41 protein-coding genes and 1 pseudogene are annotated in these 57,671 nt (G+C 40.3%); 22 read left to right on the forward strand and 20 right to left on the reverse strand.

Annotated features, from left to right (window positions below; all coding sequences use genetic code 11):
• The 6 genes from Q0192_RS03100 to Q0192_RS03125 all read right to left on the reverse strand — a co-directional run.
• Positions 1-626: transposase (locus Q0192_RS03100; RefSeq protein ID WP_299285930.1), on the reverse strand; the 626-nt coding region annotated here is incomplete at its 3' end.
• 136 nt (positions 627-762) lie between these two features.
• On the reverse strand, positions 763-1,236 hold the full coding sequence (locus Q0192_RS03105) for a transposase (protein WP_299286054.1): 474 nt from the start codon (positions 1,234-1,236) through the stop codon (positions 763-765).
• A 303-nt stretch (positions 1,237-1,539) separates the two neighbouring features.
• The gene (locus Q0192_RS03110) at positions 1,540-2,862 is read right to left on the reverse strand and encodes a DUF418 domain-containing protein (RefSeq protein ID WP_299285932.1); all 1,323 of its coding nucleotides are present in this window, start codon (positions 2,860-2,862) and stop codon (positions 1,540-1,542) included.
• A 261-nt stretch (positions 2,863-3,123) separates the two neighbouring features.
• Positions 3,124-4,260, reverse strand: coding sequence for a lipase family protein (locus Q0192_RS03115; protein WP_299285934.1), 1,137 nt, complete (start codon positions 4,258-4,260; stop codon positions 3,124-3,126).
• Positions 4,261-4,381: 121 nt separating this feature from the next.
• On the reverse strand, positions 4,382-4,768 hold the full coding sequence (locus Q0192_RS03120; RefSeq protein WP_299285936.1) for a hypothetical protein: 387 nt from the start codon (positions 4,766-4,768) through the stop codon (positions 4,382-4,384).
• 22 nt (positions 4,769-4,790) lie between these two features.
• Positions 4,791-5,546 (reverse strand): PorP/SprF family type IX secretion system membrane protein, encoded by a 756-nt coding sequence (locus Q0192_RS03125; RefSeq protein ID WP_299285939.1) that lies wholly within the window; start codon positions 5,544-5,546, stop codon positions 4,791-4,793.
• Between the two features lie 257 nt (positions 5,547-5,803).
• Between Q0192_RS03125 and Q0192_RS03130 the strand changes: the two genes are divergently transcribed.
• Positions 5,804-8,863, forward strand: a complete 3,060-nt coding sequence (locus Q0192_RS03130; protein WP_299285941.1) for a sensor histidine kinase — start codon at positions 5,804-5,806, stop codon at positions 8,861-8,863.
• Between the two features lie 346 nt (positions 8,864-9,209).
• Here Q0192_RS03130 and Q0192_RS03135 read toward each other — a convergent pair whose 3' ends face one another.
• The gene (locus tag Q0192_RS03135) at positions 9,210-11,042 is read right to left on the reverse strand and encodes a CocE/NonD family hydrolase (RefSeq protein ID WP_299285943.1); all 1,833 of its coding nucleotides are present in this window, start codon (positions 11,040-11,042) and stop codon (positions 9,210-9,212) included.
• Positions 11,043-11,623: 581 nt separating this feature from the next.
• Here Q0192_RS03135 and Q0192_RS03140 point away from each other — a divergent pair.
• Positions 11,624-11,914: a DUF1778 domain-containing protein gene (locus Q0192_RS03140; RefSeq protein ID WP_299285945.1), complete on the forward strand. Its 291-nt coding sequence runs from the start codon at positions 11,624-11,626 to the stop codon at positions 11,912-11,914.
• Positions 11,914-12,420: a GNAT family N-acetyltransferase gene (locus Q0192_RS03145; protein WP_299285947.1), complete on the forward strand. Its 507-nt coding sequence runs from the start codon at positions 11,914-11,916 to the stop codon at positions 12,418-12,420. Before Q0192_RS03140 ends, Q0192_RS03145 begins: the two co-directional genes overlap by 1 nt.
• A 318-nt stretch (positions 12,421-12,738) precedes the next feature.
• Here Q0192_RS03145 and Q0192_RS03150 read toward each other — a convergent pair.
• Positions 12,739-13,631, reverse strand: a pseudogene (locus Q0192_RS03150) (IS982 family transposase).
• 137 nt (positions 13,632-13,768) lie between these two features.
• Between Q0192_RS03150 and Q0192_RS03155 the strand changes: the two are divergent.
• The 3 genes from Q0192_RS03155 to Q0192_RS03165 all read left to right on the forward strand — a co-directional run bounded on the left by Q0192_RS03155 (position 13,769) and on the right by Q0192_RS03165 (position 16,309).
• Positions 13,769-14,044, forward strand: a complete 276-nt coding sequence (locus Q0192_RS03155; protein ID WP_299285949.1) for a Fic/DOC family N-terminal domain-containing protein — start codon at positions 13,769-13,771, stop codon at positions 14,042-14,044.
• Between the two features lie 78 nt (positions 14,045-14,122).
• Positions 14,123-14,254 carry a hypothetical protein gene (locus Q0192_RS03160; protein WP_299285951.1) on the forward strand — a complete coding sequence of 44 codons (132 nt, stop codon included), beginning with the start codon at positions 14,123-14,125 and terminating at the stop codon, positions 14,252-14,254.
• A gap of 426 nt (positions 14,255-14,680) precedes the next feature.
• Entirely contained in the window at positions 14,681-16,309 is a 1,629-nt protein-coding gene (locus Q0192_RS03165; RefSeq protein ID WP_299285953.1) for an ATP-binding protein, read from the forward strand.
• Between the two features lie 979 nt (positions 16,310-17,288).
• Here Q0192_RS03165 and Q0192_RS03170 read toward each other — a convergent pair.
• The 7 genes from Q0192_RS03170 to Q0192_RS03200 form a co-directional block, all read right to left on the reverse strand.
• Positions 17,289-18,656, reverse strand: a complete 1,368-nt coding sequence (locus Q0192_RS03170) for an alpha-amylase family glycosyl hydrolase (RefSeq protein ID WP_299285955.1) — start codon at positions 18,654-18,656, stop codon at positions 17,289-17,291.
• Positions 18,657-18,862: 206 nt separating this feature from the next.
• A complete protein-coding gene (locus Q0192_RS03175; protein WP_299285958.1) occupies positions 18,863-20,275 on the reverse strand; it encodes a glycosyl hydrolase family 28 protein in 1,413 nt (470 codons plus the stop codon).
• A 204-nt stretch (positions 20,276-20,479) separates the two neighbouring features.
• Positions 20,480-21,379, reverse strand: coding sequence for a hypothetical protein (locus Q0192_RS03180; RefSeq protein WP_299285961.1), 900 nt, complete (start codon positions 21,377-21,379; stop codon positions 20,480-20,482).
• A 91-nt stretch (positions 21,380-21,470) separates the two neighbouring features.
• Complete coding sequence (locus Q0192_RS03185; RefSeq protein ID WP_299285964.1) at positions 21,471-22,850, reverse strand: alpha-amylase family glycosyl hydrolase; 1,380 nt, start codon at positions 22,848-22,850, stop codon at positions 21,471-21,473.
• A gap of 45 nt (positions 22,851-22,895) precedes the next feature.
• Entirely contained in the window at positions 22,896-23,978 is a 1,083-nt protein-coding gene (locus Q0192_RS03190) for a SusE domain-containing protein (protein WP_299285967.1), read from the reverse strand.
• 162 nt (positions 23,979-24,140) lie between these two features.
• Positions 24,141-25,622, reverse strand: coding sequence for a RagB/SusD family nutrient uptake outer membrane protein (locus Q0192_RS03195; protein WP_299285970.1), 1,482 nt, complete (start codon positions 25,620-25,622; stop codon positions 24,141-24,143).
• Positions 25,623-25,629: 7 nt separating this feature from the next.
• A complete protein-coding gene (locus Q0192_RS03200; protein WP_299285973.1) occupies positions 25,630-28,629 on the reverse strand; it encodes a SusC/RagA family TonB-linked outer membrane protein in 3,000 nt (999 codons plus the stop codon).
• Positions 28,630-29,202: 573 nt separating this feature from the next.
• On the opposite strand from Q0192_RS03200, the gene Q0192_RS03205 reads away from it, so the two are divergent.
• From Q0192_RS03205 to Q0192_RS03235, 7 genes are all read left to right on the forward strand, one after another.
• Positions 29,203-30,597 carry a TolC family protein gene (locus Q0192_RS03205; protein WP_299285976.1) on the forward strand — a complete coding sequence of 465 codons (1,395 nt, stop codon included), beginning with the start codon at positions 29,203-29,205 and terminating at the stop codon, positions 30,595-30,597.
• Positions 30,598-30,712: 115 nt separating this feature from the next.
• A complete protein-coding gene (locus Q0192_RS03210; RefSeq protein WP_299285979.1) occupies positions 30,713-32,332 on the forward strand; it encodes a cysteine peptidase family C39 domain-containing protein in 1,620 nt (539 codons plus the stop codon).
• A 99-nt stretch (positions 32,333-32,431) separates the two neighbouring features.
• Positions 32,432-32,623: a hypothetical protein gene (locus Q0192_RS03215; protein WP_299285982.1), complete on the forward strand. Its 192-nt coding sequence runs from the start codon at positions 32,432-32,434 to the stop codon at positions 32,621-32,623.
• A 297-nt stretch (positions 32,624-32,920) separates the two neighbouring features.
• On the forward strand, positions 32,921-34,465 hold the full coding sequence (locus Q0192_RS03220) for a TlpA disulfide reductase family protein (RefSeq protein WP_299285985.1): 1,545 nt from the start codon (positions 32,921-32,923) through the stop codon (positions 34,463-34,465).
• Between the two features lie 331 nt (positions 34,466-34,796).
• On the forward strand, positions 34,797-36,422 hold the full coding sequence (locus Q0192_RS03225; RefSeq protein ID WP_299285988.1) for a DUF6734 family protein: 1,626 nt from the start codon (positions 34,797-34,799) through the stop codon (positions 36,420-36,422).
• A 1-nt stretch (position 36,423) separates the two neighbouring features.
• Entirely contained in the window at positions 36,424-38,601 is a 2,178-nt protein-coding gene (locus Q0192_RS03230) for a peptidase domain-containing ABC transporter (RefSeq protein ID WP_299285991.1), read from the forward strand.
• Between the two features lie 3 nt (positions 38,602-38,604).
• Positions 38,605-39,906 (forward strand): HlyD family efflux transporter periplasmic adaptor subunit, encoded by a 1,302-nt coding sequence (locus Q0192_RS03235; RefSeq protein WP_299285994.1) that lies wholly within the window; start codon positions 38,605-38,607, stop codon positions 39,904-39,906.
• 771 nt (positions 39,907-40,677) lie between these two features.
• On the opposite strand, the gene Q0192_RS03240 is transcribed toward Q0192_RS03235, so the two are convergent.
• Together Q0192_RS03240 and Q0192_RS03245 are read right to left on the reverse strand one after the other, a co-directional pair.
• Positions 40,678-40,824: a hypothetical protein gene (locus Q0192_RS03240; protein WP_299285997.1), complete on the reverse strand. Its 147-nt coding sequence runs from the start codon at positions 40,822-40,824 to the stop codon at positions 40,678-40,680.
• A 111-nt stretch (positions 40,825-40,935) separates the two neighbouring features.
• Positions 40,936-42,642 carry a DUF6377 domain-containing protein gene (locus Q0192_RS03245; protein ID WP_299286000.1) on the reverse strand — a complete coding sequence of 569 codons (1,707 nt, stop codon included), beginning with the start codon at positions 42,640-42,642 and terminating at the stop codon, positions 40,936-40,938.
• Positions 42,643-42,960: 318 nt separating this feature from the next.
• Here Q0192_RS03245 and Q0192_RS03250 point away from each other — a divergent pair, with 318 nt between their 5' ends.
• Positions 42,961-43,269, forward strand: coding sequence for a hypothetical protein (locus Q0192_RS03250; RefSeq protein ID WP_299286003.1), 309 nt, complete (start codon positions 42,961-42,963; stop codon positions 43,267-43,269).
• Here the strand turns inward: Q0192_RS03250 and Q0192_RS03255 are convergent.
• Positions 43,256-43,507, reverse strand: a complete 252-nt coding sequence (locus Q0192_RS03255; protein WP_299286006.1) for a hypothetical protein — start codon at positions 43,505-43,507, stop codon at positions 43,256-43,258. The two genes, Q0192_RS03250 and Q0192_RS03255, sit on opposite strands and share 14 nt — an antisense overlap.
• A 106-nt stretch (positions 43,508-43,613) precedes the next feature.
• On the opposite strand from Q0192_RS03255, the gene mnmH reads away from it, so the two are divergent.
• The 3 genes from mnmH to Q0192_RS03270 are packed head-to-tail and all read left to right on the forward strand — an operon-like array spanning position 43,614 to position 46,223.
• Positions 43,614-44,663, forward strand: a complete 1,050-nt coding sequence (gene mnmH / locus Q0192_RS03260; protein WP_299286009.1) for a tRNA 2-selenouridine(34) synthase MnmH — start codon at positions 43,614-43,616, stop codon at positions 44,661-44,663.
• A gap of 4 nt (positions 44,664-44,667) precedes the next feature.
• Positions 44,668-45,717: a selenide, water dikinase SelD gene (gene selD, locus Q0192_RS03265; RefSeq protein ID WP_299286012.1), complete on the forward strand. Its 1,050-nt coding sequence runs from the start codon at positions 44,668-44,670 to the stop codon at positions 45,715-45,717.
• A 26-nt stretch (positions 45,718-45,743) separates the two neighbouring features.
• Positions 45,744-46,223, forward strand: coding sequence for a rhodanese-like domain-containing protein (locus Q0192_RS03270; protein WP_299286015.1), 480 nt, complete (start codon positions 45,744-45,746; stop codon positions 46,221-46,223).
• A gap of 37 nt (positions 46,224-46,260) precedes the next feature.
• Here the strand turns inward: Q0192_RS03270 and Q0192_RS03275 are convergent, their stop codons facing one another.
• Positions 46,261-46,872 (reverse strand): class I SAM-dependent methyltransferase, encoded by a 612-nt coding sequence (locus tag Q0192_RS03275; protein ID WP_299286018.1) that lies wholly within the window; start codon positions 46,870-46,872, stop codon positions 46,261-46,263.
• Between the two features lie 145 nt (positions 46,873-47,017).
• Positions 47,018-48,697, reverse strand: coding sequence for an FAD-dependent oxidoreductase (locus Q0192_RS03280; protein ID WP_299286021.1), 1,680 nt, complete (start codon positions 48,695-48,697; stop codon positions 47,018-47,020).
• A 344-nt stretch (positions 48,698-49,041) separates the two neighbouring features.
• Between Q0192_RS03280 and Q0192_RS03285 the strand changes: the two genes are divergently transcribed.
• The 5 genes from Q0192_RS03285 (at position 49,042) to Q0192_RS03305 (ending at position 57,626) form a co-directional block, all read left to right on the forward strand.
• Complete coding sequence (locus tag Q0192_RS03285) at positions 49,042-49,623, forward strand: RNA polymerase sigma-70 factor (RefSeq protein ID WP_299286024.1); 582 nt, start codon at positions 49,042-49,044, stop codon at positions 49,621-49,623.
• Between the two features lie 243 nt (positions 49,624-49,866).
• Positions 49,867-51,084 (forward strand): FecR family protein, encoded by a 1,218-nt coding sequence (locus Q0192_RS03290; RefSeq protein ID WP_299286027.1) that lies wholly within the window; start codon positions 49,867-49,869, stop codon positions 51,082-51,084.
• A gap of 209 nt (positions 51,085-51,293) precedes the next feature.
• Positions 51,294-54,614, forward strand: a complete 3,321-nt coding sequence (locus tag Q0192_RS03295; RefSeq protein WP_299286030.1) for a TonB-dependent receptor — start codon at positions 51,294-51,296, stop codon at positions 54,612-54,614.
• 206 nt (positions 54,615-54,820) lie between these two features.
• Complete coding sequence (locus tag Q0192_RS03300; protein ID WP_299286033.1) at positions 54,821-56,464, forward strand: RagB/SusD family nutrient uptake outer membrane protein; 1,644 nt, start codon at positions 54,821-54,823, stop codon at positions 56,462-56,464.
• Between the two features lie 28 nt (positions 56,465-56,492).
• Entirely contained in the window at positions 56,493-57,626 is a 1,134-nt protein-coding gene (locus tag Q0192_RS03305) for a SusE domain-containing protein (protein ID WP_299286036.1), read from the forward strand.
• Positions 57,627-57,671: the final 45 nt, after the last annotated feature.

Genomic DNA, 57,671 nt, shown 5'->3' on the forward strand with positions numbered 1-57,671 from the left:
GCAATTGCTGCTATGAGCATGACTTTGTAGGCACCGGCTTTGCCGAGTACGCCTATTTTACTTAGTCCGTAATAATAGATCAGGCTGCCAAAGACCGGTTCCACCGTACTTTGCCTTAGCTTTTTCATTTGCCAGCCTCTTTTGCTTTGCTGCCTGTCATGAGCTTTTTGATACTGCTCGTCGTAAGGCGTTCGAATGATTCTTTTATAATGTATATCCGGTATACAGCTGGATTTTAACGGGCAGTGTTTGCAGTCTTTCGATGCTGTCCAGTATTGCTTTAATAGTCTGCCGTCGTCCGTATGATCAAATTTTTTGAATGGAACTGGTTTGCCTGCCGGGCAGATATATTCGTCTTTTTCCGGATTATAAGTAAATTCAGATGAAACAGGTTTGTACATTTCAAATGCGGGAATCCGTCCGGTAATGCCTTTTTGTTCCAGAAAGCTATAGTTGGAGCCGTTTGAGTAGCCAGTATCGGCTAACAAATCATTCATCCGGAGTTCGTTTTCTTTTAAGCGGCTTTGTAGCTGACGGGTAATTTCAGGTAAATACTGGCTGTCCCTGCCGTCTGCAAAATCTGCCTGCACATGACTGATCACACCTTCAGCAGTATCTACTGCCATGCTGCACCGGTAGTTCATTTTCCTTGCTTTGCCTGGTTTTACCGATATGCGGGCATCCGGATCGTGTGGGCTGTAATGCGTTTTATTACTCAGCAGCTGCGCTTTTTCGTGAACAGGCCCTGGAGGGCCTTTCGGACTATCTGGGCAATTTCTGCTGGTGTTTCTTTAGCTTTCTTAACTGGTAGTTAGGTGCACTGATATAGGATTCCCTAGGCGGAGGACCATTCTTCTTTTTCGGTTCCTGGTTCTCTTCCTCTACTTTTTGCAAATGGTTTTCTACCGAATTCACGGGTACTTTTAGAACAAGGCTTTCCATGGAAGCGTTTGCTTTAACAGGTGCAAAATCTACTGCCTGCATATGGCCTAATACCATACTGGAATTCACACACTGCGCAAACACTTTATTAAATAAAACCTCGAATAAAGCAATCGGATAGAGTTGCCTTGTCCTGCTGATGGTCGAATGCCAGGGCAGCTCTTCATTGATATCAAAACCTAAAAAGTACAGCACATCCATATGCATCGAGCAGTGCTCCACCAGCTTGCGGTCAGAAGTAATGTTCTCCAAATACCCAGTTAGCAGCAGTTTAAAGAAAACTACGGGATCAATCGACGATTGCCCGTCTTGCCATAAAGTTCTTTAGTGTCTTTGTATAAAAACTTAGATCGAGCGTTTCGCGAAGTCTGCGATAAAAGTTTACCTTCGGAACGCGGTCCAATAACTGAAAGCTCATAAACAGCTTTTCGGTATAGTCCTTTCTGCCTTGCATGCCCTTAATTTACGCATTCTGCTATTTAAATGAAAGAAAAACTTGCCCTTTATTCAAGTTGTGCAACAGCCACGTTCCTTTTTTGATTATTTTCGCTTTATTTAACAGTCTGGTTTCAAGGAGGGGTTACAGACGACACATAGTTAATCACGCTGCATAGGTTGCCGTCGCCAGTAAGTTAAACTACGCCAAAACCATTCCAACGGGCCGAAAAGAAAATATTTAAGCCAGAGCGGACTAATAATTAATTGGATCATCCAGATGGCTGCTACAACAAAATACAACTGATAGTATTGCAGTTCTGCAAAATAATTTAATCCGTAGCCGAAGAAAAACAAAGTGCAAAATACAGTTTGCATAATGTAGTTGGTAAAAGCCATCTGCCCAACGGCAGCTAAACGAGCCGTAAAACCTTTCCAGATTCCTGCTTTTAAAATCAGCATAATCATACTGGCATGTGCCATTACCAAAAGAATGCGCTGGAAAGGATAAATAAGTTCAGACCATCTAATTGGATGAGTTTCGAGGTAAGTCATGAAAGCTGCGCTACCGGATGGAACTTGATAGGATTGGCTGTAACTGTATATTACTAATGGCAAACCAAATCCGTAACCAATCAAAGCAGTACGTATATATTCTTTTTGAGACCACTCTCCGGTAAAAAATTTCCATTTATATAGAGCCATGCCTAATAGCATCAGGGCAAGCACATCTCCTGCTGAAAGATATAAGTACTTAATTTCATAATCCCAGGTTATAGGGTTAATACGTTTGGCAACTCCACCATAACCAGATTTCATCATTTTTATATGCTCAGCTACTTGTGCTTTATTGGGCATAAATTCTCTTTCGGTTTCAAGCCAGCTTTTAATGTCTTTGGATTGTTTAATGTTTAAAGGCTTGTGTTGTTTCTGTACATTTTCTGCCGCCATGTAATTGAGACGTTGATTTCGCAAATTCTGATAAAACATCGTGTAAGACACATCATCAGCCACAGCCATCAACAGCACACCAATTACCAGATATTTAGCTTTCATTTTGCGAAAAAAGAAAGCCAGCATACCAATCAGCCCGTAGAAATATAAAATATCTCCTACCCACAGTAAAATATGCGCGTGTATAAGCCCAAATAATACCATCCAGCCCATTCTGCTAAAAAACAGAAATTTAAACGGGTAGCCTGCTTGCTCTTTCCTCATAATAAAAAGTAAAATTCCTGCACCAAAAATCATGGAAAACAGTGCACGCATTTTTCCTTCAAAAAAAACGGTAATCACAGCATGGGTCCAAAAGTTCGGACTATGCAAGTCTTGATGAAAACTTTCTGTAAAATGCTCCGGCATCGCAAAGCCCGGGATATTCATCATCAGAATTCCAAGCAAGGCAACGCCCCGCAATACATCAATAGTCTTGATACGATCTGCCTGGGCTACAGGCCCGGGCGATAATGAGTAATTTTTTTCCATAAATAAATCGGTTTTATTGTTTTTAAATTAGCACCTGTTTAAGTTTTATCATTGAAATTGATAATGCTTCTTTTATGACTGTAATTTTTGTTTTTACAATCAATACCTATATGAAATTATATAATTTTCAATATTTTAGGTGATAAAAGAAGCATCGTAAACCGATGATTTTTGTCCGGTAAAAGAAGCATGGAAAATAAACTGATTAAATTTTAAACAGGCTCTTAACTATGAAACGTTATTAAATAACATGTTCCAATTTTATTGCGCCATAGATTTGAGCCAGGGCAGGGCATCAAGCATCATCGGCCCAACGCTGGTTTCATGCGTACCACCAGGAATGGGCGTTAATGTTAATTGCTTAGAACCTGCCGCAATAAACTTGTTGTAAGTCGTTTGCGAAGTCTCAAAGAACACCGCTTCGTCTGCTGTTCCGTGATACATGCGGGTAGGGCTAACCGGGTACCAGTCCGGGAAACTGTTCAAAGCAATTTTTGCTTTAAAAGCGGTTTCTCCCGTAGGGCTACTTAAATTGTTATAGAAAGCCGTGTTTAATAATGCAGCAGGCGAAGTGTTCAGTTGCGGGTTGATCTGTGCATTGGTTTTGGTACCATCAAGCAGTCCGGGTATTTTGGCCGCATAAACCGGCATGAAATAATCCGTATACGGGCGGTTAAAGCCGTAAGTGATATTATAAGACCGGATGAACAAGGCAAAGAAAGAAGGGTCCGGGTAAGTAGTTACCGTTGCAACTTTAGCTACCATGCCCGCCAAATCATAGCCGCCTGCTCCCTCGGCTGCTGCTGTAAGCGTTAATTTATGTGCTTTATTGGTTTCTATCTCTTTTTGCGCTGCCATGGTAACGTACCCGCCTTCAGAATATCCCAGTAAAAACAGCTTGTCATTAACGGCCTTGTTTTGTGACTGCAAGTAGTATTTACCCGCTTTAATCATATCCACAACTGCTAAGCCGGAAGACTGCATATCATAATAAGGATGCGCAATATCCTTGGAAATGCCGTAACCAATAAAGTCAGGAACCAGGGTCACGAAGCCCGTTGAGGCAAACAGCTCAAAGCCGGTAAACCCGATCGGGAAATTAGAAGGCGCATCTGAATTCCGGAACATCGTTCCGTGTTGGGCGCTCAGTAAAGCAGGCGTAGTAGTCATTTTTTTAGGAATGCCTAATAAACCTGATGCCTGCACCGTGTTCCCGTTGTAGGTCGTATTATAGATGATTTTATAATAATCTACATCGTACTGTAGAAGAGGAGCATAATTTCCAAACCCGTTTAGTGCGGCAGCAGCCTGCAACTCAAGCTTGGTAAAGCTTCCGGCAGGTGTAGCGGAAACAAAAAAATTCTTCCCATCCGATAGGTCAGGAATCTTATTAGTCACATCTTTTTTACATCCTGCAAACGAAAATAGGCACAACAGTAAATAGCTTATAGCTTTAAAAGAGTTTTTCATGCTTTTGAATTCTAAAAATTTAATATAATCATTAGTTGATAATTTAGACTTAATATAAGGAGTTGTGGTAAACTGTTTTTTGCTCATAAAACGTTGGTGTAACAGCTTTGTTGATTAGAATTTTTTTGTGTTTATCCAGTAACTTTTTCCACCAAAAGCGATGCCGTCTTGGATAAATGATCTGTTCTGAATGATCTGATTTCTTAAGATTTTCTAAACTGAGTAGCTTGTGCATTACTTTCCTGGAATGATCTACTACCTGATGGGAAATTAATGAATAACCATATTTCAGATTCAAAACCCTGTTGGTTTGGTGGGTCAGGAGAATCTGCTCAAAAATTTCCAGGTGCAGCGTTGAGAACCCTTTCGTTTTCAGCAACGGTTTTGTACTTTTTTTCTCTAAAATATCAGGTGGTCTATTTATTTGTTGCTTCATGTTGCAAGGCATAAAATGATTTCTACTGGATACTGCTTTTACCAGGGATATTATAAAGGATCGAAAAGTCATTACTGCCCCGGTTCAAATTATTGGTTGTACCGGCATTAAAGCTGTAGCAATACCCTAAACGAAGGTTGTTTTTTTTGGATATATTGTACTGAACCATTGGTCGAAGGATTGACTGGTACAGGTAGTCCCGGCTAGCCGTATTAGAGGTGAAATAGGAAATGTTTTGCCGGAAAGAAGCTCCCAGGGAAAGGGAATGCATCATCTCGAACATGGCACTAAACTCAATTGCAGTTAGTCCTCCGAAAGACTTCATCAGCAGCAGGGACGATTTGAGGTTAACGTTGCTCGGAAAATCTACATTGGCTCCGGCGATCGCGTACATGATGATTTTGCGAAACATCTGCGGTACGTTGTTCTCGTAATCATTCCTTGTGGTATAAACCGATAACAGGTTGTCAAAGGAAAGCCCGGCGTAGTATTTGGATTTGTAAAGCATTCGCAGGCCTGCATGGGCATCGGCCTTAGAACTGTAAACGTTGTTGGAGGATACTGGGTCGTTCGGGGTAACGGTCTGCAGGTTCAGCAGATCAATATTAAACTGCTGAAAGCCCAAACCTACACCTGATGAAAGCGTAAGGTCTTGCGAGAGGTCGAGGTGGTAAGCATAGTTTGCATTGGCTACGGTATAGGCATCGTTACCAAAACGGTTCCTCACAAAGTTGAACCCATAAGCTGATTTATTATTTGGAAACAGGCCATCGATCAAAGAATTATATAGCTTGTTGTAAAAGCTTAAAAAGTTTATCGTTTCTGCATGCTTCTTTTACCGCCTAAAATTTTGTAATCAGTTGTATCTGTTCTACAAGCATTAATTTTATAAACGAATTTTAATGGCATAAAAGAAGCATCAGTAATTATCAGCTGCAATTAATTAGAGCCCGAGATTAAGAAAATTTCTTTAAAGATATTCTAGCAGGAATAATTAGCTTAGCAAAGCAATCCAAAATGAATTTGTAAGAACAAATGACTAAAAGCAGTTTGCTTAAAAGATGTAAGCTAATCTGCCTGAGCTGGCTTTTTGTACTGAAGCTGCACGCCCAGGTAACAACCAGGCTACCCTTTAGCACACTTGACATTAATAACGGGCTATCACAAGGTTATATTAAAAATATCATCCAGGACAAAAAGGGTTTCCTGTGGTTTTCAACCAACGATGGGTTAAACAGGTATGACGGCTACAGTTTCACTGTTTTTCATCATGACACCAATGACCCGGCTTCACTGGCCGATGATGAGCTTACTTTCGTTTTTGAAGATTCGCAGGAAAGGTTGTGGGTTGCCACGCGAAACCAGGGCCTGGAGCTGTTTGACAGAAAAAGCCAAACTTTTTTTCACTATCCTAACCTGGGGAAACAAAGTGCTTACGCTAATGAAATTTATAATATTACAGAAGATAAAACAGGGCACCTCTGGTTAAGTTCCGCTTTAGGGATATACCGGGTAACGGTAGAAACAAATGCTAGTGGCCCGCCAAATCAACCATTAAGGAAAAGTCCAATTGTGAGGTTTACCTATATTCTTACAAAGACACCACCAGAATTATTTAATCGAAAAAAAGTTTTAATTGACCGCGAGGGGAAGATATTTATTCTTTCATCTAACAGGATCTATCAGCTTGTTGAAACGGCTATAAAACCGGAGAAATTTTACTTGGAAGAACGCTATCATTTTCTAAAGCTTATTAGTGATGTCAAAAAAGATATAAATATATTAGAAGACACGCTGGCGCATTGTTATCTCTTGCAGGTAGGCCAAGACGTACTAATGAGTCGGGGCTATAACTGGAATTCTTTCCAGAAAATTGGAAGCTGTTCCCATAGTATACAGAACTGGTTAATAGACCGCCGGCATAGGCTTTGGATTAGAGCACAGGAGCAGTTACTTCGAATCCCGCTTCCTGGATTTGTAGCAGAGCGAATTGAACCAAGTGACCTTTCCCTGATTCCTATACTTAAAAACATCACCTGCTTTTTACAGGACCGTACAGGCGTCATCTGGATCGGTACGGGCGGGCTAGGGGTACTGAAATATCAGCCTGATATTGAGTTATTTCATCATTCATTACCAGGTCAGATCGTTTACTGGATTTTTTTAGGCGAAAGAAACGAAGTGTTCATAGATCAAAAGTTAGGCTTAGGCTCTATGGGCTTAAATTTTGCTCAAGGACATTTATCTGGAGTCAAAACATTCAACCGTGTCCAAACATTGAACTTGTTAAATAAAAAACCTACGATTTATACCTATTATACTTCCCTGTTTCCTGGTAATCTGAAAGTAAATAACGCTCGTATTTTTTCAAAAATGTATTGTGATAAATGGTCACCTGTTAGAAAAGACACCAAAAACAATACCTGGATTGCTGGAGAGATCGGACTGATCAAAATACTACCTGATGGCCGGGCAAAGGGGTTTCCTTACCCGGTTTCAGCAGGTAAAGAACCGTTTGAATTCGTTCACGCCATGATTTTAGATCAAAGGGGCCACACTTGGACGGGAACAGCTAAAGGGTTACTTGATTTTAATCCTATTACAGAAAAGTTTACTTACTACCACCACCAGACAGGTGATCCGGCTAGCTTGAACTTTGATGTCGTTTATGCGCTTTGTAACGATCCTGTAAAGCCGGAAAGATTCTTGTGGGCCGGAACAAAAGGCGGCGGACTAAACTGCCTGGATAAACTCACAGGAAAATTTATCAGTTATACTACTGCTAATGGCCTGCCTAACAATGTAGTTTATGGTATATTAGCAGATAGCGATGGTAACCTGTGGTTGAGTACCAACAAAGGTTTATCCAGATTTAATCTTGTAAATAAATTGTTCCGAAACTTTACCGTGGGAGACGGTCTGCAAAGCAATGAGTTTAACAGATACGCTTATGCAAAACTAAAAGACGGAACACTCATTTTTGGCGGGATGCAAGGCATCAACTACTTTAATCCTCGCGATATCAAAGAGCTAAGTGCGCCGCAGGTACAAATAACTGATTTCCGGTTGTTTGACAAATCGCTCACACCAAGAGACCAAGGGTCACCCCTTTCTACAGACATCTCTTATAGTAAGAATATAGCTTTTAGTTCCGGGCAGAATGTCTTTACGATCCAGTATGCAGCGATGGATTACAGGAAGCAAGAATCCGTAAAATATCGTTATCTGCTTGAGGGTTTTGATAAAAGTTGGAACTTTTCGCAAACGGCCCGGGAGGCAACCTATACGAACCTGGATCCCGGGCAGTATAAGTTTATTGTTGAAGGAAGCAATACGGAAGGAATATGGGGAAAATATAAAACGGCGTTGATAATTACCATTACACCGTTATGGTATCAGACCCTGCTATTTCGGATAGCTGTTTGTTTGTTCACGCTGGGTTTGATTTATTATTTTTACAGGTATCAGCTGAGACAGGCGCTAAAGGTTCAGCGCGTGCGCAATCATATCGCAAAGGACTTGCACGACGAGATTGGCTCTTCCCTGAGCGCTATTTCCATATACTCAAAAGTTGCCCGTCAGCAGCTTGGATCACAAACGAGTCCTGATGCACTGCTTAAAAAGATTAGTGCAAACACCCAGGCCACCATGGAAGCGATGAGCGATATCATCTGGAGCACCCAAACCAGTAACGATGCTTTGGAGCATACCATTAGCCACATCCGGGAACATGCTACGGAGCTGTTAGAAGTTAAGGGTTATAAAATAGACTTCAAATGCGCTCCTCAAATTAACCGGATTAAGCTGGATATGCAGCAGCGAAGGGATTTGTTTTTGATTGCGAAGGAGGCCATTAACAATATTGCAAAATATGCCTGCGGTCATTTGGTACATATAGAGCTGACCATCGAAAAAAGGCATTTAAAATTAGTTGTACAGGATGACGGCCAAGGATTTGATACGCAAAATATCTTCAAAGGGAATGGTCTTAAAAACATGCAGGCCAGGGCTAGCGAACAGAAAGGAAAATTTCAAATTGATTCTGTACCGGGAAAAGGTACCCGCTTAGAAGTAAGTTTTAAAATTATCCAATAAAAGTCAAATGCTTTTGTTAACAGTAAACATTGAGTTAAGAAATTAAAATTAAGGATATCAATTATTGCTAACTAAGTTGAATGGTTTTGGGTCAATAGGAACTTTTATGAGTAGGTAGAATTATATTTATACCTTTCCATAATTCGGCGGAATTTTGATAAAATATTTTATCACTAACCTTCCTTTTCTGATAATTTTCGCAAATTTATCTGTTTGGTTTTAAGGAGGGGTTACACCTGATTGTAGAGGTAGTATCGGAGAATATTAATCAATTTCTACTTTTTCAATTGATTAAAGTTTCGATATATGGGTAGAAACAATAGACGTTCTGTCAGAAAGCAGTCATTTACCTTGTTAGAGGCAAGGCAATAGACGAAGCAAAACCCAATGAATGATAAACCTGCTGCGTTGCTGCCTGGTAATCTGTTTCTTTAGCCTCGAAAATATTAGGAACGTACTTCTGCGGGTTACGATCAATCACTGGGAACCAGGAACTTTGTACTTGTACCATGATCCGGTGGCCTTTCTTAAATACGTGATCTGCGCCATGTAAATCAATCGCATAGGCTTCTACTTTGCCAGGAGTTATTGCTTCGGGCCTGGAAAAGCTATTGCGAAAACGGCCGCGAAAAACATCATCCGCAATCATCAGCTCGTAGCCAGACATTTTCGGCTCTTTTGGATAGTAATCAGGATAAACATCGATCAGTTTTACTACCCAGTCGGCATCACTGCCTGTAGTGGAGGCAAACAGACGAGCTGCAATATTTCCTGTAACAGTGATGTCACTGGTCAGGGTATCGGTTTCCCAGCTGAGCACATCCGGCCGATTATCTACAAAGCGCTGGTCTTCGGTCAGCCAGTTATACCAGCGAGAACCGGGGCCGTAAGTTTCTTCAATGGGCCTGCTTCGGTAAGGAACAGGTTTTGAAGGATCGGAAACATAGCTGCTAAATGCCTTGGGTTCGCCTGCTGAAGGTTTATCAAAAGAAAGCTTACCATCAGCATGGAAATATAGATTCCTGGTTGCTGCTTCTTTCGGTGGCCATGCTGTATAATTCTTCCACTGGTTAGATCCGGTTTGAAAAGTAATGGCGTTAGCAAACTTACCGTCCCCTTTACCTTTTAAAAAATACGCGAACCACTTCGCCTGTATTTCTTTGCGAAAATAACTTCCCGTAGGTAGATCAAAGTTAATATTACCAAGACTGTCACCCTTTCCGGATGCCCAACCGCCATGGTTCCATGGACCGATAACAATAAAGTTTTGGTTGTCCTTGTCCCGCTTTTCTAAAGCCTGGTAAGTGGCTTGCGGCCCCACCATATCTTCCTGGTCCCACCAACCGCTGACATGCTGGATAGGTACACGGGGATGATCTAACCGGGAAGGTAATGCCTGCTTTTGCCAGAAAATATCATTATTCGGGTGAGATACAAAACTGTTCCAACTTGGGAGTGTGCCGTGAAAATATTTTTCATTTACATTAGATAAAGGGCCTAAATCCAAATACCAGTCATAGGTATCGTATTTGCTAAACTGGTAAAGGGAATCAGTTTTAGTACTCTCCGTTAAAAAAGCATATTCAAAACCATAACTTAAACGAAAAGCGCCATTATGATGAAAATCATCGTTTAGAAACATATCTGATGGTGTAGCCTGTTCAGACACTGCTTTAATTGCCGGGTGCGGATCAGTTGCCGCTATAATTGCAGTCCAACCATCATAAGAAATACCGTATAACCCCACTTTCCCGTTATTATGGGGAATATTCTTCAGCAGCCAATCAACCGTGTCATTGGTATCGCTGCTTTCATCTATAGCTTTGCCGTCTGCTATATTACGGCTTGCCCGAAGCTCTTCATAAGTACCACCAGATTCATACTTTCCCCGTATATCCTGATATACAAAAATGTAGCCTTCATCTGCCATGTCTTTGATGTACTCAAAATTTTCAGGACGTGGAATCCTGCTGACTCCATAAGGCGTCCTTTCCATTAAAAAGGGAAGCTTTTCTTTTTGCTGTTTGGGAATAAAAATTAGCGTGTGCAGTTTTATGCTGTCACGCATCGGTATCATTACCTCTTTGCGATTATACGCGTCCGGCTTATCTTCACTTTGTGCAAATCCATGAAAGCAAAAAAGCAGCAGTAGATACACAGTATTTAAAGGGCACTTCATTTTCCTAAAAGTTTATGCTGAAGCAATTTAGAGATAAACAAGAGAAAAACAACTGTTATTTGATTATCATCCGTTTTGATAGAAAACACTTAAGGTTAACTAAATAAAGTAAGGTTATAAATCAATTTTTGATACGGTTTCTTATCTACTACCTGTAGCTGATGTTCAGAATTTGTCGCACCTCCTTTGAAGTCTAATATAACCCGCCTTTTCTTTTGAATAAAAAATCAATTATGGTAATACTTGAGTTGCATCATAAAATTGAAAATTCGGGTAAGACCATCTTTAAATTGCTAACTATCAAATATCGACTGTTAAATGATGTGAAATTTAGGATCTAAATCAGCAAAAAGAAAAATATCGAACATTGCCTCTTTTCCCTATAAATTTTGGTTTAAGCTAATTCACGTAAACTCATTTCATTAATCAACCTATAATTTGTGTTTTTGACAATGTCTTTCTAATAAAAAACCAAAGACGTTCCCAATGCTAATGAAACTAAATAAAAAAATTTTAGGTTAAACCTTTATAATGTAAAAATACGGAAATTTTCCGTATTTTTACATAAATTATTTAATTATATGTCAGCAGTAATTGAAAAAACCAGATTTGATACCAAGCTCACTAAGGTACAAAAAGAACTATTTGAACAGGCAGCACAGTTAGGGGGATACCGCACGCTGACTGATTTTGTCATTTCAACCGCACAGGAAAAAGCCAAGGCTATTGTGGAACAGCATCAGCTATTACTGGCTTCGGAGAAGGACAAGGAAATATTCTTCGATGCCCTTATGAACCCGCCAGCACCAGGCAAAAGGTTGTTACAGGCAGCTGAACGATACCGTCAGGTATATGACCAGGTTAAATCCTAATGAGTTATCCGATTGAGCCATTGCGTTCTGATCTGAACAAAAAAGATTTTAGCTGTGGTAAACAGCTTTTGGATAACTACCTGCAAAAGCAGGCCGGGCAGGACGTAAAAAGAAAGCTTTGCGCAGTATTTGCCATGACAGAAGGGACAACGATCATCGGCTATTATACACTTTCTAACGCCGGTATAAACAGGGAAATGATACCGGAAGACCTTCGTAAAAAAATGCCTGCATCATATACAGACCTTCCGGCCACATCATTATTAGGAAGGCTGGCCATTAATGAAAAATACAGGGGAAAAGGTTTAGGCGAATTATTATTACTGGATGCCTTGAAAAGAAACAATCAGGTTTCCCAGGCACAGATTGGATCAATGGCCATCATTGTTGACCCTTTAGATGAAAATGCCGAAGCTTTTTACAAAAAGTATGATTTTATCAGCCTTCCTGATTCTAAAAAAATGTTTTTGCCCATGCAGAGTATCTCTTCGTTGTTTAAGCCTTGATTCAATCTAATAATATTCTATACCATCGGTGAAAGGCCTGCCTCGTTGTTTCATTTATCCGGTCGTTTTAGCCTACAGTAACGCTTTACGCTGGAAATGCTAATACCGTTCAGGTTGGCCGTTTCGTTTACGGATAACCCGCTTTCCATCGCTTTCTTTACTTTTCCAAACTGTTCCTGGTTGATCCCTTTCGGCCTGCCAATGTGCTTTCCTTTTGCTGCAGCTAGGATCTGCCCGGCCCTAGTCTTTTACCAAAATGCTTTCCCGGTCGTATTCTGCTAAAGCTTAAAACCAACCTAATAACCTGAGTTCGCTTAATCAGAAAGCTACAATTTGGTTAGATGGGGTTGTTTGATAAGAAATAGAAGGCTTTTTGGGAAGGAAAGATAGGCTATCAGGCCGGCAACCATATTGGAGATAAAATTGGCAAAGGACCTATGCCTTGAATGTTCAAGTTGGCAAATGTTCTTCAGTTCATCGTTTACAGTTTCAATGACTGACCTTTTGCGCAGCAATATTTTGTCGCCCATTGTCATCAGGCTGTTCTTCATGTTGTTGCAGATGTTGGTGACCAGGTGTATGTCGTTGACAAACAATAAGTTTGTCAATTTTTCTGATATGTAGCCCTTGTCGGCAAACAGCTTGCCGAACACCGCTTTAAGAAAGCTTTCGTTTTTAAGTGGCTCCCTGTCGTCGACATTGGCCTGTGTAACGGCGAAGTTTAATATTTCGCCCCGGTCGTTGATCACGATATGCAGCTTAAAGCCATAAAACCAGCCCATTGTCGACTTGCCCACTTCTGCCATACCTTTAAATACTTTGTTCCTTTTGATGCGCTTGTTGTGGCATACCCTGATCGGCGTGGAATCAACAAATGAAATGCCCGAACATAAGCCTAAGCGGCAGGTCTTAAGGAAAATGGCCATTGGCATCAGTACGCCCCCACTAAGTTCGACAAACCGGTTATAAGATACCGTATGGGGGAATCCGCCCTGCATGTGCCTTTGTACATAAAACATATAGAAGTGTTTGAAGCAACGAAAGCCACTTAGGTGGAAAAGCATACAAATGGAAATAACCTCGCTTTTTGACATGGTTGGGGGACGTTTCGAAGGCCTGCCCAGGACAAAGGGTCCGGTAGTGTTGTCAAAATCTTTACAAAACTCATCAACAAGACAGAAAATATCGCTAATTTTATTGAAGTCAATCATGTGGAAATGTATTTAAATGTTTAAATGTCAGATACTTAAATATACTTACATTTCTAATGATTGACAAATCTTTTCTCAATTATTAATCGAACTCAGGTAATTAGTTAAATCCTGATCGTAATGTTCCTTGGAATGGGTTGCCAGAGCTTCCAGTCGAAGACAGTTTATATAAAACAGTGGAAGTGTATGAGCAATTAGCGAATGCAAAAGCAGCCCTAGGCCGGCTGCAAGGTAGAAGTATTGCTATTCCAAATCAAGGTCTGTTAATCAATTCCATCAGTTTACAAGAGGCAAAGGCATCAAGTGCGATAGAAAATATTTTTACAACAGATGATGAGTTATACAAGGCATTCAGTGAACAAAAAGTAGAACAGGTACAAGGTGCTCCTAAAGAAATTTTAAGATACAGGTAGGCTTTATGGCAAGGACATTCCTATTTGAAGAATAAGGATGCCTTTGATGAACAGTATTTCAAACTACTCTATCAGCAGGTGAACCAAACAACAGATGGCATACGCGCTTTAATTGCACAAATTTATATCAGACAAGGTGGAACAGGGTTTATACGCAGAAAACACAGCAAAAAAGTATTTAAACCAGTTAGTGGATATGGGCATATTTGAACGGAGAAGCATTCAAGGCAATCATTACTATCTCAACTTAGAACTCTACAGAATTTTAGGTGAGTAATTGAAATCGACAAATAGAGTTTTAAGAATTTTAATTTAGCAATAAGTATTTGCAATAGCATCAAAAAGAAGATTAAACTTCGAAGATAGCTTATTAACCAAAGTTTAATTTTGTCTTATAATGATGATTATGTTAAAATTGATTTTTCTTAAAGAAATTTAAAGTTGCTTTGTGGAGGTATTTCAATGATTACCAGTGTTGGAAATGTAGTTATCGTTCAACAAGTTTTTTAACCAATTAAACAGAACAGTAAATCTTTAATCAATTTAGAAACTCAACTATCTTGTACCTCGTAATAAAAGAAAATTTTTTATTTTTCGTTATCTGAATTTAGCTGCCCTCGGGTATTAGTAGATACAATGATAAACACTTTTACTACCGATATTATTCCTGCGAACGAGCAGCAGCGCCTTGAGGCGCTGCACCGTTACCGCTTGCTCGGCACCTATGCAGAAAAGTCATTCAAAAGCATCGCAAAACTTGTCTCTGAAATATTTAAGACCTCTATCGCGATGATTTCCTTAGTAGATGCCGAAGTAGTCCATTTCGGTTCTAACGTGGGTATGGAAAGCACAACTGGTTCACGTGGTGAAAGTTTTTGTTCCTTAACCATATTAAAAGACGAAGTACATGTCGTAGAAAATGCTTTAGAAAACCCTGTCGTGGCCAGTAACCCTTTTGTTTGCGGTGATTTTGGTTTGCGTTTTTATGCAGGGGCGCCTCTGGTTACCCATGACGGATTTATGATCGGTACGGTGTGCCTGGTTGATACCCAGTCCCGGAAATTTAACAACCATGACCGGACTGTTTTGGAAGGCTTAGCTACGGTAGTGATGGAGCAAATTGAGTTACGGCTGGAAAACCTGCAAAACTCAGAAAAGCAGGTTGAGGTTAATGATCAGCTTTTGCAAAGCAATGATAAACTGACGGCAAGCGAACAGCGTTTCCAATATATTTTGGACACCATGGCCGAAGGTGTAGGCATTATCGATCAGACAGGGCAAATGGTTTATGCGAATAACATGGCGCAGCAGATCCTGGGCCTAACACATAGTGAAATTAAGGACCGAACATTTGATGATCCCAGGTGGCAGAACCTGCGGATAGATGGTTCGCCCCTTCCGCCTGAAGAGCATCCTATGGCTGTTATGATGAGGACTGGCCTTTCTTTGTTTGACCAGGAGATCGGTGTGCAGCCTCCGGATAAAGAACGATTTTATGTTTCGATCAACGCAGCTCCTATTATTGAAAAGGGGACCGGTAAGATTACCGGAGGAATTGGTACTTTCATGGACGTGACCAACAGGCGCAGGATACTTCAGCAAAAGGACGAGTTCATCAATGTCGTAAGCCACGAGCTTAAAACACCGGTAACCAGCTTAAAGGCAGCAATGCAGGTATTGAACCGAATGAAGGATAACCCTAGGCAAGAAGTGTTTTCTAAAATGCTGGCCCAATCCAATACAAGCCTGAACAAGCTGAGTGGCCTGATTAACGATTTGCTTGACAGCAACCGGATTTCTCTTGGGCAGCTACAATTGAAAAAAACAAGGTTTTCCATTGCAGACCTGGTGAATGACTGTTGCAGCCATGTGCGTACCGCTGGTACCCATGAAATTATTTTACAAGGAGATATTCAGCAGGAAGTCACGGCCGATGAATCACAGATCGATCAGGTGATCGTGAACTTGGTTAATAATGCTGTAAAATATGCCCCTGACTCAAAAACCATCGAGATCGGAATAGAACATTTGGGCCAGGAGGCAAAAATAAGTGTTAAAGACAATGGCCCCGGTATTCCGGTTGACCAAATCCCCCGTCTTTTTGACCGTTACTACCGGGCAGATTATAGCAGCATTCAGTTCTCCGGCTTGGGCTTGGGCTTATACATCAGCTCGGAGATTATTAAAAAGCATGGTGGCAGGATAGGTGTAGATAGTGCGCCCGGCAAGGGAAGTAGTTTCTGGTTTACCTTGCCTTTAAGATAGACCTTGCTTCTAAGGCTGACGAATAGAACATTAACGAATACTTTATTGGATAATAACTTCTGTTTCCTAAACTACTTATATTAAGTATTTAATAGTGAAATATGTTTAAATCGAAACCTGCTCCTGATTATTCCGCTTTTCTCGGTCTTACTGATCTGTTAAAGAGTTATTGTGAGAAAACAAGTCTGTACAAATCCTGTGTTATCTTGGTTATTACACAGTCTTAACCTGCTGCAGCTTCGTCCTAGTAGATAACATTCCCCACTATTTTACAGAAGGGGGGTTAAAGCACTTAATGTGTATCTAATTTTAGAGCGTCAAAAAAATCCCACTTAACATAAAGTTAAATATAAGGCAATGGAACTAACTACAGAAAATAGACGTCTTATGACAATAATTATGTCTGGTTAATCTGTACCTTTAAAAGTAATCTTTTTAAGCACCACGTTGGTAGCGATGAAAGAGCACAATAATTGATTTTTTATTTGATTTGCAATTAAAAATCTGCTATTTTTAGCACATAGTTCTTTCAAAATCAGTCAAAAAATACTAAATCATTCGGTTACTTAATTGGTTACCTCTTGATTTATAAAAAGATAAATTATTGATATTAAGTGAATTAAACAAATGGTTCGAGTCCCGTCCATTCCGCTAAAAATAATTCAGAAATTTAAAAACGCTTAAACCATTGGTTTAAGCGTTTTTTTATGCCACAAATTCTTATTTCAGGCTACATCTATGGTTCATTTGGCTGCCCGGTTAAAGTGCATGCTTCTTTTACCACATAAAAATCATTGCCTTTTTGTGCCTGTAAAATATCTGCATACACCAAATTTACAGGCATAAAAGAAGCATTGTAAAATTTTATGATATAAATTTAAACAAAGGCATGTTTCCTAACAATCGCCGTTTACCTGCTTGGTAAAATTGCTGCAGCTTTTATTTGCTTTATTTTTCTGCCCGTAATCCGCAAAATTTATTAATTTTTTAACACGATGTAGGAATAAGGCTCCAAGTTGACCGTGCTGCTTAAAGTTGTTTTGCTGCCGGTATAAGCATTTTTCCAAGAGGCGGATGCCACGGCAGCAGGGACAGTAAATGTTACCGCTTTGTTTCTTAAATTGGAAATGACCAATACTTTTTCTAAACCGGTTTCCTTTGTAAAAGCACAAATATCCTGATTTGTATAGGAAGTTAAATTTCCCCTCCTGATTGCGTTGCTTGCATTTCTGAAAGCAATGATTTTTTTATACTCAGCAGTAACATCCGGGTTGGTCGCCCAATTAATTTTCTCGGAGGTAAACGGAAATTTTAACCGGTAGGGCGTTCCTACTTCCTGGCCGTTATAAATCATCGGAACACCTTTCATGTAAGCAACAACCACAAACGCAGCCATTGACCCTTTTTTGTCGCCAAACAGTTCTAAAGGTGTTCCATCTGAACTGTTGACATCATGGTTTGTAACGTACCTTACGGTTTGCTGGCCATCTGATGTACCGACATAATTGACCACATTCAAACTATCAATGGATTGAACCGATTTATTTTTTTTATATACTGCTTCTAAGTCTTCAAAAAAGTTGAAACCAAAATTATAATCGAAACCTGCTGCATAATTAGCCGGACGCTGCCCTTCTGCCAGCATCAATAATTTGTGGGTAGAAATGCTTTTCAAAGAATCAATCGCCTGTTTCCAGAAATCAACCGGTGGGCCATCAGAATAATCACAACGGAAACCGTCAATATTGGCAGTATATACCCAATATTTCATATCGTTGATCATGGTTGCGCGCATATCGGCATTGGCAAAGTTTAGCTGCGCAATGTCGTTCCAACCGTTTGGGCTAATGATTTTACCGGTAGAATCTCTTTTATACCAATCCGTGTTTTTCATCCAGGGGTTATCAAACGAAGTATGGTTGCCTACCCAGTCCAGCATTACAGCCATATTTCTTTTATGAGCACCATCAACCAGGGCACGCAAATCCTTTATTGTTCCGAATTCTGTGTTGATCCCCAAATAATCTTTTACGCAGTAAGGGGAATTGGTGCTTTTTAACACGCCAACCGGATAAATAGGCATCAGGTAAATCAAATTGGCACCTAAGGCTTTGATAGAATCCAAGCGTTTGGCAACACCTTTAAAATCCCCTTCTTTACTAAAAACACGCATGTTTACCTGGTAAATGGTTACATCGCGACGGTCGGGGACGTGGTTAAAAGGTTTGCCATATTGTGGCGGGTGCTTTTCATTACGTGCCGGGCCTGATGTTTGGCCGATTACACAAATAGGGCTGATACTGAAAGAAACAGCTATCAGCAGTAAAAAAATAATACTTCTTTTCATAATTTTAAAACAATCGTTTATTTAAATATTGATCCAGCTTAATTTTATTTAGGGCCTGTTTAAATCTGTCCGGCTATTTCCCATGCTTCTTTTACCACCTAAAAATCATTGCCTTTTTTGGTTTTTGTGCCAAATAATGCCCCACACAAAATTTATAGGCATAAAAGAAGCATCGTTATTTTTTCTTGTCTAAATCTAAACGGCGCTTATTCTTTGGATATAACTTGTTGTGTGTTTTTTCCTGCAATGAATTTTATATCCTTGGCAAATTCTATTTGAAAATCTCCGTCGTTAATGCCGGAAAGGGGTTTCCCTGCTAAAAAACAATGGTCAAAAGTTATGTCTTCAATCAGGTTGGTAGGGATCCCGGCGATGACAAATGGCTTGTTTGCATTCGCCCAACGGATGTTTTTTAAATAAACTCCTTTGATATTGCCGGGCCCGGCAGTTCCATATCTTCTACCCTCGGTTACAATCAGTTCAAGGTTTTTGTATTCAATTTGATTTTCGATCCGGATATCTTCAAAACGAATATTTTGGACCAAAGAAGGGCCATCACAAACAATACTGAACCCGGAATGCCCTCCTGTTCTGCCCTGGCCGTTTGCAGAAATAATATCACAATTTTTTACCAAAACGTTTTGCACTAAACCTCCCTGTAGTTCAAACCCTAAAGTAACGCCATCAGCGTGCGCCCAGCCCACCAGCAAACAATTGGTTACCGTTATAGAATCTGTATTGATGTTTTTAACGGTATCGCTACCAAACCTGCCCATGGATTTGATCGAAATACAATCATCCCGGGTACGGATAAAACAATAGTTGATCTTAAAATCTTTGCAGGAAACGGGGTCAATGCCATCAATCCCCCAAACGCCTTTATAACTAAAAACCTTTACATTGTTGTAAACAGTATGCTCACAATCAATAAGCGTATTGCTCCAGTTAGAAGTATTACGGATGAAAACACCGCTAACATCAATATTGGAACTACCGTAAATCCGAACGTTTCCGTTGAGAATTCCTCTTCCCTCAATTTTAACGTTCTTAAGGTTTTTACCCCTAACATTGGCATTTACAACCGCCCCTCCGGCTATGTAAACCGTTTGGCCACTCTTTAAATTAATTTCACCCTCGTTATGGGTTCCTGCGCCAAAATACAAAACTCCGGGATCTCCGTTTTTAGGGATATGTGTTTCTAATGGGTTTGCAAAAATGGCTAAAGCAGGCAGGCCATCAATTTCAATATACAATTTTTGAGGGCCCGAAATGGTAAAGTTAAGTTCGCGCCCGTTTACCTTTGCTTGAATTGCCCGGCTTGCCGGCCCGATTTTATACTTGCTGATTTTGGAAGATGCAACAACCGTAATTGCCTGCGGCCCGGAACAAGAAAAATTGGCCACGTGTAGGTTTTCCATGCCGCCGCTGCCTATCTGTTCGGTCCAAACCGGACTATTGTTTACCCTGACAGTAAAGTTTGCACTGGTTTGCAGGCCATCAGGTTTTGGATAGGTAACAAGTGTGCTTTTGGTGCTTGGCGGTGCGGCAAACAAACCTGGTTTCAGCGAAAATAAAACCAAAAAAAGGCTGATGGTTATGCGTATAGCTGTTTTAGACATATTTTCAAAAATCGTTGTTAAAGTGGCTGTTTTATTTATCCTAAAAAAGGCAATGCTTCTTTTATCCCTATAAATTTGGTATTGCCTTGATTTGAAACAAAAGGAATACCCGGACCAATGATTTTTATAGGATAAAAGAAGTATCGAAAAAAATCCGTAACAGGCCCAGCCTGTTACCTGATCAGGTTTTATCCAGCCTTTCTTTTAATTATTAACCGTGTAATATTCATAGCTGATTTTCCAGCTCACTTTTTGTCCGGGCTTTGCCCTTATTTTTATATAGGGTTCAGGGCATAAGGTTTTTAAGGATGACCAGAAAGCCAGTTTTGATATTGGGCGGTCTCCTGTAATTTTTACCCCTGCGCCTGTTTTTTGGTTTTCAATTTTTATATGATATGACGCGCCTTTGCCATTCGTTAAATCTTTAAATGCAATGTATTTATCCTTCAGTTCTTTTAAAAATATAAGCTGGTTATTTTTGATGCTTACATAAGCTTCCATTCCATCCAGTTTTTCATGCAGGTCATCCGGAAAAGTAACCACAAAGCCAGGGCCGGTAGGCTGCCGGTCAATAACAAAAAAGTTATGGTCATAAACCTCGGTTTCTATAGTTTTTTTACCTGTGTTTTTTAAAGTATGGGTAATAACCAGGATAGGCCGGTGCTTTTTTAACTGTATGCTTTTCTTGTATTCATAAGCATATTCCTTTTCATTTAATGCCTGAAAAAACTTCACCTTATCAGGTTTTGATTTGATATTCCAGTTTCCGTAGTTTGAAATGGCATAGGGCCTCATAAAGTTATAAGCCAAACTATCGGGCTTAACAAGGGCGCCTATGCCAATTTTGATAAACGTTTCTCCTGGTTTTGCCTCATCAAAACCCAAAGGGTCAAAAGCTTCAACAGGCCCCACAACAGCGTCGTGGCTTGTAGGGCTGTAAGTATCAATCCATTGGCCAAAATAAGTATGACCTTTATAGCTCAAATTAGGGATAACCCCTGCCCAGTCAAATCTCGGCCCGCGGTTATAACCGGTATGTTCATCGGGCAAATATACAGTGGCATCAATTATACCATTGGTGATTTTTGTTTCTGCCGGCTTCACAGTTGTTTGGGCGCATACAGTTGAAATTGACAAAGAGAAAAATATACAACAAAAAGAAAGCGTAATTATTTTCCTGTTCATCGCATATCAACTACTGCGTTAATGCCATATGCTGATAAGGCTGTAAATACATTTGGCTGTTTAAAGTAACCGAAGCACCGGTAAAAGCATTTTTCCATCCGGAAGCGCTTAAACTTGCAGGTATTGTATAAGTAACCGCGTTGTTGCGCAGGTTGGCTATCACCAGTACCTTTTGGCTGCTTGTTGATTTCGTAAAAACGGCCACATCATCACTGCTGTATTGGGTTAACTGTCCGTTTTTTACCGCATCGCTGCCTGCCCTAAAATTCAGGATCTTTTTGTACTCTGCAGTCATATCCGGATTGGTGGTCCAATCAATCGGGTTGTGGTAAAAAATGTTCAGGTCTCGTGTACACCCAACCTCTTGTCCATTATAAATCATCGGGACACCTTTCATATAAGCGGTTACTAAAAATGCGGCCATTGATCCTGTTTTGCCCCCATAAACTGTAATCGGGCTTCCATCACTTGAGTACACATCATGATTAGTGGTATATCTCATCACCTGAGAACCAGGTAAGGCACCGGCATATTCCGAAGTATTTAAGTCTTGAAGCGTTGTAACAGATTTTGAACTGCCAAAAACACCGGCTTCAAGGGCAGAATAATAGGCAAAACCATATCTCATGTTAAAGCCTGCATTAAAATGATCGCTCCGTGCACCTTCGGCCAGCATAATAAGTTTATGAGTAGTAATACTTCTTAATGCGTCAATTGCCTGTTTCCAAAAATCAAACGGAACATTATCTGCAAAATCACAACGGTAACCATCAATATTCGCGGTAAAAACCCAATATTTCATGGCATCTATCATGGCTGTGCGCATGGTTTGATTGGTAAAATTAAGTGCAGCAACATCATTATAACCGGGCGGAGAAATGATATTGCCATTAGCATCCTGCTGATACCAGCTTTTATTGCTGATCCAGGCATTGTCCCAGGAAGTATGATCGGCAACCCAATCAAACATAACCGCCATGTTTTTTGCATGTGCCGTATTTACCAAATTCTGTAAATCGGCCAAAGTGCCAAATTCAGGGTTAACTGCTTTATAATCTTTAACCGCATACGGAGAACCTAAGCCGCCTGCCGATTTAAGAACACCTACCGGGTAAATTGGCAACAGATAGACCACATTGGCACCTAAAGCTTTAATAGAATCCAGCCTTGCAGTAACGCCTTTAAAGCTGGCATCACTGCTAAAAGCCCGAAGGTTTACCTGGTAAACAATAACGTCCTGCGTGTTGGGGACATTGGCAAACGGCGTACCATACTGCGGGTAAGAAGTATCTGAAACAGGCGTATCATTATTTTTTTTACAATTGCTAAAAACAGTAATGAATGAAAGGAGCAGAAGTTTAAATATATTCCTGTTGTTTATTAATTTCATAGTAAGTTTTAATAAGATCAGGCAGTTGATGAACTGCCTGATGAATTAGTTTTTATGGAGCGTATAATTATAGTTGCTTGGATTATGCAAATCCAGGGTAATGGTATAATTTCCGCTTACCGGTACGGTTATGTTTGTTATAGCAGGATTAGAGCCATAAATAGAAGCAGGGCTGTCAGAATAAGCTAATTTACCATTGGCATCCAAGCCAAAATCAATGTTCCAAGCATTGTTGGCCCTAAATTTAAATGAACCTGTTGAAAGCATATTAGCGGTTACCGTCCAAACCTGAGTAGTAGCATTGTAAGTAAGCTGCGTATCTGTACTCCAGCCGCCTGGTGTTGCATCCCCTAATATAGACCAGGTAGTTTTGGTGTAAGTCCAGGTATTGGTGTTTAAATTTGCAGAAAGTTCATAATAACCTGCTCCCGGCACCTGCAGTCCGGCTGCAGTACCATCAGTTGTCAATTTGCCTCCGCCTGCATCACCATAGTTGGTATGGTTCCAATCCCTGGCATTGGTATATTTAAAATAGTACGTGCCACCGGCCGGTATGTTGATATACGCATCATAAATTTGGGGTTTAAGTGCCGCCATAGTTGGTGCAGTTGGCGGATCCCAGCCCTGATAATCGCCGGGAACATATAAAAGCGGATAAACAGCAATTAACGGGTGCGGAGTTACATTCACAGTAACACCTTTAGAATAAGCATACCGATCTTGATAAGCCAGGACCCTGAAAGCTAGGTTTCCTGCTGTGCCAGGAGGGATGCCAAGGGCCATCGCAAGGGTGTTTAAATCTGCACCTTTGTAAGACTTGCTTAAAACATCGTTGCCCACAACCACGCTGGTTGCATTTGCCCAGGCATTGCTGCCCAAGGTATCTGCAGGGATATCAGCCTGAAGGGTGTAAGTTACCGATGCTTTAACCGGATAAACAACGGCCGGCCAGGAAATGGTCAACACGGCAGAGGAATCGTTTTTAGAAGTAAGCGCTACCGAAGTTGCAGAAGCCTTTATTGAAGAACCAAAAGAAACTGGCTGCAATGTTGTTAAGGTGGCATCTTTTTTACAGGAGACAGCAAAAAGAAAACTAAGCAGGAAAATACTGTAAATTATTTTTTTCATAATGAAATGATTGATAGAACGCATTAAAAATCTGTTCTGCTTATTTCGATGCTTCTTTTACCACCTAAAAATTGGTGAAGTGCTGCTTTTGCTTTGTTTAAGCTGGGACAGATCAGATACCAATTTTTATAGGGTAAAAGAAGCATGCTAAGCTTGCAACTGTTAATATCCAGGGTTTTGTACCAAAGTTGGGTTAGCGTTAAGTGCAGCAGTTGGTATCGGGAAAATAAGCCTGTAGGCAGGTGTTGTTTGAACAAAACCATGCGGCAGCAAAAACTTACCAAATCGAATCATATCCTGCCTGCGGTGGCCTTCCATATTCAGCTCAAAGCCCCTTTCGTCATAAATATTGTCCAAAGTAGGGGTGGCAATAGGGCCTAAACCTGCCCTGTCCCTCACCTGGTTGATAAATGGTGCTGCCGCCGCGGCGTTCCCTAAACGAACGTTGCACTCTGCCTGCATCAACAACAGGTCGGCATAACGGTAGATAGGGAAATCGTTTGATTCACCGCTGCCATCGGATGGCGCAACCGGGAAAAACTTAACATCCCTTACACCTTCATTTGGCCCTGCACCCGGAGAAATGATGGATGATACCGAAGCAGTGTAGGTAACACCACCAACTTGCGGACCAACCAAAAATTGTTTTCTCCTGATATCGCTGGCATCATACTTATTATAAAACTCTTCAGGAATAATAGTACCGTTCCAGCCGGAAAAGCCAATAAGTGCCAAACCATTCGGACCGTTCAGGCTCCTGATGGCATAGATGTTACCGCTAACAATATTTTGGGTGATGTATTCAGCCAAAATAGTTTCATCATTGGGGCAAGTGTTTCCAAACAGCTCATAGTACTGGTATCCCAACGGACTGCTTGAATTAGCAGCTCCAGGATGCAAGGAAAAGCCACCGGATGCTACTTTATTACAAGCGGCTAAAGCATCTGCCCAATCAGGTGTACCAGTATAAACCCCGGCATTTAAATAAACTTTTGCCAGTACCATGTAGCCAGCCCATTTATTAAAGCGGCCATAATAAGTACCACCTCTTGTTTCAGAAAGCAAATCAACATTGGCTTTAAGTTCCGATACTATAAAATTGTAAATTGTTGCCCTTTTTGCCTGCGGGATTTTAGAAACATCCGTATTGTTGTCTGTATAAAAAGGCACATCACCAAAATCATCTATCAATAAATAATATAACCAGGCGCGGGCAACTTTCGCTTCCGCAATTTTGGAAGGGTCAGCTTTTGCTGTTGTGAGCGTTGCTATTGCCAGGTTTGCACTATAAATAGAAGAATACGCCCAGTTCCAAGTATTGTTGATAATGCCAAGGCTGGGTAATGCTGTATGGGTGTACAGTTGTGCAAAGTCAAGCTGCCAGTCGCCTGTATTGCGGTGCGGTATCACCTGCTCGTCTGATGAAAAAGAGTTAAGGTCATACCAGCAGTTGTCGCGGCCGGCGTAATTCGAACCCCAGGAACCTGTGATTTTTGCATACACATTGGCTAAGGCGTTATCAGCACCTATCGGCGTTGCAAAAAATTGTTGAGCAGGATATTTGTCATACACATTTTCATTAACCTTGGTACAACTTTGTGCAGCAAGGCCAACAATAAAAATACTGATGAATATTTTTTTCATGATTTAATTATTTTAAAATAACATTTAAACCCACAGAGAAAGTCCGGGTACGGGGGTAATAATTACCAAAGTCCCCACCTGTTGAAACTGACTGAGTTTGCGGATTATAATAACTACTAACATCTATTTCAGGATCCAGGCCTTTGTATTTTGTAATTAACGCTAAATTTTGACCGGTTAGGGATACCCGTAAAGCACTAATATATTTAACTTTAGTTAGGTTAAACCGATATCCAACTGATAGGTTTTCCCATCTTAAAAACGAACCGTTCTCTAACCAAAGGTCTGAACCATATTGTGAGGAAGCTATTCCTAAGGGAATGGCGCTTTCCAATAAGTTTGCTTTACCTAAGTTCTGTTCTAAACTCAATTGCTGCCTTAGGCCGTTGTAAATTTTGTTGCCGCCCGAACCACGCCAAACCATGGAAGCATCAAAGTTTTTATAACTGAAGCTTGGTGTAAAAGCATAATTATATTTTGGTAAAGATTGCCCTTCGCTTATCCTGTCTTGACTTTGATTGCCCTGGTCAATTACACCGTCTTTATTCTGGTCAACAACGGTTTCTGCATTATTTGCATCTTTTCCAAGGTGTTGTAAAATAAGATAAGAACCAATAGGTTTACCTACAACAAGATAAGCATTTGGCCCCCAGGCAACATAATTCGTAGGTATATTAAAACCTTGTATATTACCTCCCAGGCTTAATACCTTGTTTTGCAGTAAAGTTCCGTTGCCTGCAAGGGTTAATGTGGTATTGTTGCTTTTAATAACCGTATAACTTAAAGTAAGCTCCAGCCCTCGGTTTTGTAAACTACCAACGTTTGCAAGAATGTTACCAACAAAAAATGGTCCTTGTACTGGCACAGAATAATTAAACAAAAGATTGTCTGTATTAGCGGTAAACACATCCACAGTACCGGTAAGCCTGTCATTAAGAAATCCAAAATCTAAGCCGGCATTAGCCTGCTTTTTAGTTTCCCATTTCAAATTTGGATTTGCGTTTTGGCTATAAAAATAATTTGGAATTGTAGTTCCCCCAAAAAATACTGAAGGTGGGGTTCCTTGCCCTACTAATGCAATCGAATTTTGCGGCCCAATTCCCTGCTGGTTACCGGTAACACCATAGCCAACCCTAAATTTAAGGCTACTCAATGTATGCTGGTTTTTCATGAAATCTTCCTGGTCAACCCGCCATGCCAATGATGCGGAAGGAAAATTTCCCCATTTGTTATTTGCACCAAATACCGTTGAACCATCGCGCCTAAAACTTGCGGTAAGCAGGTAACGGTCATTGTAGGAATAATTAACCCTACCCAGTAAAGAAACCAGCCTTCTGTCATTTTTGTAGGAAGAAATATCGCCCTGGAAAACTTTTGAAATATCGCCCAATTGTAAAGCATTATAACTTGCAAGGTCATTTACAAAGCCTCTGGCCTGTGTAAAACTGCCGTTGTAAGTTTGTGCCTGCCACTCATATACGGCAGTTGCATCCAGGTGGTTTTTTCCAAAATCATGTTTGTAACTCAAATTAATGTCCATTAATTTTTCGTCCGTATGATCATTGTGAATATTACCAAACCCGTTATAATCAATGGCTGTTTGATCCGTTGATGCAGCAGGCAAATAATAACCGGAGTTAAAATCAATTTTTCTCCAACTGCCAAACCAGCCGGCCGATAACCCTTTATAAATATCCAAGTCTCCTCTTAAACTAGTAAAAAGGTTATTCGTGGCACCATTATTTTGAACAGTTTTAGCAACCGCATAAGGGTTGGTGTAATGAAAAACATTTGGGTCCCGGTAATAAGTTCCATCCGTATTAAATACAGGGTCGGTTGGCCTTGCTACATTGGCTTGATTGATTAAAATTGAACTAAAAGCATTATTACCTACACCTGTAGGGCTGTAATTAGCATTGTTAATACCGCTATTTACGTTCATGGTAATGGTCAATTTATCATCCAGGGCTTTTTGCGTTGCAGTGATCCGGCCGATATAATTTTGGTATTTTGAATTGATAACCACACCAGTTTGGCTAATAGCCGTTACGGATGCACGGTAATTAAACGAATTGGCACCGCCGCCAATAGCCAGGGTATGGTTTTGGGTAAAACCGTTTTGGGTAAGCAGGTTATACCAATCGGTATTTGAGCCGTGGTTTGCGGAAATATTTACGCCTAACAGGTTGGCCTGGTTTGACCACTCATCTGCATTTAATACATGCAACTTTTTAGGGATTATATCCAATGAACTGTTTTCGGTATATTCAACACTGGTTTTACCAGCAGCAGTCTTTTTAGTGGTAATAATAATTACGCCCGGCGCACCGCGTGAACCATAGATCGCAGTTGCAGAGGCATCTTTTAATATATCCACTGTGGCTATTTCGCTTGGCGGCACTTGGTTTAACAAATCTATGTTGCCCTGTACGCCATCAACCACAACCAAAGGATCATTACCACCTTGAAGCGAAGTAATACCACGGATACGCACGGATGGAGCAGAGCCAGGCTCACTGCCAACTTGTGAAATGTTTACGCCCGCCGCTTTGCCTGCAATTTGTTGTAATGGGTTGGTGATAGGCCCCGGGTTTAAATCCTTGCTTCCCAGGTTTGTTACCGCGCCCGTTACGTCCGATTTTCTAACCGTTCCGTAACCAACCACTACAACTTCATTTAGCGATTGCGATGTTGGCTGTACTTGAAAATTAACCTGCACATTGGCAGTTCCGCTAACCGTTACCGATTTTTTAAGCGGTGTGTAACCTACAAACTGGGCAGTTAAACTGTAAGTGCCGGGTTGTACACCGCTTATACGATAGTTGCCGTCCACATCGGTTGTAGCACCCAGGGCAGTGCCGTCTATGGTTACGCTGGCACCGGGCAAGGGCTGGCTTTTTTCGTCAATCACTTTTCCTGATATTGAAGCATTTTGTGCAAAAGCGATAAAAGCATTGATTAAAAACAGCATGGTCAGGCCATACTTAAAAAAGTAGATTCTCTTCATTCTTAATTTTATTTAAATTTTAGGTTGTTACAACTGTATACTTCAGATGTAGTATAATTGTTACCTCAAAGTAAACGAGGTTTAAAGATTTTAACAAATGCGATTGACCTCAATATTAAAGAAAATTGTATTTTATAAATTTAATTCATTATAAGACAACTTTTTATAGAATTTAAAACAGTTTGATTATATAGATAAGATGTAGGTTATTAAAACAGTTTTTAAAGATTTTTAGCCTTAATATTGTTAGAAACAAATTTTCTGTTGTATCGTGTAGAATTTAAAAAAATCGTAGTATGCTTTGTTTAATAAAGGAAGTGAATTAATAGTTTCACTCGAAGATGATTTTAGTAATCATTACCGAAGCAATAAAAAAATGAAGGTAGCAAAGCTTTATTAATAGCTTACACACACTCTAATTTCATAATTGTAAAGATGATAAAGGAACCGGGATAAAATGCTTTTCTCTTTTTTGTTATTTTAGTAATTTACCTAAAACTCGTAATACAACAGGCTTTTGTTATGAATTTCGAATTATCTTTTAAAAGGTTATTAATTGTAATACTTTGTACAATGAACTTACTCTTTTCACACATAAATTCATACGCACAGCTTAAAATAACTTTACAACAAGCCATTGATTCTACCCTAAACCGAAACCTGCAAATTAAACAGGCACAATTTAATGCTGCTTTTACCGAAGAAAACTTAAAGCAAGCCAAGTATAATTTATTGCCTAGTATCAGTGCCAGTCCGCAATCTTCTTTTAACTGGGGGCGTACATTAGATGTTTCTACTTATAATTACATCAACCAACGAGTATTTTTGGTAAATGGTAGTTTTAACACCCAAGTAGCCTTATTTCAGGGCGGACAATTACGAAGGCAAATTGTACAGAACAAGTTGTTGCTCGAAGCCGACCAAAGTAACATAGCCAAAATAAAAAATGATTTGATCTTATCCGTGGCTACTACTTTTTTGCAGGTTATGGCCAGTGAAGATCTGTTAAAAGCGGCCAGGCAACAAGTGCAGGTAGCTAAACTCGGTGTAGAAAGGACACAAAAAAGCTATAACGCAGGTAATAAATCTTTGGCTGATTTGGCTCAGGCACAAGCCCAGCAAGCGACTACCGAATTAGATGAAACGAATATCCAAAATACTTTAGAGGCCAACCTGCTTACCTTAAAGCAATTGATGGAAATGCAAACTATAACGCTTGATCTAATAAAACCTGATATTAGTAAACTGACCAACGAAAGCAGGAAATTAGACACAGCAGCATTATGGAAGGAAGTTTTAGCCGTTAACCCGGATATTAAACTGGCAAACCTGCAAAAGAATGCTGCTTATCAAAATATTAGGGTTGCCAAGAGCAGTTTATACCCAAGTTTGTATTTATTTGGTTCCATAGGTTCTAACTTTTCGGATGCCCGTTCCTTAATTACCGGCACAAAACAGGTTGGTTTTGATACAGTCGGTTTTGTAAATGGCACCAACCAACGTGTACTAGAACCTGCTTATCGTTCAACTGTTAACAGTTATCCTTTTTTAAGGCAGTTTTCTGATAACTTTTATCAATCGGCAGGTATTACCCTGCAAATCCCATTATTAAACCATTTTAACAGTCAAACTAATATCCGTAAAGCCAAAATCACTTACCAAAATGCACAAGTAGCCGTGCAATTAACAGTTAATAATTTATACAAAATATTTAATCAGGCTTTAGCGGATTTGAATGCTGCAAACAAACGCTTGGCAGCAAACCAAAGCAATTACCAGGCAACCAAACAAGTGCTTTATGTAAGCGAAAAACGTTATCAGGCAGGTTTGCTTAATTCGGTGGATTATAATATTGCGCTCACTAATTTTAATAAGGTTGAATTTGATTTGATCCAGGCAAAGTATGACTTGGTTTTTAGAAACAAGGTGATTGATTACTATTTAGGGAAACCTCTAATATTAAATTGAATAATAATTTCAGTTAATCAAAGAAATAAGATAACATGGAGCATTAAAATTTATTTTGAAATAATTTTTGTTTTCTAAATTATTTAACTTTAGCTTTAAAAAATAAATTGATGATATGCTTAATTTTACCAATCGGGCCAATCCTGATGAGGTATTATTTAACTTATTAAAGCTGTATAATCTTTCTTTTACTTCCGAGACAGTTTCTCAAGAGTTAAATACCCATCCTGATTATCCCAGTTTACTGGCTTTAAATGACGTTGCTTTAAACTTTGGGCTTCATTGTGCCGCTTACCAGATAAGTAACGAGGATTTGTTTGATGTACCCTGTCCTTTTATTGCATATAGTACCAATCAGGGCAGTGAATTTACGTTGGTTACCAAAATTACGAAAGACACAGTCGCTGTCGACTTGGGGAATGGCAGGAAAAAAATTAGTTTAACAGATTTTAAAAGTAAGTTTACCGGGACTGTATTGGTTGCAGATGAGGTGAATCAAAATATTAAGAGTCAATCGAAATTAAGTTTAGCAAAACTATTTAATTCGTTCCGTTACTTTATTGCTCCTTTACTGTTGGTGTTGGCTTTAATATCCGGGTTATTCCTTCATTTTAATAGCTTCAATAGTATAACATTGCCGTATGTGCTGTTGCTGCTTTTTAAGAGCGCCGGCGTTTTGGTAAGTATTTTGTTATTGATACAAAGCATTGACCAAAATAATCCTTTAATTCAAAAACTTTGTGGTGGCAGCAGTAAAACTGATTGTAATGCGATATTAACTTCAAAAGCGGCAACTGTTTTTAAAGAATTGAGCTGGAGCGAAGTAGGTTTATTTTATTTTACTGGAACCTGGCTTGTCCTGATGTCTAGCCATGGTTTAACTATCATGCTTCAGGCACTGGCAATCCTTAATATTGTTAGCTTGCCTTATACCTTTTACTCCATTTATTACCAGGCAAAGGTAGCTAAACAATGGTGTAAACTCTGCTGTGCGGTACAAGCTTTGCTTTGGCTGGAGTTTTTCTCCTTAGTTTTGTTTTCTCCAAGTTTGTTTAACATTGGCTCGTTTGCAGTTTTATCATCCGTTCTGTTGTCAACAGGATTAAATCTTTTTATTTGCCTCGCATTACCTATAGCCCTTTGGTTGTTGCTAAAGCCATTGTTGTTAAAGGCACAGCAATCCAAATCTTTAAAAAGCCAACTTAGAAAGCTTAAGTATAACAAGGAATTCTTTGATCAACTGCTGTTTGTACAACCGAAATATGCCACGCCTGATGAAAATTGGAGTATTGTGTTGGGAAATGTTAATGCAGAAAATATCATTACCATGGTAAGCAACCCTTATTGTCCGCCTTGTGCCAAAACCCACCAAATTTTGGATGAATGGTTAGATAAGCGGGATGATTTGCAAGTGCGGTTGGTATTTACAGCTAATAATTCGGAAGCTGATATAAAAACACCTGTTACCCGGCATTTAATGGCGTTAAATGCTTGGCCTGAAAAAAGTATGATAAAAAGAGCTTTGCACGACTGGTATGGGCAAACGCAGAAAAATTATGAAGCATGGGCTAAAGTTTACCCGGTAGCATTAGTTGAAAGTGAATATTATAAGTTAGATAAGCAAAGCATTTGGTGTGACATGGCAGAAATAAAAGCCACGCCCACATTTTTAATTAACGGTTACCGTTTACCAGAATTGTACCAATTAAACGATATTAAATACCTGCTGAATTAGCAGCAACAAGATACTTTGCAAAGGTAAAGGAGCATGCACTTTAATAATACATGCCGTTTTAAAGTCGGGGCGTGTCCGGTAATTTTAATAATTAAAATCATGGAAAAGAAAAAAAACATTTTTGGGGACATTAAAAGTATGTTGACCAGAGACCAAATGAAACAAATTAAAGGTGGAAGTGGCGCTAGTTGGGGTAGTTGTATGGATGAATGTGCCTACGGTTCCCAATGCTCTAGTGGTCAGTGTATTTTAGCGCGTTGTTCAAATGGCACTTTCTTTATTTGCCAATAATTAATGTATAAAAAAGAGGAGCTAATAATATTTATACTCCTCTTTTTATGAATGTTTAGGACACATTTTAAATTATTATATTTGTTTTTTTACTACTTCTATCACTTAAAAATTAACAAATTGTTATGCTCTTTGAGTGTTTTCCAAATCGAAACAAAACTTAGTAATATAAAAGAAGAGGTATTATTCATATGATAAATATATATCACTCTTTTTATAAGAAATATTTATTACGAGTTTAAAGAAGGAATTTCAGTCGTTTATCCAATTTCAACGGATTAAAACTAATATAATAATATGAAATCTTTTTGTTGTTGTAAAGTACTTCTGTATTTTTTAACTTTTTTGTGCGTAAATAAAATTTACGCACAAAATAAATTCACCCATACTCTTGCAGAACTTGGACAAATACAAACTTTAAAAGCGCAGGTAGAAGCATATCCAGAAAGCGAACGGGCAAATCAGGCTTTTATTAATGCTTTTGATATAGACGACCCGGCTTTAGAAACGCAGTATGGTGCCTGGATCAAGGAATTTCCTAAAAGTTTTACCATAGCTTTTACAATAGGTAAAGCCTATTCTAATCACGGAAATTCTAAAGCTGTCCCTTTCCTACAGCAGGCAAGCATGTTAAAACCTGATGATGATCAAATCTGGTACATGCTGGCGGGTGACGCGTACTTAAGAAACAATCTAAAGCTCCGCCAAGGATATTTGAAGAAAGCAATGCAGTGCGCGCCGGAGAATGTTAACTACGTCCTTAATTACGCTTCTTCCTTTGAACAAACTGATCCTGCCCGCAGAGATTCCATATATTTAGAGATCGCCAAATGGTCCACTAATAATGACAATGCAGAGTTAGCTTTATCACTTTTAGCTAATAATACCAGTTCGCCTGTTCAAAAAGTAATTTATTATAAACAGCTTTATATCAGGCAAACAAAACCACATTCTGGAGCGTATTCTCCTGCCATGACAGCATATTTTGATTTGCTATTAAGCACCGATCCCGTGCAGGCGATAGATTTGGGGCAAGCCATGATTATAGAAGATAAGCTATTTGTGGATGTTTGGCAAGAGCGACTAAAGGTGGCATCACAATTCATTCAGGCCAGAAATCTTTTAGCACAAAATAAGTCTAAAGAAGCTATCGCAATATTGAACCAGGTAAAATTAGATAATAACCAACTTGGACATCACATTAATGCTAAAGAAACATTAGTTCTTTTTAAAGCCGAGGCATCTGATGCAGACAAACAAGTTAGAGCAGCATATGACAGTCTTACTGTCGCTTACAGTAAATTTCCAACCGATAAGTTTCATGTAGCCCTGTTAAAGTACGCAGTAAAGCTGGGTCTGGATAGTAACCAGGTTGCAGAAAATATCAAAAAAACAAGGATTAGTAGCGCTAAAAAAGCAACTGATTTTCGCTTGGAAAATTACTACAATTCGGCAAAAGCTTCTTTAGCTGATTATACAGGTAAAGTAGTGTTACTTACATACTGGTTCCCAGGTTGTGGCCCATGTAGAGATGAGTTCCCACATTTTGAATCTGTAATGAAAAAAGTGAGCCGCCAGGAGGTAGCTTATATAGGCTTAAATATTTTTCCTTCACAAAATGAATACGTACTGCCCTTTTTAAAAGAAAGTGGTTATAGTTTCATACCATTGCAGGACGACCTAAAAAGAGCAAAAGGAACGCTGGATGCCCAGGCATTTCCAACAAATTATTTACTGGATCAAAAAGGCCGGATCATTTTTTCAAATTTTAAGATTGACACAGAAAATGAAAAAACGCTTGAACGGATGATTCAGGAAACCCTCGCAGCTAAAGGTTATTGAAGTACTGAGATGCTCTTGCTAAACTGCACGTAGAAAAGAAATTGAAAATTTTAGAGCCTTTTTAAATTTTATTTGTATAAAAATCACAATGCTTCTTTTAGCATTATAAAATTGGTGCTTATAACGTACCTCCATAAAAAGCGAATCATATCTGACTGTTTTTTAGGCGATAAAAGAAGCATAGAAAAATAAATTAGCAAAAATTTAAACAGGTGCTTAAGGTAAAAGATTATTTTAAGCATAAAAAACACTACAAAGTTTCCAGATTAAGAAGTACAGGTCTGAACTCTATTCCAACTATATATTAATTTCAGTTTTAAAAGTAATTAGAATGAAAATTGTACAATCCTCTTGGTCGTGTAATCAACTAGATTTGTTAAGATTTAATGCAGGGTGGTATTCACCTGAGTATAATTTAATGAGCTGGACATTAAGCTGTTTACAGTTAAAAAAATATTATGCTGAGGTTATTTTATATGCAGATAGTGTTGCAGCAGAAATTTTAATAGATACATTAAAACTTCCTTATACAGAGGTAGTGTGTAACCTGGATAAATTGAACATTATACATCCACAATTATGGGCTTTACCCAAAATATACTCCTATTCGCAACAAGACACTCCGTTTTTACATGTTGATGGGGATGTCTTTATATGGAAGCCATTTGATGATAATTTATTAAAAAAGGAATTGATTACTCAAAATTTAGAAGTTTCAACGGACTACTATGAAACACATATGAAGGCATTAGAAGCGAAATTAATCTATTTTCCATCAGAAATTATAGTAGAAAGAAAAAATACCAATCCAATTTATGCCTATAATGCTGGTATTTTCGGTGGATGTGATATAGCCTTTTTTCAAGAATATACACAGAAAGCAATAGGGTTTATTAAAAAAAATGAAAGCAGTTTTTCTAAAATTGATGTAGGGGTTTTTAATATTTTTTTTGAACAGTACCTATTTTATGTTCTGGTTAAGAAATATAAAAAAAAGGTAGGGGTTTTACTTGACGAAGTGATTGGAGATAATGAATATGTTGGTTTTGGAGATTTTACGGCTGTACCTTACAATAAACAATATTTACATGTATTAGGTGTATTTAAACGTGATAAAACGGTTTGTGAGCAAATGGCAGACCGTTTAAGGCTTGACTATCCCGAATATTATTACAGGATAATAAACTTGTTTAAAAAGAACCGCATTCCCTTAAAAAAAGATTACTATCATTTTATAGATAACCCATCTGAAAGAGGGTTGACTGACCGATACGCTTTGTTAAAAACAAAATTTAAAAAAAATGAATTGATGGTTTTGGTAAATCCAAAACTTGGAGAAGGTTGCAAATTAAACCTTAGTAGTAATCTAATGAAAACGGTGAGTGCTACAATCGAACATGTCGAAAAGAATTTTCAAAATGAAGAATTAAGCAATGAACTCAGAAAAGACATACTACTGTTCGAAGCTAAATTGGATATATTATTAAACCAAAAATTTATTCATTATTCCCAGGAATATTTGTATGGTAGAGACTTAAATTACACCCAGTATTTTCAGTTGATTTTTGAATATCCGAAATTGGGGTTTGATATAAAACTGATTGCTGATCCATTATTAGAAATTGTTGAATGCAAATATAACTGGAATGAAGTGTACCAAAGTTATGTTGACCAAACTATAATAAAATCGCAATTAAATACAGAACCTTCAGACGTTTACACGGCAATTATACCAGAGTGTGATTTACAGGGTTACTCGTTAATAAACATGGATGACTTAGACTTATTACTTATTCAAAATTTAAAAAAACTGTTTAGCATAAATGAATTATTAAATGAAGTAAAACAATCATTTGATCCTATTGACCTTGAAAACTCTTTGGCCGAATTTGAAATCTTGATACTTGGGAGGATTAAAAGGTTGTTGCAAACCAAAATTATTAAAGTAATATTTTAATTTGAACTTCATCCATTACAAACAACTTGATCAAATGGACTGTGGCCCCACCTGCCTGCGTATGGTGGCCAAACATTATGGCCGTAATTATAAAACACAAACATTACGGCAACTTTGTGAAATCAACAAAGAAGGAGTTTCACTATTAGGTATTAGCGATGCAGCCGAAAAGATAGGCTTCCGTTCTTTAGCGGCAAAACTGGGTTTAACTGATTTAAAAGAAGCAGAACTGCCTTTTATTTTACATTGGCGGCAAAACCATTTTGTGGTTTTGTATAAAATAAAAAAAGGGAAGTTCTTTCTGGCAGACCCAGCCAAAGGTTTGGTTACTTTAACAGAATCTGAATTCAACAAAAACTGGTTGCCAGATTTAGAAACGGTTGAAGGTATCGCCTTGTTGCTAAGCCCTACACCTGTTTTTTATGAACAGGAAAACGAAAAAGGGACGGAGGTAAGCTGGGGTTTTTTGCTCCGTTATTTAACAAGGTACAAGCAATTGGTTTTACAACTGTTGTTTGGCCTCGGCATTGGCAGCCTGCTGCAATTGATTGTACCGTTTTTAACGCAATCGGTTGTAGATATTGGCATCAATACGCGCAACCTTAATTTTGTTTACATCATCCTGATTGCCCAAGCCATGATGATTATTGGCCGGGTAAGTGTTGACTTTATCCGTTCCTGGATTTTGTTGCACATTAGCACACGCGTTAACGTTTCCATCCTCACGGATTTCCTGATCAAGCTGATGAAGCTGCCGATGAACTTCTTTGATACGAAGATGACTGGCGATATCATGCAGCGCATGAACGACCAAAAACGCATCGAAAGTTTCTTGACCGGTTCTACGTTAAGCACTTTGTTTTCGCTTTTTAACCTGCTTGTTTTTTCGGTGGTACTGGCTTATTACAATGCCACCATCTTTTTTGTGTTTGTGGTAAGCAGTGCGCTTTACATCGTTTGGATTGTTGCCTTTTTAAAAACCAGGTGTTCTTTGGATTATAAGCGTTTTGATATTTCGGCCAAAAACCAAAGTAGCATTGTGCAATTGGTAAGCGGGATGCAGGAAATCAAGCTAAACAATTGCGAGCAACAAAAACGCTGGGAATGGGAACATTTACAGGCAAGGCTGTTCAAGTTCAATGTGAAAAGCCTGGCCTTAAACCAGTACCAGCAGGGTGGTTCCACCTTTATCAATGAAGCTACCAACCTACTCATCACTTTTTTAAGTGCCAAAGCCGTTATAGAAGGAAACCTGACTTTGGGCGGGATGGTGGCCGTGCAATATATAGTAGGGCAACTAAACAGCCCGGTACAGCAGTTTTTGGGCTTTATACAAGGTTTTCAGGATGCCAGGATCAGCTTGGAACGCTTAAACGAGATACACCAATTGGACGATGAAGAACCGGTCAATAAAGAATTTAACTATGCCTTGCCGGAAGATAAAAGTTTGCAGTTTAACAATCTGACATTTCGTTACCCTGGTGCAGGGAACGAACCGGTATTAAAAGGAATCAGCCTATCTATCCCGCAAGGAAAAACAACAGCTATTGTGGGCATGAGCGGCAGCGGGAAAACTACCATTTTAAAGTTATTGCTAAGGTTTTATGAGCCTGAAAAGGGTGAAATTACCGTCGGCCAACAAAGCTTAAATACAATAGGCTTTAAAACCTGGCGGAGTGAGTGCGGTGTGGTGATGCAGGACGGTTTTATTTTTTCTGATACGATTGCCAAAAACATTGCGGTTGGCGATGAGTACCCCGACAAGCAAAAGCTGAACAATGCGATTAAAGTAGCCAACATCCAGGATTTGATTTCAGGTTTACCTTTAGGCATCAATACCAAGATTGGTGCAGAAGGGAACGGCATTAGCCAGGGGCAGCGCCAACGTATCTTGATTGCCCGTGCTGTTTATAAAGACCCGCAATATATCTTTTTTGATGAAGCTACCAATTCATTAGACGCCAACAACGAAAAAACAATTATGGAAAACTTACAGGAGTTTTTTAAAGGCCGAACGGTTATTGTGGTAGCGCATAGGTTAAGCACGGTAAGCCATGCCGATAACATTGTAGTGCTGGACAAAGGTTGTATCATTGAGCAAGGAACACATGAGCTATTAACTTCATTGAAAGGCGATTATTACCGTTTAGTGAAAAACCAGTTAGAATTAGGGAACTAAACCATGCCTGAACTATTTGTAAACGAAAGAGGCGAAATCCGCCACTCGGACGATATGCAGGACATTATTACTGCACCGCCGGGTTGGTTGCTGCGCTGGGGCATCACTTTGTTTTTTGGCATTTTGGTGATGATCGTTGGCCTGTCCGCTTTAATCAAATACCCCGACATCGTAAAAACACAATTAAAGGTGAGTTCTATGGATGCCCCAAAATCTATCGTAACTAAAGTGCCGGGCAAGTTAAACAGGTTGCTGATACAGGATAACCAAGCGGTAGTTGCAGGCCAGCCGCTGGCCTATTTGGAAAGTACGGCCAACCATCAGGATGTACTTGCGCTGCTTATACAACTGCAGCAGTTGCAGCAACAGTTGCAAACTGGCGGACAAGTAAACAATACTGTTTTTAACAGGCAAATTGTTTATAATATTGGTGAACTGCAACCTGCTCTTCAAACTTTTAGCCAAAGTATGCTTACTTATCAGGCTTCTGTTAAAAGTGGTTTTTATGAAAAGAAAAAAGGTTTTTTACAACGGGATCTAATCAACCTGGATAAACAAAAAAGCCAGTTAACCGCGCAAAAAACTTTGCAGCAACGAGATTTTAAATTGGCCGGCGAAGAATACGAGATGAACAAAAAGCTGGAGCAGGAAAAAGCGGAAACACCCGCCGAACTCCGTGCTGCGGAAAGTAAATATTTGTCAAAGCAATCCCCATTGGTACAAACCGATGCTTCCCTGATCACTGCTGGTAGCAATTATGACGCTAAACAAAAAGAAATACTGGAACTGGACAACCAGATGATGGAAGAAAAAGCCAAGTTTGTTCAAGCATTGAACAGTTTGATCAGCCAGGCTGAAGATTGGAAAAACAAGTATGTGTTAAGTGCATCCCAGAACGGTAAACTATCTTTTGCAGGTATTATCCAGCAAAACCAGGTATTGCAGGCCGGGCAGGAAGTGTTTTATATCAACCCCGGCAACAACAACTATTTCGGGGAAATGGCCATTCCGCAAGCCAACATGGGGAAAGTAAAAGAAAACCAGGAAGTACTAATCAAGCTCCATAGCTATCCTTTTGAAGAGTACGGCATGATTAGGGGCAGGATCAGCAACATCAATGAAGTGCCTTATAAAGACAGTGTGTTTTTATCCAGGGTAAGCTTTAATCTAAAAAACTCAACTGATTTGAAAAAGCCGGTACATTTAAAACAAGGGATGCTGGCCGATGCTGAAATTATTACGGAAGATGCGACCATATTGCAGCGCATCACCAGAAACTTGTTTAAATTGATTGGTAGTAAATGACATAATTTTATTGTAATCTAATGAAAACGAATTATTTGCTTCCTAAAATTATACATCATGTATTTTCATGTAAGTTTTTCTTTTACAGCAGGAACCATTTCCGGGCTGCTGAAACGAATATAGTACCGCTTTTACCAATCAAAAAACCGCTTCTGCGGATTTTGCCAGCCTTTCCCGGCATTTCAAAAGCGTTGCTGTTTTCTGTGATTCTTTGCCCAAAAACACCGTATTTAGGTTTTCCTGCCGAGTTTTAACGTTACGCGCTTTAACCTGCAAAACTTTGCGAAAAACCGTAGGTAAAAAGGCGTTTTCCTTTAAGTAAAAGCCTGTTTCCTTTAAGTATTCTGGCTTTTCCTTTAAGTATCCTGCTGTTTCCTTTAGGTATCCTGGCCATTCCTTTAAGTATTCCGGGCTTTCGTCTTTGTATTTTGGCTTTTCCTTTAAGTATTTTGCGGTTTCTTTGAAGTATCCTGGCTTTTCCTTTAAGTACTTTGGCTTTTACTTAAAGTATCCTGCCTTTTCCTTTCAGGTTTCCGGCTTTTCGGAGCAGGTTTTTGGCGGTTCGTTTTGGTTTTGCCAGTAGCTGCTTCCGCCCGCCCTTGCCGACTAAGCACCACCAGCTTTTTCCGCAACCGATTTCAGTTATCTGTTTTGGTTTTTGCCGGCCAAACCGCTTCCCTTATTTTATCCCCTTAAAAAAAGCACGGAAACAAAAAATGCCCTTCGGCAAAGCAAAAGGGCATGGGTTATCAGCGGCCGGAACCGGCAGGTTTACAGGCTGAGGTGGAAATACAATTGTTCGCGGGTTAAATGGTACTCCTGGCAAAGCTGGTACACGTTTAAGTGCTCTACCCCGTACTTACTGCAATAATGCGAAAGCTCCAAGCGGTAAGTGGTTTCGCATCGCTGTGTAAGCATATGCAGGTGCTGCCAGGTAATAGTAAAAGAAGCATTCGCATTTTGGGAATGATTGTGGTAACATTTAAAATCAGCCCCAAAAACATACAATTTAAATTAGGGTAAGCTAACTTATTCTTTGACAGCTTTTATGGCGATCACCCGATCTTCAAACTCATCATTTGGTAAAAAAGACCTGTTTTTTACTTTCGTTTTGTAAGTATAGATCGTATTGACCGAGTAGTTTAAAATTTTGGCTATCGTTTCATTGTCATCAATACCCAGCCTGATGAGTGCAAAAATGCGAAGTTCTGTGTTAAGCAGTTGGTTGTCATGCAAGTGCACCTGGTGTTCGGCATCAAACAAAGTATTAAAATCTTCAATAAAATTGGGGAACAGGTTGAGAAAAACCCGGTCAAAGCTGTTCGACAAGCTTTCGCGCTCTAAACCGATGTTTAATTTGTTTAAAAACGGCAGCACTTCATCGTACCGTTTTTCTTTCATCACTTTTTCGATAAACCGCTTCAGCCGGTCAATTTTTTCAATATAGCTGGAGTGCACGTTAAAAAAATAACCGATGTATTCATCCTTGATCATGTTGGCCTCGTCCAGTTTGCCGTTCATGCTGGTTAAAGACCGGTTTGCAACATCCAAAGCCTGGTTTGCCTGGGTAAGGGCTTCGTTTGTGGCATTTAAATCAATGTTTTTATCAAAAATCACCTGGTCTGCCATACGCAGTTTTTTAAGCTGTTTTAAGGTGATGACCGAAAAAACGATCACGATGATGATCAGGAAGCTGATGATAGAAGCAAAGATGACCAGGGACCGTTTTTGTTTCTCGATACTGTTGATCCGCTCGCTTTCGATCACGGGCAGTATGCTGCTGATCCTGGCCTCGCGGTGCCTGGCGCCATAAAAGTTGGCGTCTGTTATGGCATTGTTGATATAATTATACGCCAGTTGGGTGTTTCCCTCTTTAAAATAGTAATTGGCAAGCTCAGTTAGCGCAACCGATTCTTTTATAGAATGTGCATTATCTATGATGGCTGCATTTAACAATGCCGATAAGGCGGGCTGGGGCTGCTTCAACCTAAAATAAGTATAACTTAAACTGCTTAAGTTGACCGCGCTGTCTTGATAAGATTGATGGATTTTGAGTATTTTGGTATAAGCTGCCAGGGCCGACCGGAAGTCGGCCTTGCGTATTGATTTCAGCCCGATTGCGGATAAAGACTGGTAGGAGTTTTGCCCGCTGTTTTTAATCACCGAATCACAGTATTGCAGCCCTGTTAAGTTGTACTTCACGTAATAGTCGCTTATCCGGTTAAAATCGGCCATGTCAAAATAGCTTCTTGCTTTCAAAAACAAAAAGTCTGCGCGTTGCCGGGCGTTTAAATGTTTAGGGTCAACGGCGTTTAAAGTATCCAGGCCTTCTTTAAACAAACCTGCCGATACCAAAACAAACCCCATCTGCACTTTAGAATAATTTATTTTATTAAGGTCTTTTAGCAAATAAGCCGATTCGTTTAGCTTCTTGCAGTACACATAGGCAGAATCGTGGATAAAAGATTTGTAGGCGTTGAATAATTTTTCATAATTATCATAGCGGCTACTCAGCGAGGAGAAGTTTGCCAAAAGCCCTTTTTTTATTTTTTTTATTTCGGTCATCCGGCTTTGGTCATACAATGCCTTGTTGCCGAGTTCCCGGTTCAAAACTTGCTGTAAACTGTCTGCTTTGGTAGTTGCTTTGGATGAGTCCGTCCATAAAATCCCCAAAAAACTAAAAGCTAGCCAAAGCCATTTAATATTTTTAAGTTTACAACCAATGTGTATTGCCATAACTGAAACTACAAAAAAAATAATCTGAAATTCAAAATTAAGGTTTCTATTCTGTTAACGAACAGACAGAAACTGACCGGCTGCCATTTGGTATGATGAGGGCTTGTTTAAATTTGTACCGGAAAAAATTACAATGCTTCTTTTACCCTATAAATTTTGGTGTTTTAATCGTCCTAATCAAATCGAAAAACCAAACACTTGTCAATTTTTAGGCGATAAAAGAAGCATTAGAAACCTTGATAATCAGATTTAAAAAAAAGTCCTTAAATAAATTGCCGCTCCCGGGCGTTTGTATGAGCAGAATGTTTGATTCAACTTATGGAAGACCAAATTTTTTTAACCGGCCGCTACAAACAATTGTTAAACGAAATACTGCCGGCATCATTTACAAAGCCGGTACGGTATAACCATTGCTTTAACCGGATTATATTAGACTGGCTTTTTCAGGATGTTTGGTACCGCCACTTGAATGGTTCAAAAACGGCCATTAGCCAATTAGATAAAATACAGTTGCAAAAAATGGTCGGGCGGATGGAAGCTTGGCTGCAATATCCTGATTTGCTTTTCGAGGACAATCAGAAGTCTTTAACCTGGCGAAAAAATAAAATTACCGCTACTTCCCGCTGACCAACTTTAGTGGCAGCATGTTTTCGTTCAAAGTTTTATCACCCAAAATGTTGCCGCCGTTTTCCCAGCCTTCCGGCTTTTGGCTTTTTGATATTGCAGTTCGATATGCGGGTAGTGGTTTGCTGGTAATGCCATCTGTGGAGGTACAATTTGTAATGCGGATCTTGTTTACTTGTTGCTTATTTTCGATGCTTCTTTTACCGCATAAAATTGGTAAAGCTTTTGGTTGATGGTTCATTGGTGATAGCATATCAGATATGGTCACCAAATTTACAGGCATAAAAGAAGCACAATGATTATTAAACGTGTTACATTTATAACCTGTTAACCTTAACATAACCGTTATGACCCATCCGATTTCGGTAGAAGATTTTGTCCGGCTGCCGGAGCCTGTGCCTTTGGCTGATGTACGCACGCCCGCTGAGTTTTTGCAGGGCCATGTTCCGGGCGCTTTTAACCTGCCGTTGTTTAGCAACGAAGAGCGTGTAAAAGTTGGCACCACTTACAAACAGGGCAGCCGCGAAGAAGCCATCCTTTTAGGCTTTGATTTAACGGGCAATAAGTGGTCGGGCTTTATCAGAACGGCGTTAGAAATGGCTCCGCAGAAAAAAATAGCGGTGCATTGCTGGCGCGGCGGGATGCGGAGCGGTGCCATGGCCTGGGCACTTAATCTTTACGGTTTTGAGGTTTACCTGATTACCGGCGGATATAAAAACTACCGGAGATGGGCCTTAAAACAGTTTGAAACGCCATACGAACTTTGCGTTTTGGGCGGCATGACGGGTTCGGGCAAAACAAAAATCCTGCAACACTTTAAAGCTCTGGGCGAACAAATAATTGACCTGGAAGAACTGGCACAGCACCAGGGCTCATCTTACGGAACGTTGGGGAAATTGATCCAGCCCACGCAGGAACAGTTTGAAAACGACCTGGCTTTTGCCTTGTCTCAACTAAATAAAAACCGCAAAATTTGGGTGGAAGACGAAAGCCTGACCATCGGTAAACGTTTCATTCCCAATCCTTTTTGGCACCAAATGCGCCAATCGGCTTTAATTGAAATGAAAGTCGCTTTGATGCAGCGAACCGGCAACCTGGCCAAGGAATATGGCCGGCTGGATAAAGTGTTTTTGATCGAATGCACGCAGCGCATCGGGAAACGGCTGGGGCCAGAGCAAACCCGTGATGCCATTGCAGCCATCAAAGAAGACCGGATGGAAGATTTTATAAAACTCGTGCTGATTTATTACGATAAAACTTACAAGGTTGGGTTATCTAAAAGAAACAAAGAAAATGTTTTTCCGCTTGAAATAGAAGATGCCGATGTACTTGCCCAGGCAAAAAGTATTTTAAACTTTGCAGGCAGTTTGGCCGGTGATGCACAAAGCGCACAATAAAAAAATGGATATAAAAGAAGTAAAACTGACCCAATACTCGCATGGTGCCGGTTGCGGTTGCAAAATAAGCCCGGCCATTTTGGATCAGATACTGCATAGCCCGGTTGCTGCCCCGCCGGATGCACGATTATTAGTTGGCAATGATAAACGCGACGATGCCGCGGTTTTTGATTTGGGCAACGGCACGGCGCTGATTTCGACCACTGATTTTTTTATGCCGATTGTGGACGATGCATTCGATTTTGGGCGGATTGCTTCGGCCAATGCCATTAGCGATGTATATGCCATGGGCGGAAAACCGGTTTTGGCAATCGCTATTTTGGGCTGGCCGATAGATAAGCTTCCTGCCGAAACTGCACAACAGGTGCTGCAAGGGGCAAGGGCAATTTGTGCCGAAGCAGGCATTACGCTGGCGGGCGGCCACAGCATTGATTGCCCGGAACCGGTTTTTGGCTTGGCTGTAAATGGCTTGGTCAACATCAATCAGCTTAAACAAAATTCCACGGCAACCGCAGGCTGCAAACTGTATTTAACCAAAGCTTTAGGCGTAGGCATTTTATCTACCGCCCAAAAACGAGGAATACTATTGCCTGAAGATGCAGCCATCGCCCTAAAAAGTATGGTTACGCTGAATAAATTGGGGGAAGTTTTTGCGGGATTAAACGGTGTAAAAGCGATGACGGATGTAACCGGCTTTGGCCTTTTAGGCCATCTTTCTGAAATGTGTGAAGGAAGCGAGTTGTCAGCAGTAATTGAGTTTGATAAAGTTCCAGTGATTTCTTCTTTGCCTTATTACCTCGTACAAGGTTGCATCCCCGGAGGAATGCAGCGCAATTGGGGCAGTTATGGCCACAAAGTGAGTTCGTTGACCGATCATCAAAAACAAATTTTAGCCGACCCGCAAACCAGCGGCGGTTTATTGGTTGCTGTTGAAGAAGAAAGTGCAGCGGAATTTGAGCAGCTTTTAACGGAACACCAGCTTTCGGAAAACTTAGTTTCACCTTTTGGCTGGCTAAAAAAAGTTGACGAAAACCCTTTAATATCTGTAATTTAATAAATCAACCTAATGCTTCTTTTATCATGCAAAAATTAGTAAAGACCTTCGTTTTAATTGGCCTTGTTTCAACCTTTATCTGCCAAAGGGTTAAAGCACAAACTTCCCCGGCACCAATGCCAACTTTGGGCGTAAGCAACCCCTGGACAGAAAAACAGGTAATGGAGCCAGCCGCTTTAGCTGCTATGATTGATGATGCTAAAGCGGAAAAACCGCTGCTATTAAATATTGGCGCGGTGGGCGATATCAAAGGCGCAAAACACATCGGTGCCGTGAGCAAGGCAGAAAATAGGCAAAAGCTAAACAATGCCATCCGTGATCTGCCTAAAAACACACCCGTCGTAATTTACTGCGGCTGCTGCCCGTTCGGCAAATGCCCAAACATTCGGCCTGCCTTTACCGCTTTGCAAAAACAAGGCTTTGCCAACATCAAAGTGCTTGATTTGCCGGTTAATTTAAAAACAGACTGGAGCAGCAAAGGCTATCCTTTGGCAGCTGAGAAATAGGAGCAGAGTCTGATCCGGGTTTTTGCAGAAATGAAACTTACTGCTTTTGCATGCACCAGGTCGTCATACAGCGCAAGCCCTGAACGTTGGTTGTTTTGATGGGTTCAAAAAGCAAGCCGTTCAGCTCGTTAGTGTAGTTCAGCAGGAGTTGCTCATTTACCAAAAAACGTTCGGAGCCATCGGGCAACAAATAACAGCCGTTGCCCAAGCCCTGTACCAAAGTTTCGATGCCAATATCAGAAGCCAGCCGGGCAAACAAGTAACCGCCGGGTTTAGTTGCCCGCCAAATTGCGCGGAGCATTTGGTCGAAATGGTTTTCGTTCCTGGCAAAATGAAGCACCGCGCTGCAAATAACCAAGTCGAAAAAACCGGCCTCAAATGGTAGTTCTTCGGCTGCTGCAATGCTGAAGTTTGTTAAAGGGTTGTTTGGCGCCAGGCTTCGCGACAAGTTTTGTACGGCTGCTATCGCTTCCGGATCCAGGTCAACCCCGTAAACTTCAAACCCGTTCCTTAAAAAATAAATCAGGTTTCGGCCGCTGCCGCAGCCTGCGTCCAGCACTTTTTTAACATTGTCAAAGCGTCCTTTCAACAACTGGTCAAACAGGTAAATGTCTATATTGCCGTAAAGCTGCTGCAGGTTGTTTTCCATAATTGGTATAGCAAATTGCGCAAAGGTAAGCGGCAAAGTTATTGGCCACGCTTCTTTTAGCACATAAAAATTGGTGTTGTGCAGCAACCTGAAAAATCAAAAAACGGATGCCACCAACTTTTAGGCGGTAAAAGAAGCATGAAAACTATTTAGGTAAATTTGAAACAAGCCGTTCAGTTTGTACTTGGGTTTTTGCCAGGATTTCTTCGGCGGCCATTCGTCCGGTTTCCGCTGCGCCGTTCATGTAGCCCTGGAAGTTAAGGCTGCAATGTTCTCCGGCAAAGTGCAGGTTGCCAATGGCTTTTCTTTCCGCCCCGCGGATACTGGTATATTGCCCAACTTTATAGCAAGAATAACTGCCAAGCGTAAAAGGGTAAGTTGGCCAGTGCATCCTTTTTACATTGCCGTTAAATGCCTTTTTACAGCCTGGCCACATTTGTTCTAACTGGTCAACAAATTTTGGTGCCTGGGATTCCGGCGTTCCGTTTCCCAATTGTAAGCCTTCGTTTCCGCCTTGAAATACCGTATAACCGCCGTTTTTACCAGGTTGTGCCTGGCTATTGTCCCATCCGGTTTGGATGGCATTGTTGGTAAAGGCGTAACCGCTGTATTGATATTTGCGCCACACCCTGCTGTCAAAACCCAGCAACAGTTTTGAATTGGTGCCATACCCTACGTTTTTTATCGCCTCTAATTTCCATTTTGGCAAGGACACATCCAGTTCAATGTTTCTTAAAACACTAAAAGGGACAGTACAAACCACGACATCGGCATTGACCGTTGTTACCGAATTATTTGTATTTAAAAAATACAAGGTGTAGCCTGTTGTGGCCTGTTTTATTTTTACCAGCACATTTTCCGTGTAAACCTGGTCTTTAACCTGGGCGTAAAGTTTATTGGTTAAAGTTTGGTTTCCGCCTGCAATTTTGTAACGCTCGTCGCTTTCGCCAAAAATTTCAAACCCGTTGGAAGTATCAGGATTAAACAGGAATAAAAAATTGATAGCAGATTGTACGTCTGTCTCCAGTCCGTATTCGGTTAAGTAAGCCACTTCTATCCCTTTGCGGATAAACCCGGTCATGCCGATAGCATCCAAATATTCTTTGATACTCATCCGGTCAAAACGCTTCGAGGCGGCATCATTGTCGTCATAAGTGATTTCATCGGGCAACGAATTTATATCGGCATCAATCCTGGAAGCATAAGGCAAAAACGCTTTGATCACTTCTTTTTCAGCATAAAACCTTCCGTCTATAAAAAAGCTGTCCCTTGCAAATTTTTCCTCTGTTGCAGAACGGGTATCTAATAAAGAAAGGCCAAACTCGCTGCACAGTTGAAGCATGTCTTCATGCCCCGAATCAATAAATTCCCCGCCCAATTCCGTGTAAATATCCGGTGCCAAGATATTGCTTTTAGAAAAAATTCTGCCGCCAACCCGTTTTGAACCTTCGTAAACAGTGGCAAAACGGCCTGCCTTTTTCAGTTGGTACGCACAGTTTAAACCCGCCATGCCTGCGCCTATAATTACAGTTTTAGGCTGACATTGACTCTGGCTAAGGTTTGCCGAAAAATTTGGCAGTGGGACGGCAGGCGTTACCTCAACCGCTTTTTTGCAGGCACTTAAAAGGCCTGCGGCACTGATTGCAACGCCTGTTTTCATCAGGTCGGCAATAAACTTTCTGCGTTGCAGCCTGCTTTGTACCAGTCCTTCAATCAGGTCATCAACGGGCGCGCTATTGGTTTTTTGAGATTCTTTGGCAATAAAAAAAGCTTTGCGCAAGGCATTGAGCAAAGACGTGCGGTTTTGTTTTTTAAAATTATTCATAACGGTTTTTTGTTGTTTCGGTTTTAGGGCTTGATAGACGGCAACTTATACTGCTTTTTAAGGAAATAAGGTTACGGTTATGATGCTTCTTTTACGGCATAAAAATCAGTGGGCAGCTTTTTTTTAAGGAGATGAAAGGCCGGACACTCATTTTTTAGTGCTAAAAGAAGCATGCAATTTTCAGGGATTAACTTCTGAACAAGTTTTATAATTAAAATGTTATCATCTTTACACTATAGAAAAACAGGTTTTGTTTACTTGGCAAACTATCAATTCCAGTTGATTTTGCACATCAGGTATAAACATATTACCTTTAATAAACCAATATAACCACTTTTTGCAAGGTGAACAAAGATTTTGTTAATATCAGCGATATTCTTAGTTTAATGGCAGGAGATGAGCCTGCTTTTGCCGCTGTTTATAAGTGGTATGCGGAGAAGGTTTACCGTCTTGCCTTTAGGTTTTTAAAAAATCAGGCACAGAGCGAAGAAATTGTGCAGGAAACGTTTATAAAACTTTGGCTTACCAAAGGCCAATTGAAACCGCAAGGCAATTTATGGCTGTACCTGTTTGTAATTGCCAAGCGCCTGTCTATAAATACACTTCGCCAACACAACCAATCTGCTCATACCTTTGAACAACTTGCTGACCGGATGGCAGAAATCCAAAATGTAACCGAAGAACAGGTGATAGCGCACGACCTGGAACAGTTTACCGAGAAAATACTGCAAAAATTACCTAAGCAACAGCAGCAGGTTTTTAAAATGAGCCGTAGAGAGGGCTTAACTCACAAGGAAATTGCAGAGCGGCTGCATATTTCACCTAATACCGTAAAAAACCATATGGTAGAAGCGTTAAAAACTTTAAAATCTTATTTAAGATATGCCGATTTTATTTGTTTGATTTTTTTGCATCTCTATAAATAAGAGTTTGTTTAAATTTTGTTCAACTTATTTCCCATGCTTCTTTTATCACCTAAAAATTATCAAGTCCCATACTTTTGTATCATTATAAAAACAGAATTTATAGGCATAAAAGAAGCATTATGAATTTTCCTGATTTAAATTTAAGCAAGCCATAAAAATATTTTACTTTTTACTAGCCGTACCGGCTTAGCCCGGTGTTCTGTATATATCTCCCGGCATGGGCCGATATAAACCAATTAAAACATGAACGAGGCAAAGCTGAAACGCTTGTTGCATGCTTATTTTAATAATACCATCAGCCCTGCCGATTGCTTGGAGCTGTTAGAATATTTAAAAACTGCAGATGTTGGCAAGATAGAAGATTATATTTCAGAAGACTTGTTGAAGTTAGATGAGGGGCCGGAGCTGAAGCCAATGCAGGCCAGGGATATATGGAAGCAAATTACTTCGGATGCCCGCTATACCAACATTGCTGCTCATGTAACAGATAACCAATCTTTGGCTGTTAAACTATACCGCAAAACTTGGTTTAAAGTGGCTGCATCTTTATTAATTTTTCTTACTGTCGGGTTAATCTTTTTTAACCGGCAGTTTAGCCAGCCTGTCGTCGGCAAGCGCTATGTAAAGCATGAAAACACTGCCGTTATATTGCCCGGCAGTACCAAGGCCACACTAACCACGGCTAACGGTGAAGTGCTTGTATTGGAACAAGCCGCAAACGGGTTAATTGCCAAGAGCGGCAATATTAAAGTGCTTAAAACACATAGCGGACAAATTGTATACAATTTAAGGGATCAAAAACAGCTTTCCTCAATACAACAAGTTAGCTATAATACTTTAACCACCCCTAAAGGGGGAGAATACCAGGTGGTACTGGCCGACGGAACTAAGATTTGGCTTAATGCTGCTTCTTCCATCACTTATCCTACCGCTTTCAACGGTAAGGAAAGGCGGATAAAGTTAATCGGGGAAGCTTACTTTGAAGTTGCCAAAGATGCCCGCAAACCGTTTTATGTAAATACAGCCAACGGACAAATTATGGTGCTGGGCACGCATTTTAATATTTCTGCTTACCCGGATGACGAAGTAACTTCAACTACTTTGCTGGAAGGTGCTGTTCAGGTAACCAAAAACCAGTCATCTTCCTTGCTTAAACCCGGTCAGCAAGCCAGCATCAGCCGTGGCTCAGATTATATTAGCATAGCCGAAGCCAAAATTGATGAAGTAATGGCTTGGAAAAATGGCTATTTTATTTTTGATGAAGACAATATTGCCGATATTATGAAAAAGGTTTCCCGATGGTACGATGTCGATGTGCAGTATCATGGCCTTATTAATGATCAAAAGTTCGGAGGGACTTTTCACCGGTCAAAAAGTATTGTTGAGTTACTGCATTACCTTGAAAAAATCGGGAATATTCACTTTTTAATTACAGGAAGGAGGATAACCGTGACCAAATAAACATTATTTACCAACGGTTATCCGGAAAAAAGCCAGAGGTGTTCGCAGCACCCCTGGCTAATGTGGCCCGGAGGCCCTCAGTTGGGCAACCGTAACTTTTTGCAGCTATACAACCAATTACTAATTAACCTAACATTCAAATGTATAAAAATTTTACTGCTTTTATTATAGGCAAGCAGCCCCGCTGCCTTTATAAACCGTTGCTTATCATGAAGCTAATTATGATCCTGCTTACCGCTACTGCTTTGCAAGTGGCTGCAGCAACTTATGCCCAGGAAGTTACATTCAGTTTTAAACAAGCCAAACTGAAAGAAGTCTTTGGTAAAATTCAGGCACAAACCAATTATGATATATTGTACAAGGCCGAAGATTTAAAGCTGGCCAAACTGGTAACCGTTAATCTAACAAACATGCCTTTGAGGCAAGCACTGGATATTTGTTTAAGCAAGCAGCCACTTACCTACTCCATTGAAAACACCACCATTTTAATTACACGCAAGCCTGTATTAACTGAGGGTAAAATAGCAGCAGTCATCCCCATCAGAGGCCGGGTAACAGATACGATAGGGCAGCCGCTACCAGGGGTAACCATACTGGAGAAAAACACACATAACGCAGCAGTTACTGATGCAAACGGTAACTTCTCTATAACTGTGGCTAATGAAAACGCAATACTTCAACTGAGCTTTATCGGGTTTGTAACACAAGAAATTCCCGTAACAGGCAGAACCTCCTTTGATATCAGGCTCCGGGAAAGCAAAACGGTATTAAATGAGGTAGTGGTGGTAGGTTATGGCACCCAAAACCGCCTCTCTTTAACTGGTGCGGTTGATCAGGTAACTTCAAAGGACATTGAAAATAAACCTGTTTTAAATCCGTTGCAAGCCTTGCAGGGAGAATCACCCAATTTAATTATCCAGCAAACTAATTTTGAGCCTGGCAGCGGGGCTAATATTAATATCCGGGGGGTAAGTACCACAGGCGACAATTCACCCCTAATTGTTATTGATGGTATTATCGGCGGCAATATTCAAACCCTAAACCCTAATGATATTGCCAGCGTATCTGTTTTAAAGGATGCCGGTGCGGCTGCAATTTACGGTTCAAGGGCTGCCAACGGTGTTATTTTAGTAACTACTAAAGGCGGTAAATTAAACCAGGCACCTACGATCACCTTTAACAGTAGCTACGGCATACAACATGCTGATGTATTGCTGCATAAAGTAAATGGCTGGGACAATGCTTATTATAAAAATGAATCATTGGTGAACTCCGGCTTGCCGCCGGCTTATACCCCTGACCAAATTGCACAATTGCAGGCGCAGGGCAACGGCACCTGGGATGTGAACCATGTTTTGCACAATGCACCACTTTTATCTGAAAACGTTGCCATTACCGGTGGCGGCCCAACCAGTTCCTATTTTATTTCAGGTGGTTATCAGAACCAGTTGAGCAACATCATAGGCAATGGCGGTTCAGGTTCCAATTATGGTTATGATAAATATAACCTGCGTATGAACCAAACTACCAATATTGGAAAGCTGCGGGTAAACATGATATTAAGTTATAACCGGAACGAAAGTAAATACAACACAGCGGGCGACAATAATATCTTTGCCGATGCCAATCGGGTGCCGTACAATTACAGTTGGCAGGATGCGCAGGGGCGCTACCTTACCAATCAAGTGGCTTCTGAATTTAATGTTTTGAATACCGTTCAAAATGGCGGCTATAACTTAAGCACTGGTGATGAATTTTTTGGTTCGCTAAATGCGCAATTTAACGTTACCAAAGACATCAAGCTGACTGGTATTATCGGCGCAACAATTACTGACGCAGGCACATTCATCAGAAGGATACAGGTTTATGATTATCCATCCGGCACCTCAAATTCGGATAGGGCAGTTTTTAATAACAACTTAAACAACCTATTTTTAACGCCGCAATTTTTAGCGGAGTATAACAAGCAGATACAGGACCATAAATTCAGGGTGCTTTTGGGCGTATCTAATGAATCTTATACTTCAAAAGTCAGCCAGGTACAGCAACTCTATACCGATCCGCAACTGGGTACACCTACTACCGGTACTACACTTGATCCGAGTAACTCCTATAACACTATCAGCAATACGCTTGAAACAAGTTTAGATTCATTTTTCGGCCGTGTAAATTATTCTTTTAAAGATCGGTATTTTATAGAGGGTAATTTCAGGGAGGATTGGTCATCTAAATTTGCAGCAGGCCACCGGGCGGCTTTTTTCCCGTCAGTAGCGGGTTCATGGCTAATTTCGGAAGAATCATTTATGAAATCTGTAGCCAACACAATTAATACTTTAAAATTTAGGGCTTCATACGGTACATTGGGCAACCAAAATGTAAACGCTTACCAATATCAAACCCGTTATTCCTCTTATCCTAATGCTTATGCGTTTAATAATTCGGCAGTTAGCGGAGCTGGTTATGCTTTAGGAAACTCAAATTTAACCTGGGAAAAAGCTACTACTTTAAATTTAGGTGTAGATGCCGGCTTTTTCAACAATAAATTGGTTGCATCTGTTGATTATTTTAATAAAACCACCAGCAATATTTTGGCCGGCCGCACTGATATTCCTGCATTGTTTGGTGCCGGGTTACCCAATTATAATATTTCAAAGGTTGGGAACAAAGGCTGGGAAGCTATTGTAACTTACAATTTAAGAAGTAACTCGTCGGTTACCCAGAGTTTCAGCTTAAATGTGGCCAACAACAGCAATAAACTTCTGGCTTTAAGTTATGGCTCAAACCAACAAATCCAGGGTTTAGGCGAATACTCTTTGCTGCGGCAGGTAGGCCAGCCCATTACCCAATATTATGGCTACAAGATTGCCGGTATATTTCAAACCACAGCCGAAGTTCAGGGTTCTGCCAAACCATCAGGCCTTAACCTTGCGCCCGGCGATTTGAAATATGTAGATCAGAACAAAGACGGTGTAATTGACCAAAAGGATATGGTTCCCCTCGGTAATCCTTTTCCTCAATATACCTTTGGTTTTACCTACCGGTTAGCGGTTAAAGGGTTTGACCTGTCTGTATTTGTACAGGGAGTGGGCAAACGGACTGAATTTATCAGGGGCGAACTGGTAGAACCTTTCCATTACAACTATGGCAACACCTTGTTCGAAAACCAAACCGACTTTTGGTCACCTTCCAATCCGGGAGCTAAATATCCTCGCCTTGCGGTAATTGGTTCTGACTCTAATACCAACAACTGGCGTGATGGATCGGATATTTATAGTTTTAATGCTGCTTATGCAAGGCTAAAAAATGTAAATATCGGTTATACGCTGCCCTCTGCCTTAACCAAACGGGTAGGCATTCAAAAACTGAGAATATCTTTAAGCGGCCAAAACCTGTACACTTTAACTAAACTAAAATTTATAGACCCCGAAAACACTGAGTTTAACAATAATGTAAGCTTTACCAGCTCTAATAGCGGCCGCAGCTATCCGCTGCCTGTATTTTATGGAGCAGGTTTAGATATAACTTTTTAGGATCCCTTTAAATTTGTATTAAAAAATAACAATGCTTCTTTTACCACATAAAAATTTGTGTTTGTAGCCTCACCCCAACCCTCACCAACAGGAGAGGGAGCTGTAGAAAACATAGAAAGCCTCACTGATTTTTATATGGTAAAAGAAGCATCAAAAATATGCTGAACAAAATTTAAACCTGTTCTTGATCATTAAAAAATATCAAAATGAAATATTTTAAAAAATTACTTTTTCTAACATTGGCAGCTACTGTTGCCAGCAGTTGTAAAAAGCTCGATCTGGCTCCTACCAATACGTTTACAGAGTTGAACTTTTACACAACCAGCCTCAACGTTAACAACGCCCTGAACAACAATTACAGTGGTATGTACAATTCTGGCCTTTATTTTTCCAATGATGCCATGTCTGATAATGCCTATGCACCGGGAGGCGGTCCAACAGGAAATGTAACTGCTGTTGCTTCCGGGTCATACAATTCTCAGTTGGATAAATTTTTGAACGATTGGAACTTCCATTATTCAGGCATCAACTCATGCAACCTGTTTTTAGGCAATGTTGATCAAAATAAAACATTAGACGCAGCCACTATTACAAGGATGAAAGCAGAGGTACGCTTTATCAGGGCATTTCATTACTTCTACCTGATGACCCATTGGGGCGATGTACCGCTAATTACGACGATAATTACTGCTGATGAATCTAAAACACAATCTCGTGTAAGTAAAGCAACCGTGCTTAACTTTATTACCAGCGAACTGGAGGCTTGTGCTGCCGTACTGCCTTCAAAAGATCAATATTCATCTGCCGATAACGGCCGTATTACCAATGGAGCTGCTTTGGCGTTGGAAGCCCGCGTGCTGCTGTACCAGGGAAACCGGATGGCCGATGTTGTAACCATTTGCGAAAAGCTGATGAACAACCCGGGCACTTACGGCAATTACGCATTGGTTAGCGATTATAACAGCTTGTTCAGCAATACCGCAGTAAATAAAAACAATACAGAAACCGTACTGGCACTACAATATCAGGGAGGGATCACAGGCAGGACCTGGGGTGATTATTATGATTTTGCCCCGATATCAGCAGGTGCCCGTGATAATGGCATGGCACCAACCCAGGAGCTGGTAAACGATTGCCTGATGCTAAATGGTAAACCTATTACTGACCCTACATCTGGCTACAACGAAAGTAACCCTTATATAAACCGCGACCCAAGGCTTACAGCTACTATTGTATATGATCAATATAAGTTTCTAAATCCCGACGGCACTACCCAAACCATTTATATTAAACCAGGCACCGATCCTAATTCTAACCGCCCGAACGAGTACAGGCCGGCTGTTGAATCCGTTTCTTCTACAGGTTATTACTGGCACAAGTATTTTGATCCGAACCATTTGCCTGCTTTAGCTTCAGGCTTAAACCTGCACCTGATCCGTTGGGCAGAAGTATTACTGGATTATGCAGAAGCAGAAAACAGCCTGGGGCAAATGAATGCCACCGTTTGGAACAAAACAATCATACTGCTGCGCCAGCGTGCTGGCTTTACCGATGCCAATGCACTAAACTATCCCGGCAATGCGGATATGACCAACATCATCAGGAGGGAGCGCAGGGTAGAGCTTGCCATGGAAGGTATCCGTACTGAAGATATCAACCGTTGGAAGCTTTCTGAAATTGTATTGAATGGCTATGCGCATGGTGCTAAATTTAGTGGCGATCCAACGGTAGATAACGGTTATATCAGGGCTCAATTACGCCATTTTGATCCAGCCAAAAATTATTTGTGGCCTATTCCTTATAACGATTTGCAGAAAGATGCCAGTCTCACCCAAAATCCGGGCTATTAATTTACCGATTAAAAATTTTTGAAATAAAATGAGAAAAATATTCATGATAAGTATGATGCTCCTGTTTGGGGCTATTGCTTTTACCTCCTGTAAAAAAGATGTCCATGTGCTCGATGCCAATGTTGCACCTGTAAGCAAACTAAATTTACCCGCAGACCAGGCCAGTTTTAGTCTGGACCCTAAATCCAGTTCGGGTATTGTGTTTCAATGGGATGCCAGTTCAACCCAAGATCTGGTATTGTACGAAATAGCTTTTGATAAACCTACCGGTGATTTTAGCAACCCGATTTACAAGGTGCTTTCTAATGGCTCTGGCGTACAAACACAGGCAACCATTTCTCAGAAATTATTGAACACGATAGCCTTTACGGCTGGGATAGCTTCTTCCAGCACCGGTACATTGAAATGGACAGTAATTGTTTCTAAAGTAGCCAATAAGCAATTGAGCACAAGCAGCCGCATTATCCAGATCAACAGGCCTGCCGGTTTTGCTGTGCTGCCAGCCGCTTTGTACCTTACCGGAACGGCTACAGAAGCTGGTGCTGATGTTACCAAAGCAATCGCCATGAAAAAAGTAACGGATGGTGTTTTCGAACTATATACCTCACTGCAACCTGGCACTTATACGCTGGTAGATAAAAACAGCGGAACGTCCACCGTTTATTCCGTACAAAATGGTACTTCTGTTCAATTGAACGGCAGTACCACCGTAACCGGGAATAAAGCTGTTTACCGGATATCCATTGACCTCACTACCGCTTCCGCAACACTTACTCAAATCCTTTCTGTGGGTTTTTGGTCTGCGCCCTTAGGTAAAATTACGTTTATGCTGCCTTATGTAGGAAACAGCCAGTGGGAAACCAATACGACCATCGTTATCCCGCAGCAATCCTACGGTTTGGATAGCCGCTACAAATATCAGTTTATGGTAGCAGATGCCTCCGGGAAGCAATCATTAGAGTGGTACGGGAGCAAAAATCCAGACAATCCTGATCCGAACAGTACTACGCTTCCCTCTTACTTTTATATGTACCCTGTAGACAATTCACAATTTAATTATTGCTTTAAGCTGCTTCCGGCTACCAATAATAAAAATTGCACTGTCAATGTGAATTTTAGTCCGGCCATAGCTAACTACAATAATACCGTTACCATAAAATAATCATTTAACGGGTTGCTGCTATAGGTAGCAACCCGTTAACTTTAA

It is taken from the genome of uncultured Mucilaginibacter sp., assembly GCF_937859865.1.
Classification (GTDB): domain Bacteria; phylum Bacteroidota; class Bacteroidia; order Sphingobacteriales; family Sphingobacteriaceae; genus Mucilaginibacter_A.

Excerpts from the sequence above, each read along its gene's own strand:
- Q0192_RS03165 (WP_299285953.1), top strand. The coding sequence starts at position 14,681 with ATGATAAACACTTTTACTACCGATATTATTCCTGCGAACGAGCAGCAG.
- Q0192_RS03305 (WP_299286036.1), top strand. The coding sequence starts at position 56,493 with ATGAGAAAAATATTCATGATAAGTATGATGCTCCTGTTTGGGGCTATT.
- Q0192_RS03240 (WP_299285997.1), bottom strand. The coding sequence starts at position 40,824 with ATGCTTACACAGCGATGCGAAACCACTTACCGCTTGGAGCTTTCGCAT.
- Q0192_RS03200 (WP_299285973.1), bottom strand. The coding sequence starts at position 28,629 with ATGAAGAGAATCTACTTTTTTAAGTATGGCCTGACCATGCTGTTTTTA.
- Q0192_RS03225 (WP_299285988.1), top strand. The coding sequence starts at position 34,797 with ATGAAAATTGTACAATCCTCTTGGTCGTGTAATCAACTAGATTTGTTA.
- mnmH (WP_299286009.1), top strand. The coding sequence starts at position 43,614 with ATGACCCATCCGATTTCGGTAGAAGATTTTGTCCGGCTGCCGGAGCCT.
- Q0192_RS03135 (WP_299285943.1), bottom strand. The coding sequence starts at position 11,042 with ATGAAGTGCCCTTTAAATACTGTGTATCTACTGCTGCTTTTTTGCTTT.
- Q0192_RS03235 (WP_299285994.1), top strand. The coding sequence starts at position 38,605 with ATGCCTGAACTATTTGTAAACGAAAGAGGCGAAATCCGCCACTCGGAC.
- Q0192_RS03280 (WP_299286021.1), bottom strand. The coding sequence starts at position 48,697 with ATGAATAATTTTAAAAAACAAAACCGCACGTCTTTGCTCAATGCCTTG.
- Q0192_RS03275 (WP_299286018.1), bottom strand. The coding sequence starts at position 46,872 with ATGGAAAACAACCTGCAGCAGCTTTACGGCAATATAGACATTTACCTG.
- Q0192_RS03250 (WP_299286003.1), top strand. The coding sequence starts at position 42,961 with ATGGAAGACCAAATTTTTTTAACCGGCCGCTACAAACAATTGTTAAAC.
- Q0192_RS03185 (WP_299285964.1), bottom strand. The coding sequence starts at position 22,850 with ATGAAATTAATAAACAACAGGAATATATTTAAACTTCTGCTCCTTTCA.
- Q0192_RS03290 (WP_299286027.1), top strand. The coding sequence starts at position 49,867 with ATGAACGAGGCAAAGCTGAAACGCTTGTTGCATGCTTATTTTAATAAT.
- Q0192_RS03300 (WP_299286033.1), top strand. The coding sequence starts at position 54,821 with ATGAAATATTTTAAAAAATTACTTTTTCTAACATTGGCAGCTACTGTT.
- Q0192_RS03245 (WP_299286000.1), bottom strand. The coding sequence starts at position 42,642 with ATGGCAATACACATTGGTTGTAAACTTAAAAATATTAAATGGCTTTGG.
- Q0192_RS03110 (WP_299285932.1), bottom strand. The coding sequence starts at position 2,862 with ATGGAAAAAAATTACTCATTATCGCCCGGGCCTGTAGCCCAGGCAGAT.
- Q0192_RS03190 (WP_299285967.1), bottom strand. The coding sequence starts at position 23,978 with ATGAAAAAAATAATTTACAGTATTTTCCTGCTTAGTTTTCTTTTTGCT.
- Q0192_RS03175 (WP_299285958.1), bottom strand. The coding sequence starts at position 20,275 with ATGTCTAAAACAGCTATACGCATAACCATCAGCCTTTTTTTGGTTTTA.
- Q0192_RS03140 (WP_299285945.1), top strand. The coding sequence starts at position 11,624 with ATGTCAGCAGTAATTGAAAAAACCAGATTTGATACCAAGCTCACTAAG.
- Q0192_RS03255 (WP_299286006.1), bottom strand. The coding sequence starts at position 43,507 with ATGAACCATCAACCAAAAGCTTTACCAATTTTATGCGGTAAAAGAAGC.
- Q0192_RS03210 (WP_299285979.1), top strand. The coding sequence starts at position 30,713 with ATGCTTAATTTTACCAATCGGGCCAATCCTGATGAGGTATTATTTAAC.
- Q0192_RS03195 (WP_299285970.1), bottom strand. The coding sequence starts at position 25,622 with ATGAAAAAAATATTCATCAGTATTTTTATTGTTGGCCTTGCTGCACAA.
- Q0192_RS03220 (WP_299285985.1), top strand. The coding sequence starts at position 32,921 with ATGAAATCTTTTTGTTGTTGTAAAGTACTTCTGTATTTTTTAACTTTT.
- Q0192_RS03295 (WP_299286030.1), top strand. The coding sequence starts at position 51,294 with ATGAAGCTAATTATGATCCTGCTTACCGCTACTGCTTTGCAAGTGGCT.
- Q0192_RS03130 (WP_299285941.1), top strand. The coding sequence starts at position 5,804 with ATGACTAAAAGCAGTTTGCTTAAAAGATGTAAGCTAATCTGCCTGAGC.
- Q0192_RS03270 (WP_299286015.1), top strand. The coding sequence starts at position 45,744 with ATGCAAAAATTAGTAAAGACCTTCGTTTTAATTGGCCTTGTTTCAACC.
- selD (WP_299286012.1), top strand. The coding sequence starts at position 44,668 with ATGGATATAAAAGAAGTAAAACTGACCCAATACTCGCATGGTGCCGGT.
- Q0192_RS03145 (WP_299285947.1), top strand. The coding sequence starts at position 11,914 with ATGAGTTATCCGATTGAGCCATTGCGTTCTGATCTGAACAAAAAAGAT.
- Q0192_RS03205 (WP_299285976.1), top strand. The coding sequence starts at position 29,203 with ATGAACTTACTCTTTTCACACATAAATTCATACGCACAGCTTAAAATA.
- Q0192_RS03120 (WP_299285936.1), bottom strand. The coding sequence starts at position 4,768 with ATGAAGCAACAAATAAATAGACCACCTGATATTTTAGAGAAAAAAAGT.
- Q0192_RS03170 (WP_299285955.1), bottom strand. The coding sequence starts at position 18,656 with ATGAAAAGAAGTATTATTTTTTTACTGCTGATAGCTGTTTCTTTCAGT.
- Q0192_RS03215 (WP_299285982.1), top strand. The coding sequence starts at position 32,432 with ATGGAAAAGAAAAAAAACATTTTTGGGGACATTAAAAGTATGTTGACC.